The 56,362-nt window shown below is 64.2% G+C and carries 57 protein-coding genes and 1 pseudogene (2 of these 58 running past the window's edge); 16 read left to right on the top strand and 42 right to left on the bottom strand.

What is annotated here, in order from left to right; all coding sequences use genetic code 11:
- A protein-coding gene (locus FNL56_RS14700; protein WP_143573522.1) for a peptide chain release factor 3 crosses the window boundary here: on the bottom strand, nt 1-1,120 show its 5' portion. It extends 500 nt beyond the left edge of the window; only the first 1,120 of its 1,620 coding nucleotides appear in the window; its start codon is at nt 1,118-1,120; the stop codon falls past the left edge of the window.
- A gap of 155 nt (nt 1,121-1,275) precedes the next feature.
- Here FNL56_RS14700 and sugE point away from each other — a divergent pair, with 155 nt between their 5' ends.
- Entirely contained in the window at nt 1,276-1,590 is a 315-nt protein-coding gene (gene sugE / locus FNL56_RS14695; protein WP_143573520.1) for a quaternary ammonium compound efflux SMR transporter SugE, read from the top strand.
- Between the two features lie 104 nt (nt 1,591-1,694).
- Here the strand turns inward: sugE and FNL56_RS14690 are convergent, their stop codons facing one another.
- Entirely contained in the window at nt 1,695-2,708 is a 1,014-nt protein-coding gene (locus FNL56_RS14690) for an inorganic phosphate transporter (RefSeq protein ID WP_143573518.1), read from the bottom strand.
- Nucleotides 2,709-2,722: 14 nt separating this feature from the next.
- Nucleotides 2,723-3,367 (bottom strand): DUF47 domain-containing protein, encoded by a 645-nt coding sequence (locus FNL56_RS14685; RefSeq protein ID WP_143573516.1) that lies wholly within the window; start codon nt 3,365-3,367, stop codon nt 2,723-2,725.
- 341 nt (nt 3,368-3,708) lie between these two features.
- Between FNL56_RS14685 and FNL56_RS14680 the strand changes: the two genes are divergently transcribed.
- A complete protein-coding gene (locus tag FNL56_RS14680; RefSeq protein WP_246660958.1) occupies nt 3,709-5,619 on the top strand; it encodes a methyl-accepting chemotaxis protein in 1,911 nt (636 codons plus the stop codon).
- Nucleotides 5,620-5,688: 69 nt separating this feature from the next.
- On the opposite strand, the gene FNL56_RS14675 is transcribed toward FNL56_RS14680, so the two are convergent.
- The 6 genes from FNL56_RS14675 to FNL56_RS14650 form a co-directional block, all read right to left on the bottom strand.
- Nucleotides 5,689-6,657: a branched-chain amino acid ABC transporter permease gene (locus FNL56_RS14675; RefSeq protein ID WP_143577945.1), complete on the bottom strand. Its 969-nt coding sequence runs from the start codon at nt 6,655-6,657 to the stop codon at nt 5,689-5,691.
- A gap of 1 nt (nt 6,658) precedes the next feature.
- Nucleotides 6,659-7,534, bottom strand: a complete 876-nt coding sequence (locus FNL56_RS14670; RefSeq protein WP_143573510.1) for a branched-chain amino acid ABC transporter permease — start codon at nt 7,532-7,534, stop codon at nt 6,659-6,661.
- A gap of 66 nt (nt 7,535-7,600) precedes the next feature.
- Complete coding sequence (locus tag FNL56_RS14665; protein WP_143573509.1) at nt 7,601-8,821, bottom strand: ABC transporter substrate-binding protein; 1,221 nt, start codon at nt 8,819-8,821, stop codon at nt 7,601-7,603.
- An 81-nt stretch (nt 8,822-8,902) separates the two neighbouring features.
- Nucleotides 8,903-10,126, bottom strand: coding sequence for an ABC transporter substrate-binding protein (locus FNL56_RS14660; protein WP_143573507.1), 1,224 nt, complete (start codon nt 10,124-10,126; stop codon nt 8,903-8,905).
- A gap of 60 nt (nt 10,127-10,186) precedes the next feature.
- The gene (locus FNL56_RS14655) at nt 10,187-10,918 is read right to left on the bottom strand and encodes an ABC transporter ATP-binding protein (RefSeq protein WP_441351298.1); all 732 of its coding nucleotides are present in this window, start codon (nt 10,916-10,918) and stop codon (nt 10,187-10,189) included.
- 7 nt (nt 10,919-10,925) lie between these two features.
- Complete coding sequence (locus FNL56_RS14650) at nt 10,926-11,681, bottom strand: ABC transporter ATP-binding protein (protein WP_143573503.1); 756 nt, start codon at nt 11,679-11,681, stop codon at nt 10,926-10,928.
- Between the two features lie 351 nt (nt 11,682-12,032).
- Between FNL56_RS14650 and FNL56_RS14645 the strand changes: the two genes are divergently transcribed.
- Nucleotides 12,033-12,635 (top strand): hypothetical protein, encoded by a 603-nt coding sequence (locus tag FNL56_RS14645; protein WP_143582115.1) that lies wholly within the window; start codon nt 12,033-12,035, stop codon nt 12,633-12,635.
- A gap of 17 nt (nt 12,636-12,652) precedes the next feature.
- Here FNL56_RS14645 and FNL56_RS14640 read toward each other — a convergent pair whose 3' ends face one another.
- The 18 genes from FNL56_RS14640 to FNL56_RS14555 all read right to left on the bottom strand — a co-directional run bounded on the left by FNL56_RS14640 (nt 12,653) and on the right by FNL56_RS14555 (nt 29,857).
- Nucleotides 12,653-13,006, bottom strand: a complete 354-nt coding sequence (locus tag FNL56_RS14640; protein WP_143573500.1) for an ArsC family reductase — start codon at nt 13,004-13,006, stop codon at nt 12,653-12,655.
- A gap of 402 nt (nt 13,007-13,408) precedes the next feature.
- On the bottom strand, nt 13,409-15,529 hold the full coding sequence (locus FNL56_RS14635) for a sodium-translocating pyrophosphatase (RefSeq protein ID WP_143573498.1): 2,121 nt from the start codon (nt 15,527-15,529) through the stop codon (nt 13,409-13,411).
- A gap of 231 nt (nt 15,530-15,760) precedes the next feature.
- Nucleotides 15,761-16,741 (bottom strand): thiamine-phosphate kinase, encoded by a 981-nt coding sequence (thiL, locus tag FNL56_RS14630; protein ID WP_143573497.1) that lies wholly within the window; start codon nt 16,739-16,741, stop codon nt 15,761-15,763.
- A 149-nt stretch (nt 16,742-16,890) separates the two neighbouring features.
- A complete protein-coding gene (gene nusB, locus FNL56_RS14625; protein ID WP_143573495.1) occupies nt 16,891-17,403 on the bottom strand; it encodes a transcription antitermination factor NusB in 513 nt (170 codons plus the stop codon).
- A gap of 3 nt (nt 17,404-17,406) precedes the next feature.
- Nucleotides 17,407-17,898 (bottom strand): 6,7-dimethyl-8-ribityllumazine synthase, encoded by a 492-nt coding sequence (ribH, locus tag FNL56_RS14620; RefSeq protein WP_143573494.1) that lies wholly within the window; start codon nt 17,896-17,898, stop codon nt 17,407-17,409.
- 81 nt (nt 17,899-17,979) lie between these two features.
- Nucleotides 17,980-18,588, bottom strand: coding sequence for a riboflavin synthase (locus tag FNL56_RS14615; protein ID WP_143573492.1), 609 nt, complete (start codon nt 18,586-18,588; stop codon nt 17,980-17,982).
- Entirely contained in the window at nt 18,589-19,740 is a 1,152-nt protein-coding gene (gene ribD / locus FNL56_RS14610) for a bifunctional diaminohydroxyphosphoribosylaminopyrimidine deaminase/5-amino-6-(5-phosphoribosylamino)uracil reductase RibD (protein WP_143573491.1), read from the bottom strand.
- On the bottom strand, nt 19,737-20,231 hold the full coding sequence (gene nrdR / locus FNL56_RS14605) for a transcriptional regulator NrdR (protein WP_143573489.1): 495 nt from the start codon (nt 20,229-20,231) through the stop codon (nt 19,737-19,739). The genes ribD and nrdR overlap by 4 nt, the downstream gene beginning before the upstream one ends.
- A 24-nt stretch (nt 20,232-20,255) precedes the next feature.
- Complete coding sequence (glyA, locus tag FNL56_RS14600) at nt 20,256-21,557, bottom strand: serine hydroxymethyltransferase (protein ID WP_143573487.1); 1,302 nt, start codon at nt 21,555-21,557, stop codon at nt 20,256-20,258.
- 184 nt (nt 21,558-21,741) lie between these two features.
- Nucleotides 21,742-23,160, bottom strand: a complete 1,419-nt coding sequence (gene lpdA / locus FNL56_RS14595; protein ID WP_143573485.1) for a dihydrolipoyl dehydrogenase — start codon at nt 23,158-23,160, stop codon at nt 21,742-21,744.
- Nucleotides 23,150-23,587 (bottom strand): endonuclease domain-containing protein, encoded by a 438-nt coding sequence (locus tag FNL56_RS14590; protein ID WP_143573483.1) that lies wholly within the window; start codon nt 23,585-23,587, stop codon nt 23,150-23,152. The genes lpdA and FNL56_RS14590 overlap by 11 nt, the downstream gene beginning before the upstream one ends.
- A 94-nt stretch (nt 23,588-23,681) precedes the next feature.
- Nucleotides 23,682-25,076: a pyruvate dehydrogenase complex dihydrolipoamide acetyltransferase gene (locus FNL56_RS14585; protein ID WP_143573481.1), complete on the bottom strand. Its 1,395-nt coding sequence runs from the start codon at nt 25,074-25,076 to the stop codon at nt 23,682-23,684.
- Between the two features lie 2 nt (nt 25,077-25,078).
- Nucleotides 25,079-25,384: a DUF5076 domain-containing protein gene (locus tag FNL56_RS14580; protein WP_143573479.1), complete on the bottom strand. Its 306-nt coding sequence runs from the start codon at nt 25,382-25,384 to the stop codon at nt 25,079-25,081.
- A 4-nt stretch (nt 25,385-25,388) separates the two neighbouring features.
- Entirely contained in the window at nt 25,389-26,783 is a 1,395-nt protein-coding gene (locus tag FNL56_RS14575) for a pyruvate dehydrogenase complex E1 component subunit beta (RefSeq protein ID WP_143573478.1), read from the bottom strand.
- A 31-nt stretch (nt 26,784-26,814) separates the two neighbouring features.
- Complete coding sequence (gene pdhA, locus FNL56_RS14570; protein WP_143573476.1) at nt 26,815-27,846, bottom strand: pyruvate dehydrogenase (acetyl-transferring) E1 component subunit alpha; 1,032 nt, start codon at nt 27,844-27,846, stop codon at nt 26,815-26,817.
- A 186-nt stretch (nt 27,847-28,032) separates the two neighbouring features.
- On the bottom strand, nt 28,033-28,689 hold the full coding sequence (locus FNL56_RS14565) for a TetR/AcrR family transcriptional regulator (RefSeq protein WP_143573474.1): 657 nt from the start codon (nt 28,687-28,689) through the stop codon (nt 28,033-28,035).
- Between the two features lie 225 nt (nt 28,690-28,914).
- Complete coding sequence (locus FNL56_RS14560; protein ID WP_143573473.1) at nt 28,915-29,235, bottom strand: FtsB family cell division protein; 321 nt, start codon at nt 29,233-29,235, stop codon at nt 28,915-28,917.
- A gap of 67 nt (nt 29,236-29,302) precedes the next feature.
- The gene (locus tag FNL56_RS14555) at nt 29,303-29,857 is read right to left on the bottom strand and encodes an NADPH-dependent FMN reductase (protein WP_143573471.1); all 555 of its coding nucleotides are present in this window, start codon (nt 29,855-29,857) and stop codon (nt 29,303-29,305) included.
- Nucleotides 29,858-30,076: 219 nt separating this feature from the next.
- Between FNL56_RS14555 and FNL56_RS14550 the strand changes: the two genes are divergently transcribed.
- Nucleotides 30,077-30,688, top strand: coding sequence for a LysE family translocator (locus FNL56_RS14550; RefSeq protein ID WP_143573469.1), 612 nt, complete (start codon nt 30,077-30,079; stop codon nt 30,686-30,688).
- A 7-nt stretch (nt 30,689-30,695) separates the two neighbouring features.
- Here FNL56_RS14550 and FNL56_RS14545 read toward each other — a convergent pair whose 3' ends face one another.
- Genes FNL56_RS14545 through FNL56_RS14530 form a run of 4 tightly spaced genes read right to left on the bottom strand, consistent with a single transcriptional unit; the run spans nt 30,696 to nt 34,984 of the window.
- Nucleotides 30,696-31,952: an MFS transporter gene (locus FNL56_RS14545; RefSeq protein WP_143573467.1), complete on the bottom strand. Its 1,257-nt coding sequence runs from the start codon at nt 31,950-31,952 to the stop codon at nt 30,696-30,698.
- Complete coding sequence (locus tag FNL56_RS14540) at nt 31,949-33,091, bottom strand: zinc-binding dehydrogenase (protein WP_143582114.1); 1,143 nt, start codon at nt 33,089-33,091, stop codon at nt 31,949-31,951. Before FNL56_RS14540 ends, FNL56_RS14545 begins: the two co-directional genes overlap by 4 nt.
- Nucleotides 33,092-33,124: 33 nt before the next feature.
- Complete coding sequence (locus tag FNL56_RS14535; protein WP_143573463.1) at nt 33,125-33,712, bottom strand: protein-S-isoprenylcysteine O-methyltransferase; 588 nt, start codon at nt 33,710-33,712, stop codon at nt 33,125-33,127.
- 18 nt (nt 33,713-33,730) lie between these two features.
- Nucleotides 33,731-34,984, bottom strand: coding sequence for an alpha/beta fold hydrolase (locus FNL56_RS14530; RefSeq protein ID WP_143577943.1), 1,254 nt, complete (start codon nt 34,982-34,984; stop codon nt 33,731-33,733).
- 301 nt (nt 34,985-35,285) lie between these two features.
- Here FNL56_RS14530 and FNL56_RS14525 point away from each other — a divergent pair, with 301 nt between their 5' ends.
- Entirely contained in the window at nt 35,286-35,897 is a 612-nt protein-coding gene (locus tag FNL56_RS14525; protein WP_246660957.1) for a thioesterase domain-containing protein, read from the top strand.
- A 77-nt stretch (nt 35,898-35,974) separates the two neighbouring features.
- On the opposite strand, the gene FNL56_RS14520 is transcribed toward FNL56_RS14525, so the two are convergent.
- Nucleotides 35,975-38,806 carry a glycoside hydrolase family 113 gene (locus tag FNL56_RS14520; RefSeq protein WP_143573458.1) on the bottom strand — a complete coding sequence of 944 codons (2,832 nt, stop codon included), beginning with the start codon at nt 38,804-38,806 and terminating at the stop codon, nt 35,975-35,977.
- Nucleotides 38,807-39,008: 202 nt separating this feature from the next.
- Nucleotides 39,009-40,292 (bottom strand): phosphopyruvate hydratase, encoded by a 1,284-nt coding sequence (eno, locus tag FNL56_RS14515; protein ID WP_143573456.1) that lies wholly within the window; start codon nt 40,290-40,292, stop codon nt 39,009-39,011.
- A gap of 125 nt (nt 40,293-40,417) precedes the next feature.
- Between eno and queF the strand changes: the two genes are divergently transcribed.
- Entirely contained in the window at nt 40,418-40,915 is a 498-nt protein-coding gene (gene queF / locus FNL56_RS14510; RefSeq protein WP_143573454.1) for a preQ(1) synthase, read from the top strand.
- 117 nt (nt 40,916-41,032) lie between these two features.
- A complete protein-coding gene (gene pstB / locus FNL56_RS14505) occupies nt 41,033-41,920 on the top strand; it encodes a phosphate ABC transporter ATP-binding protein PstB (RefSeq protein ID WP_143582113.1) in 888 nt (295 codons plus the stop codon).
- Between the two features lie 284 nt (nt 41,921-42,204).
- On the opposite strand, the gene FNL56_RS28840 is transcribed toward pstB, so the two are convergent.
- The 3 genes and pseudogenes from FNL56_RS28840 to FNL56_RS14495 form a co-directional block, all read right to left on the bottom strand.
- Nucleotides 42,205-42,720 (bottom strand): caspase family protein, encoded by a 516-nt coding sequence (locus FNL56_RS28840; protein ID WP_368039355.1) that lies wholly within the window; start codon nt 42,718-42,720, stop codon nt 42,205-42,207.
- Nucleotides 42,683-43,054 (bottom strand): annotated as a pseudogene (locus tag FNL56_RS28835) (caspase family protein); the annotation flags it as partial. The pseudogene FNL56_RS28835 and the gene FNL56_RS28840, both read right to left, overlap by 38 nt.
- Nucleotides 43,055-43,069: 15 nt before the next feature.
- Complete coding sequence (locus tag FNL56_RS14495; RefSeq protein ID WP_143573450.1) at nt 43,070-43,480, bottom strand: hypothetical protein; 411 nt, start codon at nt 43,478-43,480, stop codon at nt 43,070-43,072.
- Between the two features lie 14 nt (nt 43,481-43,494).
- Here FNL56_RS14495 and FNL56_RS14490 point away from each other — a divergent pair, with 14 nt between their 5' ends.
- Both FNL56_RS14490 and FNL56_RS14485 read left to right on the top strand, forming a co-directional pair.
- Nucleotides 43,495-43,752: a hypothetical protein gene (locus FNL56_RS14490; protein ID WP_143573448.1), complete on the top strand. Its 258-nt coding sequence runs from the start codon at nt 43,495-43,497 to the stop codon at nt 43,750-43,752.
- A complete protein-coding gene (locus FNL56_RS14485) occupies nt 43,749-44,162 on the top strand; it encodes a hypothetical protein (protein WP_143573447.1) in 414 nt (137 codons plus the stop codon). The genes FNL56_RS14490 and FNL56_RS14485 overlap by 4 nt, the downstream gene beginning before the upstream one ends.
- A gap of 59 nt (nt 44,163-44,221) precedes the next feature.
- Here the strand turns inward: FNL56_RS14485 and FNL56_RS14480 are convergent, their stop codons facing one another.
- From FNL56_RS14480 to FNL56_RS14470, 3 genes are all read right to left on the bottom strand, one after another.
- Entirely contained in the window at nt 44,222-45,412 is a 1,191-nt protein-coding gene (locus tag FNL56_RS14480; RefSeq protein ID WP_143573445.1) for an MFS transporter, read from the bottom strand.
- A gap of 34 nt (nt 45,413-45,446) precedes the next feature.
- The gene (gene kdsA, locus FNL56_RS14475; RefSeq protein ID WP_143577941.1) at nt 45,447-46,298 is read right to left on the bottom strand and encodes a 3-deoxy-8-phosphooctulonate synthase; all 852 of its coding nucleotides are present in this window, start codon (nt 46,296-46,298) and stop codon (nt 45,447-45,449) included.
- Between the two features lie 74 nt (nt 46,299-46,372).
- Nucleotides 46,373-46,699 (bottom strand): NIPSNAP family protein, encoded by a 327-nt coding sequence (locus FNL56_RS14470; RefSeq protein WP_143573441.1) that lies wholly within the window; start codon nt 46,697-46,699, stop codon nt 46,373-46,375.
- A 121-nt stretch (nt 46,700-46,820) separates the two neighbouring features.
- Between FNL56_RS14470 and FNL56_RS14465 the strand changes: the two genes are divergently transcribed.
- Complete coding sequence (locus tag FNL56_RS14465; protein ID WP_143573440.1) at nt 46,821-47,075, top strand: BrnT family toxin; 255 nt, start codon at nt 46,821-46,823, stop codon at nt 47,073-47,075.
- Nucleotides 47,065-47,352, top strand: a complete 288-nt coding sequence (locus tag FNL56_RS14460; protein ID WP_143573438.1) for a BrnA antitoxin family protein — start codon at nt 47,065-47,067, stop codon at nt 47,350-47,352. Before FNL56_RS14465 ends, FNL56_RS14460 begins: the two co-directional genes overlap by 11 nt.
- Before the next feature lie 10 nt (nt 47,353-47,362).
- On the opposite strand, the gene FNL56_RS14455 is transcribed toward FNL56_RS14460, so the two are convergent.
- From FNL56_RS14455 to tpiA, 3 genes are all read right to left on the bottom strand, one after another.
- Nucleotides 47,363-48,994: a CTP synthase gene (locus FNL56_RS14455; RefSeq protein ID WP_143573436.1), complete on the bottom strand. Its 1,632-nt coding sequence runs from the start codon at nt 48,992-48,994 to the stop codon at nt 47,363-47,365.
- A 166-nt stretch (nt 48,995-49,160) separates the two neighbouring features.
- On the bottom strand, nt 49,161-49,541 hold the full coding sequence (gene secG / locus FNL56_RS14450; protein ID WP_143573434.1) for a preprotein translocase subunit SecG: 381 nt from the start codon (nt 49,539-49,541) through the stop codon (nt 49,161-49,163).
- 179 nt (nt 49,542-49,720) lie between these two features.
- On the bottom strand, nt 49,721-50,476 hold the full coding sequence (tpiA, locus tag FNL56_RS14445; protein ID WP_143582112.1) for a triose-phosphate isomerase: 756 nt from the start codon (nt 50,474-50,476) through the stop codon (nt 49,721-49,723).
- 240 nt (nt 50,477-50,716) lie between these two features.
- Here tpiA and FNL56_RS14440 point away from each other — a divergent pair, with 240 nt between their 5' ends.
- From FNL56_RS14440 to FNL56_RS14420, 5 genes are all read left to right on the top strand, one after another.
- Nucleotides 50,717-52,630, top strand: coding sequence for a peptidylprolyl isomerase (locus FNL56_RS14440; protein WP_143573430.1), 1,914 nt, complete (start codon nt 50,717-50,719; stop codon nt 52,628-52,630).
- A 140-nt stretch (nt 52,631-52,770) separates the two neighbouring features.
- Nucleotides 52,771-53,790, top strand: a complete 1,020-nt coding sequence (gene trpD / locus FNL56_RS14435) for an anthranilate phosphoribosyltransferase (RefSeq protein WP_143573428.1) — start codon at nt 52,771-52,773, stop codon at nt 53,788-53,790.
- Between the two features lie 3 nt (nt 53,791-53,793).
- Nucleotides 53,794-54,591, top strand: a complete 798-nt coding sequence (trpC, locus tag FNL56_RS14430; protein WP_143577940.1) for an indole-3-glycerol phosphate synthase TrpC — start codon at nt 53,794-53,796, stop codon at nt 54,589-54,591.
- A 205-nt stretch (nt 54,592-54,796) separates the two neighbouring features.
- Entirely contained in the window at nt 54,797-55,324 is a 528-nt protein-coding gene (gene moaC / locus FNL56_RS14425) for a cyclic pyranopterin monophosphate synthase MoaC (protein WP_143573424.1), read from the top strand.
- A 23-nt stretch (nt 55,325-55,347) separates the two neighbouring features.
- Nucleotides 55,348-56,362: the 5' portion of a molybdopterin molybdotransferase MoeA gene (locus FNL56_RS14420; protein ID WP_143573423.1), read on the top strand. It continues 194 nt past the right edge of the window; 1,015 of the gene's 1,209 nt are visible here — the first part of the coding sequence; it begins with the start codon at nt 55,348-55,350; its stop codon lies beyond the right edge, outside the window.

Below are 56,362 nucleotides of genomic sequence, written 5' to 3'. Positions count from 1 at the left end.
GAATGCCGACGACGTCGCCGGCATAGGCCTCGTCCGCCAAAGCGCGGTCCTGCGCGAAGAAGAACTGCGGGCTCGACAGCGACATGTTCTTGCCGGTGCGCACCAGCTTGGCCTTCATGCCCCGCGTCAGCTTGCCGGAGCAGAGACGCGCAAACGCAATGCGGTCGCGGTGGTTGGGATCCATGTTCGCCTGGATCTTGAACACGAAGGCGGACATGCGCAGCTCGTCGGCCTCGACCTTGCGCAAATTGGCCTCCTGCGCGCGCGGCGGCGGCGCGAACTGGCCGAGCCCCTGCAGCAGATCGCCAACGCCAAAATTGCGCAGCGCCGAACCGAAATACACCGGGGTCATGTGGCCCTCGCGAAACGCCTGCAGGTCGAACGGCTTGCTGGCTTCCTTGACCAGCGCCAGCTCTTCCAGCGTCTCGGAGACGTCGAGATTGGGATGGCGTGCGGCGAGATCGGCGACCTCGATCTGCTCGGCCGCACCGGTCTTGGCGCCGCCGCCTTCCAGCAGGCGGATGCCGCCGGTGTGGATGTCGTAGGTGCCGAGGAAGTCGCGGCCACGGCCGACCGGCCAGGTCATCGGCGTGGTGTCGAGCGCCAGCGTCTTCTCGATCTCGTCCAGCAGATCGAAGGTGTCGCGGCTTTCGCGGTCCATCTTGTTGATGAAGGTGATGATCGGGATGTCGCGAAGACGGCAGACCTCGATCAGCTTCAGCGTGCGCGCCTCGATGCCCTTGGCGGCGTCGATCACCATCACGGCGGAGTCGACGGCGGTCAGCGTGCGATAGGTGTCTTCGGAGAAGTCTTCATGGCCCGGCGTATCCAAGAGGTTGAAGACGAGGTCCTGGAACTCGAAGGTCATCACCGAGGTGACGACCGAGATGCCGCGGTCGCGCTCGATCTTCATCCAGTCGGAACGGGTCGAGCGGCGCTCGCCCTTGGCGCGGACCTGACCGGCGAGATTGATGGCGCCGCCGAACAGCAGCAGCTTTTCCGTCAGCGTGGTCTTGCCGGCGTCAGGATGCGAGATGATCGCAAAGGTGCGGCGGCGCGCCACCTCGGCGGCAAAGGTGGAGGGTGCGGGCTGGTCTGTGGGGATGGCAATGTCGGACATGACGTGCCTGTGGCAGGGAAACCCGGCGCAATCAAGGGAATTTGACGGGATTGCGGTGGTTGCAGCCCGATCTCGCGTGTCGCATATAGGGAGGTGGAGGACGACCTCCGACCCCAATCCATTCGCAGGACGGCCTGCTTGTTCCGGAGGCTGTCATGGCGTGGTTGCTGTTGTTCATCGCGGGTCTGCTCGAGGTCGGCTGGGCGGTCGGGCTGAAATATACCGAAGGTTTCACCAAGCTGGTTCCCTCGGTGCTGACCCTGACCAGCATGACCGCCTCGGTCGGCATGCTGGCGATGGCGCTGAAGACGCTGCCGATGGGCACGGCCTACGCGGTATGGACCGGGATCGGCGCCGTCGGCACCGCGATCCTGGGCATCATCCTGTTCGGCGACCCCTCGAGCTTCGCCCGGATCGCCTGCATCGGGTTGATCGTGGCCGGAATCGTCGGGCTGAAGCTGGTGAGCTGAGGCATGAGTAGCCTGGATGGAGCGAAGCGCAATCCAGGGCAACCGCTTATGCTGAAACGCTGATCCCGGATTTCGCTTCGCTTCATCCGGGCTACAAAACTGGGTCAGAACCTGACGTGCAGCAGCGTCACGGCCCAGTACGACAGCGCGGCGACGATCGCCGACGCCGGGATGGTGATGACCCAGGCGTAGACGATCGAGCTCGCCACGTTCCAGCGTACCGCCGAGACCCGGCGCGCCGCGCCGACGCCGACGATGGCGCCGGTGATGGTGTGGGTGGTCGAGACGGGAACGCCGAGGAACGTCGCCATGAACAGCGTGGCCGCGCCGCCGGTCTCGGCGCAAAAACCCTGCATCGGCGTCAGCTTGGTAATGCGCAGGCCCATGGTGCGGACGATGCGCCAGCCGCCCATCAGCGTGCCCAGCGCCATCGCCGCCTGGCACGACAGCACCACCCAGAACGGCACCGAAAATTCGCTGCCGAGATGGCCCTGCGAGTACAGCAGCACCGCGATGATGCCCATGGTCTTCTGCGCGTCGTTGCCGCCATGGCCGAGCGAATACAGCGAGGCCGAGACGAACTGCAGAATGCGGAAGGCGCGGTCGATCGCAAACGGCGTCGAGCGCACCGAGGCCCAGGACACGATCGCCGTCAGCAGCAGCGCCAGCAGGAAGCCGACCAGCGGCGACAGCACGATGGCCAACAGCGCCATCGACAGGCCCTTCCATTCGGCGGCGGCGAAGCCCGCCTTGGCGAGGCCGGCGCCGAGCAACCCGCCGATCAGCGCGTGCGAGGAACTCGACGGGATGCCGAGCGCCCAGGTGATCAGGTTCCAGACGATGGCGCCCATCAGAGCGCCGAAGATCACCGGCGCGTCGATCACATGCGGGTCGATGATCCCCGTGCCGATCGTGTTGGCGACGTGCAGGCCGAACACGGCAAAGGCGATGAAGTTGAAAAACGCCGCCCACAACACCGCATATTGCGGGCGCAGCACGCGGGTCGAGACGATGGTGGCGATCGAATTGGCCGCATCGTGCAAGCCATTGAGGAAGTCGAACAGCAGCGCGACAGCGATCAGGCCGATCAGCACCGGAAAAGCGAGCGTGGCGTCCACTGTGCGGCCCTGCCCTAGACTTGTTCGATGACGATGCTGTTGATCTCGTTGGCGACGTCGTCGAAACGGTCCGCCACCTTCTCCAGATGCTTGTAGATCTCCGCGCCGACGATGTAGTCCATCGTGTTGGCCTCGCGGTGCTTGAGGAACAGTTCCTTCAGCCCGATGTCGTGCAGGTCATCGACGCGGCCTTCCAGCTTGCCGACTTCCTCGGTGATGGCGGTCAAAAGCCCGACATTGTCGCCGATGTTCTGCATCAAGGGCAGCGCGCGGCTGACCAGCTTGGCGCATTCGACCAGCAGCGTGCCGATCTCGCGCATCGGCGGCTCGAATTGGCGCACCTCAAACAGGATCACCGCCTTGGCGGTCTGCTGCATCTGGTCGATGGAATCGTCCAGCGCGGTGATCAGGTTCTTGATGTCGACGCGGTCGAACGGGGTGATAAAGGTGCGACGCACCGCGGTCAGCACTTCCCGCGTGATGGCGTCGGCATCGTTCTCGAACTGGTTGACGCGCTGGCAGTACACCGGCGTCTCTTCGCCGCCGCGCAACACGCCCTGCAGCGCTTCGGCGCCCAGCACCACAGTCGCCGAATGGCGGGCGAACAGATCGAAGAAGCGCTCTTCACGCGGCAAAAAAGTTCGAAACCAGCGCAGCATGTTGACCCGGATGTCAGGAAGGCTCAGGGCACGCCGGCAGGCGGCACCCTGTCACATGGCTGTCATAAAGCATTTTGACGGGGTCGGGAAAATGCACGGGCGGTGTCCATCCACCGCTTTCTGTCGCCATGTGACAGGCACATCACAAAATTCGCCCATTCGAAAAAATACAGTTTTGCGTATCTCGTTACCATTATGCATTGATTCAGAAATGGCCGCCTAGAAGCGCACGACGTCGGTGTCAGGGGACCATTGCCATGTTCGGGCTACGCCATCACGAATCTTTTCGTCAGCGACTATCTGTTTCCCGACTTCGGATCGGTCTGCGACTGCAGATCGCGATGCTGGCGCTGGCGGGCGTCGCGCTGACCGGCGCGATCTGCCTTGCAGGCCTGCACTACGGCAGCGCCGCCCAGCAACAGGCCGACAGCAGCGTGTTGCTGCGCGCAGATGTGACCAGCCTGTCCGACAATTATTCGGAAGCCGGCCAGATCGGCGCGGCCTTCCTGCGCAAGCCCGGCGAAAAGCTGGTCGATCGACACGATCAGGTGCTGAAGCAGGCCCTCGCGCATTTGACGGCCACCGAGAAACTGCTGGAAGCGCTGAAGACCGACGCGCCGAAGCAGATCTCGGCGCTGCGATCGGGCATGAATCTCTATGCCACCCGCTTTCACAATATCGTCGCGGCGCAACGCATCATCGGCTTCACCGAGAAAGACGGCCTGCAAGGCAAGATGGCCGCAGCGGCGCGTCACGTCGAGCAACGCCTGGGCGAATTGCAGCAGCCACAACTCGCGATGCTGTTCTGGATGATGCGCGTCAACGAGAAGGATTTTGCGCTCCGCGGCGAGGACAAATATTTTGACCGGCTGCGCGAGCGCGTCAGCGATTTCGAAACAGCGCTGAAAGCACTGGCGTTGCCGGCCGGCCAGAGCGCCGAGATGGCCACGCTGATACGCAGCTACGAGAGCAGCTTCATGGCCTACAGCGTCAGCCAGGGTTCGCTCAACGAAGAGGCCGAAGATTTCGCCAGTGTCTTCGAACGCACGCGGCCGCCGTTGACGGAACTCAGCCAGTTTGCGACCGAGCGCTACGAGGCCGCCACGCGACATGCCGACGAGAGCCGCGACCTGCTGTCGTGGACGATCCGGATCGCCATTCCGGTCATCGGCCTGCTGGCCTTGATCTTCGGCCACCGAATTGCAAAATCGATCTCCCGCATGACACGCGCCATGCAGCAGCTCGCCGATGGCGAGTTCGACGTGGTGTTGCCGGGCCTCGGCCGCACCGACGAGATCGGCGCGATGGCCAGAGCCGTGGAAGCGTTCAAGATCAAGGCGGCCGACCGGGCCCGGCTCGAGGCCGATGCCAGGATCGAGCGCGACCACATCGCCAGCGCGCAACGCAAGGCGGAGATGCGCCGGATTGCCGATGCGTTTGAGAACGCGGTTGGCGAAATCATCAACACCGTGTCGACGGCCTCGACCGAGCTGGAGGCGACGGCGGTGACGCTGACGGCAACGGCCCAGTTGACCGAAACGCTCGCCCACAGCGTCACCACGGCGTCGACGGAAGCGTCCTCCCACGTCCGGTCGGTGGCCTCCGCGACCGACGAGATGTCGATGTCGGTCCGCGAGATGGGCCGCCAGTTGTCGGAATCCACCGAGATCGCCGGCGCAGCGGTACGCCAGGTCCAGGACACCGACCTAAAGATCATCGCGTTGTCACAGGCCGCGGTGAAGATCGGGACGGTAGTCGACCTCATCGCCAAGATTGCCCAGCAGACCAACCTGCTGGCGCTCAATGCCACCATCGAGGCCGCCCGCGCGGGCGATACCGGCCGGGGCTTTGCGGTGGTCGCCCAGGAGGTGAAGATGCTGGCGGCGCAGACCGCCACGGCGACCAGCGAAATCCGGACGCAGATCGGCGGCATGCAGACCGCGACCGAGGTTTCGGTGGCGGCGATCAAGCTGATCAGCACCACCATCGACCGGCTGTCGGACATCGCCAGCAACAGTTCGGTGGCGGTCGACAAACAGCAGGCCGTGACCAGCGAAATTGCACGCAACGTGGAACGCGCCACCGCGGGATCCGGTGAGGTCAATCATCAGATCGTTGAAATGAGCCGCGGCGCCAGCGAGACCGGTTCGGCATCCGCACAGGTGTTGACGTCGGCGCAACAATTGTCCGGCGAGAGCAACCGGCTCAAGACCGAGGTGGAGAAGTTTCTCGCGACCGTGAGGGCGGCGTGACACCCCGACCACGCCACCAGTCGTCCCCGCGAAAGCGGGGACGACATTCTCAAGGTTCAAGCGTCCGGATTACAGCGAGCGTTTGAAGTAATGCCCGATCTCGCCGATGATCCCGCGGCGGAAAGTCAGCACACAGACCACGAAGATCACGCCCTGGATCACCGTCACCCACTGGCCGAAGCCGGCGAGATATTGCTGCATGGCGATGATGACGAAGGCGCCGACCACCGGGCCGAACAAGGTGCCGAGGCCGCCGACCAGCGTGATCAGCACGATCTCGCCGGACATCGTCCAGTGTACGTCGGTGAGCGAGGCGTTCTGCGCCACGAACACTTTCAGCGAGCCGGCGAAGCCCGCCAGCGCGCCGGACAGGATGAAGGCCATCAGCTTGTACTGGTCAGTCTTGTAGCCCAGCGAAATCGCGCGCGGCTCGTTCTCGCGGATCGCCTTCAGCACCTCGCCGAACGGCGAGTTGATGGTGCGGTAGATCAAAAGGAAGCCGAGCAGGAAGCCGGCCAGGATCACGTAATACAGCGTGGTCGAATTGGCGAGGTTGAAGATGCCGAACAGCTTGCCCTGCGGGATGCCCTGGATGCCGTCCTCGCCATGGGTGAACGGCGTCTGCAGATAGACGAAGTACAACAGCTGCGACAACGCCAGCGTGATCATGGCGAAGTAAATGCCCTGGCGGCGGATCGCAATCAGCCCGGTGATGACCGCCAGCGCGCCGGCGCCGACGGTGCCGACGAGAATGCCGAGTTCCGGCGACAGCCCCCAGACTTTGAGCGCGTGCGCCGTGAAATAGCCGGCGGTGCCGAGGAACATCGCATGGCCGAACGACAACAACCCGCCGTAGCCGATCAGCAAATTGAAGGCGCAGGCCAGAAGCGCAAAGCACAAGGCCTGCATCACGAAGAACGGATAGACACCGGTCAGCGGCACCACCGCCAGCAACGCGGTCATCAGGACGAACGCGATCATCGCATCGTTGATGCGACGGCGCGGCTGCGGAATGGCGTTTTCAGTAATCGTCGTCATATCAAGCCGCCCGTCCCGTCAGTCCAGAAGGTTTCACCAAGAGCACCAACACCATCAGTACGAAGACCACGGTGTTGGAGGCTTCGGGGTAGAAATATTTGGTCAGGCCCTCAACGATCCCCAGCGCGAAGCCGGTGATGATCGAGCCCATGATCGACCCCATGCCGCCGATCACCACCACCGCGAACACCACGATGATCAGGTCGGCGCCCATCAGGGGACGGACCTGGTTGATCGGCGCCGACAGCACGCCGGCGAGCGCCGCCAGACCGACGCCGAGCCCGTAGGTCAGCGTGATCATTCGGGGAACGTTGATGCCGAAGGCGCGCACCAGGGTCGGGTTCTCGGTCGCGGCGCGCAGATTGGCGCCGAGCCTGGTGCGCTCGATCAGGTACCAGGTGGCGATGCAGACCACGAGAGAGAACACCACTACCCAGCCGCGATAGATCGGCAGGAACATGAATCCGAGATTCATGCCGCCCTTCAGCGCATCGGGGATCGCATAAGGCAGGCCCGAGGAGCCGAAATAGTTCTGGAACACGCCCTGGATGATCAGCGCCAGACCGAAGGTCAACAGCAACCCGTAGAGGTGGTCGAGACTGGCGATCCATTGCAGCATGGTGCGCTCAAGGATCATGCCGAAGATGCCGACAGCCAACGGCGCCAGGATCAGAGCCGGCCAGTAGCCGATGCCGGCGAAATTCAGCAGGAAATACGCCGCGAAGGCGCCCATCATGTAGACCGCGCCATGGGCGAAGTTGATGATGTTGAGCATGCCGAAGATCACGGCGAGGCCGAGACTGAGCAGCGCGTAGAACGAGCCGTTGATAAGCCCGACCAGCAATTGTGCGGACAGCGCCTGGAGATTGATCGACATGTGGTTCTCAGCTCTTGACGTCAGAATGGTGGCGACCGGCAGCGCAACACTGCCGGTCGTTGCGTATTACTTCTTCAGCAGCGCGCAGGTGCTCTTGGCGAGCGGCGTGAAGGCTTCTTCCGCCGGGATCGTGGCGACGGTCTTGTAGTAGTCCCATGGCCCCTTGGATTCGGCGGGCTTCTTCACCTCGAACAGATAGGCCGGGTGGATCTTGCGGCCGTTCGGCTGGATCGAGCCCTTGCCGAACAGCGCGTCATCGGTCGGCATATCCTTCATCTTGGCGACCACCTTGACGCCGTCATGCGGATTGCCGCCGAGCGCTTCCAGCGCCTTGAAGTAATGGATCAGGCTGGAATAGACGCCGGCCTGCGACATGGTCGGGACCTGCTTGTTGCGGATGCGGTCCTGGAAGCGCTTGGAGAAGGCGCGGGTCTGGTCGTTCATGTCCCAGTAGAACGTCTCGGTGAAGCTCAGGCCCTGCGCCACCGGCAGGCCGATGGCGTGCACGTCGGTGATGAACATCAGGAGCGCCGCGAGCTTCTGGCCGCCCTGGATGATGCCGAATTCCGACGCCTGCTTGATCGCATTGGAGGTGTCGCCGCCGGCATTGGCGAGGCCGATCACCTTGGCCTTGGAGGCCTGGGCTTGCAGCAGGAAGGAGGAGAAGTCCGAGGTGTTCAGCGGGTGCTTGACGCCGCCGGCGATCTTGCCGCCATTGGACGTCACGGCCGCGGTGGTGTCACGCTCGAGGGCGGCGCCGAAGGCGTAGTCGGCGGTCAGGAAGAACCAGCTATTGCCGCCGGCCTTGGTCAGCGCCGTGCCGGTGCCGTTGGCGAGCATGAAGGTGTCGTAGGTCCAGTGGATCGTGTTCGGCGAGCACTGCGCGTTGGTCAGGTCGGAGGTGCCGGCGCCCGAATTGAGGAAGACGGCGTTCTTTTCCTTGATGATGTTGTTGACCGCCAGCGCCACGCCCGAATTCGGCACATCGACGATGACATCGACCTTGTCGATGTCGAACCACTGCCGCGCGATGTTGGAGCCGATGTCCGGCTTGTTCTGGTGATCGCCCGAGATCACGTCGATCTTCCAGCCCTTGGTGAGAAGGCCGGAATCTTCCACCGCCATCTGCGCGGCCAGCGTCGAGCCGGGACCGCCGACATCCGAATACAGCCCCGACTGGTCGCTGAGGGAACCGATCTTGACGACCTTGTCCTGAGCGAGGCCCTGGGTAACCGCGCCCAGCAGCAACGCGCTGCCGAGCATCAGCGTCGAAACGGACTTCTTCATTTACTGTTTTCCTTGCCGTCTTTTTTGTAAGATTCACGAATGTCGGGCGGCCGCAGCGCAAGGCTGCGGCCGCAAAAATTGTCAGGTCTTCTTCAGGAGCGGGCAGCTGCTCTTCTCGAGCGGCGTGAACGCCTGGTCTGCCGGAATCGTCGCTACGACCTTCATGTAGTCCCACGGCCCCTTCGACTCTTCGGGTTTCTTCACTTCGAGGAGATAGGCCGGGTGAATCTTGCGGCCGTTCGGCTGGATCGAACCCTTACCGAAAAGAATGTCATCGGTCGGGGTTGCCTTCATCGCCTCGACGATCTTGATGCCGTCACGGGAGTTGCCGCCCATCTTGTCGAGCACCTTGAAGTAATGCAGCAGCGAGCCATAGACGCCAGCCTGCACCATTGTCGGCATAGCCTTGTTCTTCATCTTCTCCTGGAAACGTTTGGAGAAGCCCCGCGTATTTTCGTTCAAATCCCAATAGAAAGACGTCGTGTAATTCAAGCCGGCCGCCGTCTTGAGGCCGAGCGAATGCACGTCGGTGATGAACATAAGCAGGCCGGCGAGCTTCTGGCCGCCCGACGAGATGCCGAATTCCGAGGCCTGCTTGATCGCGTTGATGGTGTCGCCGCCGGCGTTGGCAAGGCCGATCACCTTGGCTTTCGACGATTGCGCCTGCAACAGGAACGAGGAAAAGTCGGCCGAGTTGAGCGGCGGACGAACGCTTCCGACGACCTTGCCGCCAAGCGCGTTGACGGCGTTCGTCGTGTCGCGTTCGAGTGCCGTGCCGAAGGCATAGTCGGCGGTCAGAAAGAACCAGGTGTCGCCGCCATTCTTCGTCAGCGCCGAGCCCGTCCCGTTTGCCAGCATGTAAGTATCATAAGCCCAATGGACGGTGTTCGGCGAGCACTGCGCGTTGCTGAGATCGGACGTGCCGCTCCCGGAATTCAGATAGACGCCATTCTTTTCCTTGACGACGTTGTTGACGGCAAGACCGACCGACGATGTCGGCACGTCCACGATGACGTCGACCTTGTCGCGGTCGAACCACTGCCGCGCGATGTTGACGCCAATGTCCGGCTTGTTCTGATGATCGCCGGAGACGACCTCTATCTTCCAGCCTTTCGCAGTCATGCCGGAATCGTCCGCGGCCATCTGCGCAGCGATCACCGAACCCGGTCCGGTGATGTCAGCATAGAGGCCGGACTGATCGTTCAGAACGCCGATCTTGATGTTCTTGTCCTGCGCCAGCGCGGCGGTTGCCGCACCGAGTCCAACAATGGTGCCGAGCATCAAAGCCGATATTGTTTTTTTCATTATAGCCTCCCTACCCTGTTTTTTGATGGTTGTGGTGCTGGACTGCTTCCTTCGACCCGGTCAGACGCCGAGATAGGTGTGAAGCTTATCCATATTCGCCGACAGCTCTGAATTGGCGAAGCCGTCGATGATCTTGCCGTGCTCGACGACGTAGAAGCGATCCGCGACCGTCGAGGCCCAGCGGAAATTCTGTTCGACCAGCAGGATCGTGAAGCCTTCCGATTTCAGCCGCTGGATGGTGTGACCGATCTGCTGGATGATGACCGGCGCGAGACCTTCGGTCGGCTCGTCAAGCATCAGGAAGCGCGCGCCGGTCCGCAAAATGCGGCCGATCGCCAGCATCTGCTGCTCGCCGCCGGACAGTTTTGTCCCTTGGCTATCCAGCCGTTCCTTGAGGTTCGGAAACAGTTCGAAGATCTGGTCGAGCGAGAGCCCGCCCGGCCGGATGGTCGGCGGCAGCATCAGGTTTTCGCGCACGTCGAGACTGGCGAAGATGCCACGCTCTTCCGGGCAAAATGCCACGCCGAACCTGGCGATCTTGTCAGACTGCGCCTTGATGATCTCCTGACCTTCGAAGTTCACACTGCCGGTGCGCTTGCCGATGATGCCCATGATCGACTTCAGCGTGGTGGTCTTGCCCGCGCCGTTGCGGCCGAGCAGCGTCACCACCTCGCCGGCCTTCACGTTGAAGTTGATGCCATGCAGAATATGCGACTCGCCGTACCACGCCTGCAGGTTTTCCACCGTGAGCACGGTCGCGGCATTCGCCGCGGGCTTCACCGGATCGGCCATTGTCAGATCAACCATGCCCGGCTCCCAGATAGGCTTCCTTGACGCGCTCGTCCTTGGTGAGGTCGGCATAGCTGCCTTCGGCCAGCACCTTGCCGCGCGTCAGAACGGTGATGATGTCGGACAGGTTCGAGACCACGCTCAAATTATGTTCGACCATCAGAATGGTATATTTCGCCGAGATTCGCTTGATCAGGGCGGCGATCTTGTCGATGTCCTCATGGCCCATGCCGGCCATCGGCTCATCGAGCAACATCATTTCGGGATCGAGCGCCAGCGTAGTCGCGATCTCCAGCGCGCGCTTGCGGCCGTAGGGCATTTCCACCGCCGGCGTCTGGATGAACTCGCTGAGGCCGACGTCCTCGAGCAACTCCTCCGCGCGACGGTTGTATTGGTCGAGTACGTTTTTGGAACGCCAGAAGTCGAACGACGCGCCATGCTGACGCTGCAGTGCAACACGAACGTTCTCGAGCGCCGTCAAATGCGGAAACACCGCCGAGATCTGGAACGACCGCACCAGCCCCTGGCGCGCCACGTCGGCCGGCGCCAGCGCGGTGATATCGCGGCCGTTGTACAGAATCTGGCCCGCCGACGGCTTCAGGAACTTGGTGAGAAGATTGAAGCACGTCGTCTTGCCGGCCCCGTTGGGACCGATCAATGCGTGAATGGTGCCCCGTTTGACCTTGAGATTGACGTCGCGGACAGCAAAAAAGCCCGCGAATTCCTTCGTCAATCCGTGGGTTTCAAGAATGAACTCATCGGCCAAGCAGAATTTCCTCCAAGGGCCTTCCCGCGCGTGTCGTCACGGTGGCCATTTTATTTCGAGCGGTCGGGTCCAGGTCCGCTTTGTTCCCAGCCCGCTACCTCTGGCGGAATATGCCGTCAAGCCTGCGATGAACGCAAGGTGCAATGCACCCCATTCCCCGGTCCGTTCGCCGCAGCGAACTTGGTCCTTAGTCGAATGGCGCCGTCGTCCCGCCTCGTATCAGCAAGCGGCGGATCGCGCCGACGCGAAAGCCTCTATTAATTGTATCCAGACAACTTTCGGTAGCGTAATACATTATTGGAGCTTGCCGCCCAAACTATCTGAACTAATCAACAAAAGCGGATTGCAACCGTGGATTTCCAGAGCGCCGACCCATCCGTGGTCAAGTCGATCCGGCAGCGTGATCTGCTGAATTGCTGGCTGCGGCTCTATGCGCGGCAGCATCTTTTACCCGATATCGCCGATTTTCAGCCGACCCGGCTCGACGAGGAACTGCCCGATCTGGTGTACTATCGGGTTGATGACATCCGGCATCCGGTGCGGTTCGTGATCGAGAGCAACGGCACCCGGATGTCCAATGCCTATGGCAGCACCGGCCGCGGCCGATATCTCGACGAATATCTCGGTCCGATCCTCGGACCGATCGTGCTGCCGGTCTATGCAGAATGCGTCCGTTGCGCCCTGCCGATCTACACGATCTCGATGGTCGACGATGTTCACGGCCGCGCCGTCGCCTATGAACGCGTGCTGATGCCGTTCTCCAATGGCGCCGGCGTCAGCCACATCATCGCGTCGCTGAAAACAATCAGCGAGGATGGCGGCTTCGAGATCAGGGATCTGATGCGCGGCCATCTCAGCCTGCCGGTCCCCAGCGTCTGCGTGGTCACCGACAGCAAGCTGTTTCACCGGACGCCGAACTACATCGCTGCCGGCGACGTGGTGGAGATCGTCTGAGCGGATCGGCCTTCGCCCTACTTCAGTTCCTTTTCATAGATCTCGGGCTTGAAGCCGACCAGCAGCCGTCCGCCGAGATCGAGCACCGGGCGCTTGATCATCGACGGCTGCGCCAGCATCAACGCGATCGCGCGGGCCTCGGTGAGGTCCTGCCTGTCGGCTTCGTCGAGCTTGCGGAAGGTGGTGCCGGCGCGGTTCAGCAGCGTTTCCCAACCGACCAGCCCGGCCCAGCCGGCCAGCGTGGCGCGATCGATGCCCGCGGACTTGTAGTCGTGAAATCCATACGCCACGCTGTGGTCGTCGAGCCAGGCGCGCGCCCTCTTCATCGTGTCGCAATTCTTGATGCCGTAGATCGTCATCGTTTTGGCCATGCCCTACCCGCCTTGTTCCTGTCGGATCATCCATCGGACGCACCGGTCGGCAGCGCAAGACCGATATCCCGCTGATCCACATTACAGCGCTCTGCCCATCCTATGGGCTGGCCAAGGTCTATGAGCCGATCTCGGCGCACGACAATCTGCAGCAGCGCATCGCGGCGAATTTCGCGGGCTGAGTTTGCAAGCTGCCTCAAGCTCCATACGCTTGAGACGCTCGGTCACCTCTCCCATAGGGAGAGGCCGAATGTCGGCACGAAGTGACGACATTCGGGTGAGGGGTTAGGAACTTTAGTAGACTGAGAGCCCAGCCCCCTCACCCGCCCCGGCATCGCTTCGCTCTGCCGGGCCGACCTCTCCCCAACGGGGAGAGGTGAAGAGACGGCGCCGTTACGTCGCTCAGTGCGCCAGGATCGCCAGCAGCAGCAGCGCCACGATGTTGGTGATCTTGATCATCGGATTTACCGCGGGGCCCGCCGTGTCCTTGTAGGGATCGCCGACGGTGTCGCCGGTCACCGCGGCCTTGTGGGCCTCGGAGCCCTTGCCGCCGAAATGGCCGTCCTCGATGTATTTCTTGGCATTGTCCCAGGCGCCGCCGCCCGAGGTCATCGAGATCGCCACGAACAGGCCGGTGACGATCACGCCGAGCAGCATCGCGCCGACCGCCGAGAACGCCGCCGACTTGCCGGCCGCGCCGCCGCCGGCAATCGCGTAGATCAGGAAGTAGACCACGACCGGCGACAGCACCGGCAGCAGCGACGGGATGATCATCTCCTTGATCGCGGCCTTGGTCAGCAGATCGACGGCCTTCTTGTAGTCGGGCTTGTCGGTGCCCTGCATGATGCCCGGCTTCTCACGAAACTGCCGGCGCACTTCCTCGACAATCGCCGATGCCGCGCGGCCGACCGCCGTCATGCCCATCGCGCCGAACAGGTAGGGCAACAACCCGCCGAACAGCAGACCGACCACGACGTAAGGGTTATTCAGCGAGAAGTCCGGCAGCACGCCCTGGAAGTACGGATACTTCGCGGCATTGGCGATGAAGAATTTGAGATCCTCATTATACGCCGCGAACAGCACCAGTGCACCCAGACCGGCGGAGCCGATGGCGTAGCCCTTGGTGACCGCCTTGGTGGTGTTGCCGACCGCGTCGAGCGCGTCGGTCGCCTTGCGCACTTCCTTGGGCAATCCGGCCATTTCCGCAATGCCGCCGGCATTGTCGGTGACGGGGCCGAAAGCGTCGAGCGCCACGATCATGCCGGCCAGCGCCAGCATCGTCGTAGTGGCGATCGCGATGCCGAACAGGCCAGCCAGGCTGTACGTCACCAGGATGCCGGCGATGATCACCAGCGCGGGACCCGCGGTGGATTCCATCGAAATGGCGAGGCCCTGGATCACATTGGTGCCGTGGCCGGTGACGGATGAGGCCGCGATCGACTTCACCGGGCGATATTGGGTGCCGGTGTAGTATTCGGTGATCACGATGATCAAAGCCGTCACCACGAGGCCGGCGACGCCGCATTCGAACAGCGCCAGACCGGTGTACTTGACGCCGGCGAGCGGGCCGAAGCCGACCAGCCAGTAGATCACGCCGGCAACGCCGAACAGCGACAACACGCCGGTAGCGATCAGGCCTTTGTAGAGCGCACCCATGATCGACTGACTTGGCCCGAGCTTGACGAAGAAGGTGCCGGCAATCGAGGTCAGGATACAGATGCCGCCGATCGCCAGCGGCAGCGTCATCATGTTGACCAGCAACGGCGAGTTGGCAAAGAAGATCGCTGCCAGCACCATGGTGGCGACCGCGGTCACCGCATAGGTCTCGAACAGGTCGGCCGCCATGCCGGCGCAGTCGCCGACATTGTCGCCGACATTGTCCGCGATGGTGGCGGGATTGCGCGGGTCGTCTTCGGGAATGCCGGCCTCGACCTTGCCGACGAGATCGCCGCCGACGTCGGCGCCCTTGGTGAAGATGCCGCCGCCCAGCCGCGCAAAGATCGAGATCAGCGAGGCGCCGAAGCCGAGCGCCACCAGCGCGTCGACGACGACGCGGCTGTTGGCGGCGTGGCCGAGCACATGGGTGAGATAGGCGAAGTAGATGGTGACGCCGAGCAGCGCCAGACCCGCCACCAGCATGCCGGTAATCGCGCCGGCCTTGAAGGCCAGCTCAAGCCCGCCGGCCAGCGACACGGTCGCGGCCTGCGCGGTGCGGACATTGGCGCGCACCGAGACGTTCATGCCGATGAAGCCGGCGGCGCCCGACAGCACCGACCCGATCACGAAGCCGATCGCGACCAGCGCGCCGAGGAAGTAGTACAGCAGTGCGAAGATAACAACGCCGACGATGGCGATGGTCATGTATTGCCGCTTCAGATAGGCCTGCGCGCCTTCGCGCACCGCCGCTGCAATTTCCTGCATCCGCGCGTTTCCGGCATCCGCCTTCATCACCGATGCCGTCGCCCAGATCGCGTACACGATCGATAGTGCCCCGCAGAGCACAATCACCCACAATGCTGTCATGGAATGCCTCAGTCCTTCCTGCCCCGCGCCCGGTTGAGAGCGCATAAAAGGAGGCCTGCCCGCACGTGAGGACGGCCTCTCGTGCGCCAAGCATGGCAAAATCGCCCCCGCCACGCAACGCTGCCAATGGCTAACACTGCCGCTTTTTTCCCGGTGATTGCAGGCTAGCTGACGCGGGGCCCAAATCGATTGATTCAGGACAAGGCCGCCGTCAGGTGTCGCGATGGCTTGTCAAAAATGACTGTAGGACAGTCGCGACAGGATGAGTTCGGCGCCCTGCGCATCGACGAAGCGCGCCCCTGCTCCCGCCGACACGGTCCCGATGGTGGTAACGGCAATGCCAGCGCGCTGTGCCGCTTCCACGAACGACGACAGTCCGCCCGGCGGAATGGTGCAGAGGATTTCGTAGTCGTCGCCACCGGACATCAGTGTCTCCAGATCAACGATGCCCTGACGGTGCAGTCGCGCCGCCGGCTGCGACAGCGGAATCGCCGACGCTTCGACGGTCGCCGCCACGCCGGATGTCGCCAGCAGTTTGGCAAGGTCGCCGGCAAGACCGTCGGACACGTCCATCGATGCGCTGGCATGGTCGCGCACGGCCTTGGCCAGCGCAGAGCGCGGCTGCGGCACGCGATAGCGCGACACCAGCGCGTCGCGCGCCGGGGTGTCACCGGCCAGCGCCTGCGTCACCGCTCCACCGCGTAGCGCGGCGAGGCCGAGCGCGGCGTCACCGATCGTGCCGGAAACGACCACATGATCGCCGGCAGCAGCACCCGCGCGGCGCACCATTTTCCCGGCCGGCACGCGGCCGAAGGCAGTGATCGAGATCATCAGCGGCCCCGGCGTCGAGACCGTGTCGCCGCCGAGCAGCGCACAGCCGAACGCCGCGGCGTCCTCAGCCAGGCCGCGGGCGAATTCCGAAAGCCAGGCATGGTCGGTGTCGCGCAGCGCCAGCGTCAGCACGAAGCCGGCCGGCATCGCGCCCTTGGCGGCCAGGTCGGACAGATTTACCCGCAATGCTTTTCGCGCGATCGTGTCGGCAGGGTCATCGGAGAGAAAGTGCACGCCCTCGACGATGGCGTCGGTGTTGACGACGATGTCGAAGCCATCCGCCTGCAGCACCGCGGCATCGTCGGTCAGCCCGAACGCGCCGGGATCGGTGGCGAGCGGCTTGAAGTAGCGGGAGATGAGGGAGTCTTCGCCGGAGGCCATGGTGTTATGCACCGTCTGACATGGTTCACTCCGTCATTGCGAGGTCAGGGAAAGCTGGCAGCTTTCCCTTTGACGAAGCGACGCGGCAATCCAGAGGGCCATAAGCGAAGACTGAATTGCTTCGTCGCAAGGGCTCCTCGCAATGACGGCTAGCCCTTCGTAAACTCGTCGGCGCGAAACTGCCGGGCGATCTGGTCGAGCACGGCGTTGACCATGCCGGTCTCGTCGCCCTCGACGAAGGCGTGCGCGACGTCGACATATTCGGAGATGATGACGCGCGCCGGAATGTCCTTGCGGTGCTCCAGCTCGTAGCACCCTGCCCGCATCACCGCGCGCAAAATCGCCTCGATGCGGGCCAGCGGCCAGCCCTTCGACAGCGCGTCGTCGATCAGGGGATCGAGCTTGTTCTGGTCGCGCAGCACGCCCGCTACGACGTCGCGGAAGAACGCTTCCTCGGCCGGCAGATACTGGTCGCCCTCGACCTCGTTGCCGAGCCAGTGGCTCTCGAACTCGGCGAAAATGTCGTTGATCCCCGCGCCGCCGATATCCATCTGGTACAGCGCCTGCACGGCAGCAAGACGAGCCGCGCCGCGCTTGTTGGCCTTCTTCTCGGCCGGCTTGGCGGCGGGTTTCTTGGATGCGGCCTTCTTGATCTCTGCCATCGCTCAGCTCGTCGCCAGACGGCGTTTGATGCGCAGCATCGCCAGCGCGGCCCGCGCGGCGTCGCCGCCCTTGTTCAGCTCGTCGGCGCGGGCGCGCGCCCAGGCCTGCTCGTCATTATTGACGGTGATGATGCCATTGCCGAGCGGCAAGCGCCTGTTGACCGCCAGATCCATCAAGCCGCGCGACGATTCCATCGAGACGATCTCGAAATGGATGGTCTCGCCGCGCACCACGCAGCCTAGCGCGATCGCCGCGTCATAGGGCTCGTCGTTCTTCTCGGCGGCATCCAGCGCGATGGCGATCGCGGCCGGGATCTCCAGCGCACCGGGAACGGTGAGGACGGTGTGGTGCACGCTGGCGGCTTCAAGCTCGCGCACCGCCCCGGCCAGCAGCGCATCCTGGATATCGTCGTAGAAGCGTGCCTCGACAATCAGCACGCGCGCGCCGGAAATGTCGGTCTGGTCGTGCAAGGGGGCGCGTCGCGCGTCTGCCATCGTATTCCGTCTCGAATTGTTTGATTGCGCAGGGTTTTAGGCGCAGCGGCGGCATAAGCCAAGAGCCGAGGCGTCGGCGCGCTATTTCATTTCCGTCAGCCGCGCCGCATAGCGCGCCATCTGGTCGACTTCGAGATTGACCTCGTCGCCCGCCTGCCAGTCGCCAACCGTCGTCACGGTCAGCGTATGCGGGATGATCAGCACCGAAAATGTCACGTCGTCGACGGTATTCACGGTCAGCGATGCGCCATCCAGCGTTACCGAGCCCTTGGTGGCGATGAAGCGTGCCAGCTCGCGGCTGGTGCGCAGCGTGAAGCGCGCCATGTCCGGCAGCTCTTCGCGCGCGACGATGGTGGCGATGCCGTCGACATGGCCGGAGACGATGTGGCCGCCGAGTTCGTCGCCGATCTTCAGCGCACGCTCAAGATTGAGCCGGGTACCCGCCTTCCAGTGCTTCGCGGTGGTCAGGCCGAGCGTCTCGGCGCCGGCATCGACCTCGAACCAGGTGCGGTTGCCGGCCGTGCCGGAGCCGGTCACGGTCAGGCAGACGCCGTTGTGCGAGATCGAGGCGCCGTCCACGATGCTGCTCTGGTCGTAGTGGCTGAGCACGCGCAGCCGGTGCAACTGGCCCTGCGCTTTCGGCGTCAGGGTCTCGATTTCGCCGATGTCGGTGACAATGCCGGTAAACATTTATGCACGCTCATAGATCGTGAGGGTATCATTCTGCAGGGCTTCGCTAGCACGAGCCTTGAAGCGCGGCGACCCGGTGATCGCCGATAGCGGCATTGCGTCCAGCGCCGGCACGCCGCCCTCGCCGATCTCGCGGGCGCCGCGAAACAGCAAGACCTCGTCGACCAGATCGGCTGCCACGAACGATGCCGCGATCCTGGCGCCGCCCTCGACCAGCAGCCGTGTGATCCCCCGGCCCGCCAGCGCGTGCAGCACCGCCGGCAGATCCAGCCCCGCCGGGGAGGTAATGACCGGCGCCCGGATCACCTGGGCGCCGGCGGCTTGCAGCAGCATCGCCGCGGGCGCCTCCGAAAGGCTTGAGGTCACCACCCATAGCGGATGCGCGCGCGCCGAATGCACGAGTTTGGTCTTGCCCGGCAGCCGCAGCGCGCGGTCGAGTACCACCCGAACCGGCGAGCGCGCGGCCATGCCGGGCAGCCGGCAGGTCAGCTCCGGATCGTCGGCAAGCACGGTGCCGATACCGACCAGCACCGCGTCGCATTGCGCGCGCAGCAGATGCACGCGCGCGCGCACGGCCTCGCCGGTCACCGCGAAAGGCTTATGCCCGGCCGCCCCGATCATGCCGTCCGGCGATACTGCGAGTTTCAGGATCACGTGCGGGCGGTGGTCGCGGATGCGGCGGAAATGTCCGGCATGGTCGCGCGCGGCATCCTCCGCGCAGAGTCCGGTATCGACCCGGATGCCGGCGGCGCGCAGTCGGGCATGTCCCTGCCCGGCCACTTCCGGATTGGGATCCTCGATCGCTGACACCACCCGGGCAATGCCCGCCGCGATAATGGCATCCGCGCAGGGCGGCGACTTGCCGAAATGCGAGCACGGCTCCAGCGTCACATACAGCGTCGCGCCGCGGGCGGCGTCGCCGGCCTGCGCCAGCGCCACCGGCTCGCCATGCGGCCGGCCGCCGGGCTTGGTCCAGCCGCGGCCGAGGATCACGCCGTCCTTGACAATCACCGCGCCGACGGCAGGGTTGGGCCAGGTGCGCCCCTGCCCGCGACGGCCGAGCGTCAGCGCGAGCTGCATGAAGCGGCGGTCGGCGGCCTTCGCCTCATTGGATTTTTCGGCATACTGGTCTTCCAGGATGCGAAAGATCATTTGCGCAACGGGATCGGCTTGGGTTCGTTCTTGAGGTCTTCCTCGCCAGACAATTCGCCGAGCACTGCCTCGAAATCCTTGGCCTCGCGAAAATTGCGGTACACCGAGGCGAAGCGGACATAAGCGACATCATCGACGCCGCGCAGGTGCTCCATCACGATCTCGCCGATCGTCTCGGAGGAGATCTCGGCCTCGCCGCCGCTTTCCAGTTCGCGCACGATCGCCGACACCATCTTCTCGACCCGCTCCGGATCGACCGGCCGCTTGCGCAGACTGATCTGCAGCGATCGCACCAGCTTGTCACGATCGAACGGCACGCGGCGGCCGGCGCGCTTTATCACCGTCAACTCGCGCAGCTGCACCCGCTCGAAGGTGGTGAAGCGGAAATTGCAGGTGATGCAGACCCGCCGCCTGCGGATGACGGCGGAATCTTCCGTGGGACGCGAGTCCTTGACCTGCGTATCCAGGCTATTGCAGTTCGGACAACGCATTCCAAAGACCCTTAGTGGACGGACTTACTGATAGATCGGGAAACGGTCGGTAAGTGCCTTGACGCGTTCCTTGACGGCGGCCTCGACCAGCGGCGCGGTGCCGTCGCCGGACTGCGCCACCGCGCTCAGCACTTCGGCGATCATCTCGCCGGTCTGCTTGAACTCGGCGATGCCGAAGCCGCGCGTGGTGGCCGCCGGCGTGCCGAGACGGATGCCCGACGTGACCCACGGCTTCTCGGGGTCATAGGGCACGCCGTTCTTGTTACAGGTGATGCCGGCGCGAACCAGCGCCTTCTCCGACACGTTGCCTTTCAGGCCCTTGGGTCGCAGGTCGACCAGCATCAGATGGTTGTCGGTGCCGCCGGAGACGATGTCGTAGCCCTGCGCGCGCAGCGTTTCGGCCAGCGCGCGGGCATTCTCGACGACGTTCTTGGCGTAGACCTTGAAGTCCGGCTGCAGCGCCTCCTTGAAGGCCACGGCCTTGGCGGCGATGACATGCATCAAGGGCCCGCCCTGCAGGCCCGGGAAGATCGCCGAATTGAACTTCTTGGCCAGCGCCTCGTCATTGGTGAGAATCAACCCGCCGCGCGGGCCGCGCAGCGACTTGTGCGTTGTGGTGGTGGTGACGTGGGCGTAAGGCACCGGCGAGGCATGCACGCCGCCGGCGACGAGGCCGGCGAAATGAGCCATGTCGACCAGCAGGTAGGCGCCGACGCTGTCGGCGATCTCGCGGAAGCGCTTGAAGTCCCAGCTACGCGAATAGGCCGAGCCGCCGGCAATGATCAGCTTCGGCTTGACCTCCTCGGCCTGCCTGGCGATGGCATCCATGTCGAGCAGCTGGTCGTCCTGCCGCACGGTGTAGTGCGCCGGCTTGAACCACTTGCCGGACATGTTGACCGGCGAGCCGTGCGTCAGATGGCCGCCGGCGGCGAGGTCGAGGCCCATGAAGGTGTCGCCGGGCTGCAACAGCGCCAGGAACACCGCCTGGTTCATCTGGCTGCCGGAGTTTGGCTGCACATTGGCAAAGCCGGCGCCGAACAGCTTCTTGGCGCGCTCGATCGCCAGGTTCTCGGCGATATCGACGAACTCGCAGCCGCCATAATAGCGCGCGCCCGGATAACCCTCGGCATATTTGTTGGTCATCACCGAGCCCTGCGCTTCCATCACGGCGCGGCTGACGATGTTCTCCGAGGCGATCAGCTCGATCTCGTGGCGCTGGCGGCCAAGCTCGCCCTTGATCGCCGCGGCGATCTCCGGATCGGTGTCGGCGATGGTGGCGGTGAAGAACGAGTCGGGCGCGGAAGCGCTGTGGGCCGAAGACGTCATGGGCGAATATCTCCACCGCCGCAGCCTGTTGCAGGGTACGGGCGGTCACGGGTGGCGATCAGAAGCGGCGCACGCGGAATACCATATCTGGCCGGTTTGGCCAAGGTTTTGAGCCGAACGGGCAAGATTTAGGCAGGTGGTACGCCTGTAGCCCGGATAAGGCGACGACATCCGGGCTACGGACTTACATATTCAGGGCGATGCCGTAGGCATCCAGCACGGCTTCCTTCATCGTCTCCGAGATCGTCGGATGCGGGAAGATGGTGTGGAACAGCTCTTCCTCGGTGGTTTCGAGGTTCATCGCGACGACAAAGCCCTGGATCAGCTCGGTGACTTCGGTGCCGACCAGATGCGCGCCGAGGAGCTGGCCGGTCTTCTTGTCGAAAATCACCTTGGCCATGCCCTGGTCCTCGCCCATCGCGATCGCCTTGCCGTTGGCCGTGAACGGGAAGCGGCCGACGCGGATCTCGCGGCCGCTCTCCTTGGCTTTCGCCTCGGTGAGGCCGACGGAGGCGATCTGCGGGTGGCAGTAGGTGCAGCCGGGAATGAGCAGCTTGTCCATCGGGTGCGGGTGCAGGCCCTTGATGGCCTCGACGCAGATCACGCCCTCATGCTCGGCCTTGTGCGCCAGCATCGGGGGACCGGCGACGTCGCCGATGGCGTAGATGCCGGGCACGTTGGTCTTGCCGTAACCGTCGATCACGATGCAGCCACGCTCGGTTTTCACGCCGAGCTTCTCGAGGCCGAAGCCCTCGATGTTGCCGACCACGCCGACCGCGGAAATCACCCGGTCGAATTCCTGCGTCACCGGCTTCTTGCCATCGTCGATGGTGGCGACGACACTGTCGGCCTTCTTGTCGAGCTTGGTCACCTTGGTGTTGACGAGCATCTTGATGCCCTGCTTCTCGAACTGCTTGCGCGCAAAGGCGGCGATCTCGGCGTCCTCCACCGGCAGCACCTGCGGCAGCACTTCGACGACCGTCACGTCGGCGCCCATGGTGCGATAGAACGACGCGAACTCGATGCCGATCGCGCCGGAGCCGACCACCAGCAGCGACTTCGGCATGCGGTCGGGGTTCATCGCCTCGAAATAGGTCCAGACCAGCTTCTTGTCGGGCTCGAGACCCGGCAGCACCCGCGGTCGCGCGCCGGTGGCGACGATGATGTGCTTGGCGGTGTAGCTGCCCTCGCCCAGCGAGCCCTTCGGCGCCTCGGCCTCGGCCTTCTTCACGGTGAACTTGCCCGGCGCGTCCAGCGTGGCATCGCCCCAGATGATGGCGATCTTGTTCTTCTTCATCAGATATTCGACGCCGCCATTGAGCCGCTTCACGACGCCGCGCGAGCGCGCGATCACCGCCTTGATGTCGAACGAGATGTTGTCGCAGGACAGGCCATAGTCCTTGGCATGCTGCATGTAGTGATAGATCTCCGCCGAGCGCAGCAGCGCCTTGGTCGGAATGCAGCCCCAGTTGTTGCAGATGCCGCCGAGATGCTTCTTCTCGACGATCGCCGTCTTGAAGCCGAGCTGCGCGGCGCGGATCGCCGTCACATATCCGCCGGGACCGGATCCGATCACGACGACGTCAAAAGAATTATCGGCCATGTTCTTCTCTGCTCTTTCTTCCCTCTCCCCTTGTGGGAGAGGGGGGATGCGCGCCGCCAGGCGCGCAGACGGGTGAGGGGGAGGTCGAGGCGACGTCGATGATCATTTCGAGTACCGCCTGCGGCCGCGCCAGAACGTCGTTATTCCAGAAACGTAAAACGCGAAAACCGCGCTCCGACGAATCGTAGTCGCGCCGCTTGTCGTCTTCGCTTTCCGCATGCTGGCTACCATCGGCTTCGACAACCAAACGATGTTCGAACGATACGAAATCAACGATCCAGGGGCCAATCGGTACCTGACGGCGAAATTTCAAACTTGCAAGGCGGCGAGAACGTAGCAGTCGCCACAGTTGTTTCTCCGCCTCGGTCGCATTGGCGCGGAGGGTCTTGGCGAAGGTGCGTTTCTGCTTCGGTACGGCTTGGCGCATACCCCTCACCCGTCTCGACCGCTACGCGGTCGATCCACCCTCTCCCACCCGGCGAAGCTTCGCTTCGCCTTGGGGAGAGGGAAGGAAGACAGAACTACACCACCATCATCACCGGATTTTCGATCAGTCTCTTGAACGCCGTGATCAGTTCGGCGCCGAGCGCGCCGTCGATGGCGCGGTGGTCGCAGGACAGCGTGACGCTCATCATCGTCGCGGCCACGATCTGGCCGCCGCGCACCACCGCGCGCTCCTCGCCGGTGCCGACCGCCAGGATTGAGGACTGCGGCGGATTGATCACGGCGGTGAAGTCCTTGATGCCGAACATGCCGAGATTGGACACCGAGGTCGCGCCGCCCTGATATTCGTTCGGCTTCAGCTTCTTGGACCTGGCGCGTGCGGCCAACTCCTTCATCTCGTTGGAGATCGCCGAAATCGACTTGATCTCGGCCTGGCGGATGATCGGCGTGATCAGGCCGAACGGCAAAGCGACAGCGACGCCGATGTCGGAATGCTTGTGACGGAGCATCGCGGATTCCGTCCACGACACGTTGGCTTCCGGCACCTTCTGCAGCGCGACCGCCATGGCCTTGATGACGAAATCGTTGACCGACAATTTGTAGAGCGGCTTGCCGTCCTTGTCCTTGCCGGCGGCGGCGTTGATTTCCTCGCGCGCGGAGGAGAGCTTGCCGAGATCGCAATCGACGGTGAGATAAAACGTCGGCATCGAATTGACGGCCGCGGTCAGACGCTGGGCGATGGTCCGGCGCATCGAATCGTGCGGCACGCTCTCGTAGTCGCCCTGCTGGTACAGGCCGAGAATTTGCTGATCGGACATCGCCGGCGCGATAGCGCCGCCGGGCGCGACGGTCGGCAAGGCCGGCGACGCGCCAGCCGCCGGAGCCTTCAGGCCGCCGCCAGTCTTGGCCTTCTCGACGTCGGCCTTGATGACGCGGCCGTGCGGGCCGGAGCCATTGATGCGGCCGATCTCGATGCCGGCGTCCTTGGCCAGACGCTTGGCCAGGGGCGATGCAAACACGCGATCGCCAGTCAGGCCGTTGGTGACGACATTGCCGGCTGAAGCCGGTGCTGCAGCCTTGGCCGGCGCGGGCGCTGCAGCCTTCTCGGCGGGTGCCGGCGCTGCGGCGGACTTTGGCGCTTCCTTGGCGGCTTCCTTTGGCGCTTCGGCGGCAGCTGCAGGCTTCGGCTTCTCGGTCGAGCCGCCTGCCCCAGCCGCCTTCACGTCCTCGCCGTCGGTGGCCAGCACCGCGATGATCGCATTCACCGCCACGTCCTGGGTGCCTTCCGGCACCAGGATTTTCGCGATCGTGCCCTCGTCGACGGCTTCGACTTCCATCGTCGCCTTGTCGGTCTCGATCTCGGCGATCACGTCGCCGGACTTGACCGCGTCGCCCTCTTTCTTGAGCCACTTGGAGAGGTTGCCCTTCTCCATCGTGGGCGACAGCGCGGGCATCAGAATGTTGATTGGCATTGTCAGTGACCTTGTTGCGACCGCGTCGTGGTGTTGCCCACGTCGGTCGGCCGCGCGATTTCAGCGTCAAACATATCGACGATGCGCGCCAGCGCCTCGTCCTCGGAATAGTCGCTCTCGCGCGCATAAGCGCGCGCGGCGTGGCGGGCGATGTCGACCAGCAGCATGCCCCACATGTCGGGCTCCTCGAAGGCGCGGGTGAACGCGATCGACAGGCCACCGTCGACCACGAAGGCGCGAAGCACCTCGACGGCCTCTTCGCGGCCGACGACATCGGGGGGAAGCGGCTGTTCCTTGGGCCCGGCCATCAGATCACCGATAGCAGACGGCTTTGGCGGCCGTGACGACATCGGCGACCGACGGCAGCGCGAGCTTTTCGAGATTGGCGGCGTAGGGCATCGGCACGTCCTTGCCGGAGACACGGCCGACCGGCGCGTCGAGATAGTCGAACGCCTGCTCCATGATGCGGGCGGCGACTTCGGCGCCGACGCCGGACTGCTGCCAGCCCTCCTCCACCGTCACCGCGCGGCCGGTCTTCTTGACCGACTCGATGATGGTTTCAGTGTCGAGCGGACGCAGCGTGCGCAGGTCGATCACCTCCGCCTCGATGCCTTCCTTGGCGAGTTCTTCGGCGGCCTTCAGCGCGTAGTTCATGCCGTTCGACCACGAGATCAAGGTGACGTCCTTGCCCTTGCGGGCGATCTTCGCCTTGCCGATCGGCACAATGTAGTCGTCAAGCTTCGGCACTTCGCCGGTGTGGCCGTAGAGCATCTCGTTTTCGAGGAACACCACGGGGTTCTTGTCGCGGATCGCGGATTTCAACAGGCCCTTGAAGTCGGCCGCGGTGTGCGGCGCGACCACCTTGAGGCCGGGGATCTGCGAGTACCAGGCCGAGTAGTCCTGGCTGTGCTGCGCGCCGACGCGGGCGGCGGCGCCGTTGGGGCCGCGGAACACGATCTGCGCGGTCATCTGGCCGCCCGACATGTACAGCGTCTTGGCGGCAGAGTTGATGATCTGGTCGATCGCCTGCATGGCGAAGTTGAAGGTCATGAACTCCACGATCGGCTTCAGCCCGGACATCGCCGCACCGACGCCGACGCCGGCAAAGCCGTGTTCGGTGATCGGGGTGTCGATGACGCGGCGGGCGCCGAATTCCTGCAGCAGGCCCTGGGTGACCTTGTAGGCGCCCTGATACTCGGCGACTTCCTCGCCCATGATGAAGACGTCTTCGTCACGGCGCATCTCTTCGGCCATCGCGTCGCGCAGCGCTTCGCGGATGGTCATGGTCACCATCTCGGTGCCTTCCGGAATTTCCGGATCCTGCTCGATGACCGAGACCGGCGCGGTAGGAGCCGTAGCAGGTTCTTCCTTCGGTGCAGGCGCGGACTTGGCGTCGGCCGCCGGCGGCGCGGACTCTGCGGCCTGCTCCTGCTTGGCAGGTGCCGGCTCGGCGGAAGCATCCTCGCCGTCAGCCAGAATGGTGGCGATCGGCGTGTTGACCGCGACGTCTTGGGTGCCTTCGGCGACCAGGATCTTGCCGAGCGTGCCCTCGTCGGTCGCCTCGACTTCCATCGTCGCTTTATCGGTCTCGATTTCGGCGATCACGTCGCCGGACTTGATGACATCGCCTTCCTTCTTCAACCACTTGGAGAGGTTGCCCTTCTCCATGGTCGGGGACAGCGCGGGCATCAGCACTTGAATGGCCATAGTAACTCCAGATCGACTGTAAGCTGCGCGCTTAGCGATAAATATCGGTGTAAAGTTCGGACGCATCCGGCTCGGGATCGTGCTGCGCGAACTCCGCCGCTTCATTGACGATGTCGCGGACTTCCGCGTCGATCGCCTTGAGATCCGCCTCGGAGACCTTCTCCGCCAGCAGGCGGTTGCGGACCTGCTCGATCGGGTCCTGGTCGTGGCGGACTTTGTCGACTTCCTCGCGGGTGCGGTACTTGGCGGGATCCGACATCGAATGGCCGCGGTAACGATAGGTCTGCATCTCCAGAATGTAGGGACCCTTGCCTTCGCGACACCAGGCAACCGCCTTGTCGCCGGCGGCCTTGACGGCGCGAACATCCATGCCGTCGACCTGCTCGCCGGGAATGTTGAACGAGATGCCGCGCTTCGAGAAGTCGGTCTGCGCCGAAGAGCGCATCACCGAGGTACCCATCGCGTAGCGGTTGTTCTCGATGATGTAGATCACCGGCAGCTTCCACAGCTCCGCCATGTTGAAGCTCTCATAGACCTGGCCCTGGTTCGAAGCGCCGTCGCCGAAGTAGGCAAGGCTTACGAAATCATTGCCGCGGTAGCGGTTGGCGAAAGCGAGGCCCGTGCCGAGCGACACCTGCGCGCCGACGATGCCGTGTCCGCCGAAGAAATTCTTCTCCCGGCTGAACATGTGCATCGAGCCGCCCTTACCCTTGGAATAGCCGCCGCGGCGTCCCGTGAGTTCGGCCATGACGCCCTTGGCGTCCATGCCGCAGGCCAGCATGTGGCCGTGGTCGCGGTAGCCGGTGATCACCTGATCGCCCTGCTTCAGCGCCATCTGCATGCCGACGACGATGGCCTCCTGGCCGATATACAGATGACAGAAGCCGCCGATGGCGCCCATGCCGTAAAGCTGCCCGGCCTTCTCCTCGAAACGCCGGATCAGCAGCATGTCGCGCAGCGCCTGCATCTCCTGCTCGCGTCTGAAATCGGGCGGTGACGACTGGGTGGCGCCATTGCCCGTTGCCTGCCCTGCGGGAGCGACGCTTTTCTTCGGTGCGGCCATAAGGATTCCGGATGCGAGAGTGAATGGCCCTCTCTACTCCATCATTCTGCGGTGTGAAAGGACCGGGCATCGCGGGTGATGGTAGCTGACGTCATAAAACCCTTATATCGCAGTGCAATACGCGCAACTTTCGAAAGCGAATGGCAGCCGTTTTGTAATATGCGGGATGGATCCGGATAGGTGTTCTTAGATGCGGCGAGTGGCAGCGACGCCGCCCATCTCATTGGCGCTCGGTTGTTGCCCCATTGGGCTGTTTTCGATGAGCAGAATCGGCAGCGCCCTGGCCGCCGCCCGTGCCACTGCTACGACGCGATCCTCGCTCATGCCTTCGCGTGCGCTGGCAGATAGTCCGGACATCGTGCTGGCGACGAAGTCCGTCACCGCATCGGCCGCGTCCGGGTTCGATAGCGCCACGAAGACGCGGATGTGACTACGCTTATGTTGCGCGCTGCGACGGGCGAGATTGGCGCTCTCGTCGTCATCGCCACCGCGCGCGGCTTCCAGCACGAGACAGCCGCGTTGTTGAGGATCGCGCGCATAGGTTTGCGCCGCGCGCTCCAGCAGATCGGCAAGCGCTTCTGCGGCCGACCGCCCGGGACGCAGTATGTCTTCGAGCGCGAGCACGGACTGCGAGTAGCGTTCGAGGATGCGCGCGAAGTAGCCGGCCTTGCTGCCGAAGGTCCGGTAGAAACTCGTGGGCTTGATGCCGAGCGCCTCGGTCAGCGCGGCGAGCCCGACCGCATTATAGCCCCGCGCGTGGAACAGGCGCTGGCCCGTTTCGAGCGCGGTCTCGATTTCGAAGCCCCTCGGCCGCCCGCGGAGCGACAATACTTTAGTGATCACTTACATATTCTCGCTCAATTTTTCGTTATCCACATTTATAGTGCTCACTAACAAATCGCAATGACGCATGTTTGAGATGATTTCCACGATACCACCGGTAGTGAGCGAACCGCACCTAATCAGGGGTTAATGACGTGATTAACGTATTGCCGGCATATCGGTGGAAATAGGGGCCAGGCGCGCAGCCGATCCCCGAATTCACCCGCAAGACAACGCTGCCGACCCTTAGTTGCGCTGGCGGATGACTTTGACGAGATCGCGCGGATGGGCGTAGTCGAGCTGGAATCGGACGCGCTCGTCGAGCATGTCGGGATCGAGGCCGCTGGAGCGCAGCGACGACACGCGCAACTCGCCCTCGGCACGTTCCTTCTTCAGCCGCACCAACTCCGAGGTCAGCGCGATGATTTCCTGGTCGAGTTCGCCGCGGGCGGTCAGGCCGTATTTCCCGGTATAGGCGTTGACGCCGAAATAGCCGATCATCATCGCCGCCAGCGCATAGAGCGCGAGCCCGGTGAGCAGGGATTTCAGGCGGGTGTGCTTGACCATGCCCGAACATGCGACGGCCCGGTTAAGGCGAGGCTAACAACCGGGCCGCGGCGTTGGTGGTATTGGCTTATTTCTTCTGCTTTTCGACCCAGGCGGCGAAGGCGTCGATATAGGCCTGCATCACCGGGCGGATCGTTTCCTTGATGATCTCGCCTTTCTCGTCAAACGCATCGCCGACCATGTTCAGATAGATTTCCGGCTGCTGCAGGATCGGACCGGTGATCCCCGGCAGGATGCGCTTCAGGTCCATCGCAGCGTTGACGCCGCCCTGCGGACCGGGCGAGGAGACGACGATGCCGGTCGGCTTGCCAAGGAACGAACTCTTGCCATAGGGGCGCGAGCCGACGTCGATGGCGTTCTTCAGCACGCCCGAGGTGGCGCGGTTGTATTCCGGGGAGACGAAGATCACCGCGTCGGAGGCCTGGATGGTCTCGCGGAACTTGACCCAGTCGGCCGGGGGGCTGGCTTCCAGATCCTGGTTGAAGAAGGACAGGCCTTCCAGCGTCACGATGTTGAGCTTGAGCGAGGCCGGGGCCAGCTTGGACAACGCCTGGGCGATGCGGAGCGAGAATGACTGCTTGCGCAGGCTGCCGACGACGACGGCAACGGTGTGGGTAGCCATGGAAATTCCTTTGATGGACTGCGTCGGGAAAGCGACCGGGAACCTCTCGCTCATCCCTGAACAAGATGCAAGTGCATGAATTTGGCAAGCGCGCCGTTCGCTGCCGGAAAGCCCACCTATCTGCGGGCTGCATTAAACACTTCTACGTTATAGGCACCGGCATCAGCTTAGCAGCTATGTTAGCGCGCCCGGACGCGGCCAGAGTTGGGGGATGACTTCATGACCATCGAATTCCTGATTACCTCGCTGATCGTAGTGGCCTCGCCCGGCACCGGCGCGCTGTACACCCTGGCAGCCGGCTTTTCGCGCGGCGCACGCGCCAGCATCGTCGCCGCCTTCGGCTGCACCCTGGGCATCGTCCCACACATGGCGGCGGCGATCCTCGGCGTAGCGGCGCTGCTTCATGCCAGCGCGCTGGCGTTCCAGATTTTCAAATATGTCGGCGTCGCCTATCTGCTATACATGGCGTGGAACACGCTGCAGGAACATGGCCCGCTCAAGGTCGAGAAAGACGTCGATGCCCGCTCGGCGCGGCAGGTCACCGTGACAGCGATACTGATCAACATCCTCAACCCGAAACTGTCGATCTTCTTCCTCGCCTTCCTGCCGCAATTCATCCGTACCGACGAGGCCCACGCGTTGTCTCAAATGCTGCTGCTGAGCGCTGCATTCATGGCGATGACATTTGTGGTGTTTGCGATTTACGGCCTGTTCGCTGCCGCGATCCGCGACCACATCATCTCGCGCCCGCGCGTTTTGACCTGGATGCGCCGTAGCTTCGCGGCGGCCTTCGCGGCGCTCGGCGCCAAGCTGGCATTCGCGGAGCGTTAGTAGCGCCCTACTCCAGCCGCTCCAGATCGCGCAGGGTCGGAAACAGCTTCATCCAGAGCAGCGCGACCGCGACCGTGCCGATGCCACCCAGCAGCGCCGCCGGCATGGTGCCGAACAGAGCCGCGGTGAGGCCGCTCTCGAACTGACCGAGCTGGTTGGAGGCGTTGATGAACAGATAGTTCACCGCGCCGACCCGGCCGCGCATCTCGTCGGGCGTCTGCAATTGCACCAGCGACACCCGGATCACGACGCTGACCGTATCGGCCGCGCCCATGATGGCGAGAGCGATCAGCGACAGCCAGACCCATTCGGAGACTGCGAACACCGAGGTCGCCAGACCGAACACGATCACCGCCTGAAACATCCGCATGCCCACGCGGCGCTTGATCGAGGTGCGCGCCAGCACCACCGTCATCAGCAGCGCGCCGACCGCCGGCGCTGCGCGCAGAATACCGAGGCCCCACGGGCCGGTCTGCAGGATGTCGCGGGCATAGATCGGCAGCAATGCCACGGCGCCGCCGAGCAGCACCGCGAACAGGTCGAGCGAGATGGTGCCGAAGATCGCCGGGTTGCGGCGGACGAAGCCGACGCCGGCGAACATCGCGCGCAGGCTCGGCGGATCGCCGGCGACGACCTGGCGCTCGAGCTTGATCGCGCTGTTGAGCAGGCCGCCGAGTACCCAGAAGCCGGCCATCAGAGCATAGGGCAGACCGGGCGACACGGCGAAGGCAACGCCGCCCAGCGCCGGGCCGCCGATCGTCGCCAGCTGGTAGATGCCGGTGGTCAGTGCGGTCGCCTTCTGCATGGTGCCGTCGGGTGCGACGGCCGGCAGCAGCGCCGCGCCGGCCGGGCTTTCAAAGGCTGTAGCCGCGCCGAACACGGCCACCGCAGCAAAGATTTCCGGCACGGTGATCCAGCCGGCAAAACTGCCCCAGGCCAGATAGGCCGCGGCCAGCCCCTGCGCGATCTGGCAGAGCTGCACGACGCGGCGACGATCGTAACGGTCCGCGGCGTGGCCGCCGGCAAACACCAGCAGCAGCATCGGCAGGAACTGGACGAGGCCAACCATGCCGAGCTGGAACGCGCTGCCGGTCAGGTCGTAGATCTGCCAGCCGACAGCGACCGCTGCGATCTGCGAGGAGAACCGCGAAAAACTGCGCGACGCCACGTAGAACGCGAACGGCGGATGGCGCAGTAGCAGGCTGGCGCCATCCGGCACGATCGCAGCGATGGGGGCCGAGGTTGGTGGAACGGCGGAGGTCATCCCGCCTTGTTCGGATTGATCAGATACTTGGTGCCGGTGGCGCGCTTGGCATAAGCATGAAGGTTGTCGATATCGAGCACTTCCTGCAGCGAGATCACCTTGCTGTAATGGCTGGCGAAGGTGGTCTTCAGTTCGGCGACGACGCGGGCGCGCAACCTTGCAGCGTCGGCCTGGCCGATCTTCTGCAGGAACGGAAACAGCAGCCAGCCGCCCATGCCCCAGGCCATGCCGAAGGTCGGCGAGAATTCGATCGGCTTGGATTCCAGCCGGCCGTAGACATAGACCTGCTTGTGGGTGGTCGAGCCGTAGCGGCTGTATTCCTTCATCGCCTTGACGGCCATGACTTCCATCGCGGTCAGGATCTGGCCCTGCAGTCTGCCGCCGCCGGTAGCGTCGAACGCGATCGTCGCGCCGGTGGCGATCAATGCTGCGACCAGATCGTCCATGAAGCTCGCCGACTGAGAATTGCAGACGTATTTGGCGCCGAGGTCGCGCAGCAGTTTTTCCTGCTCCTCGCTGCGCACGATGTTGACGAGGTCGATACCGTCCTTGAGGCAGATCTTGTTGAGCATCTGGCCGAGGTTGGAGGCCGCTGCGGTATGCACCAGCGCCTTGTGCCCTTCGCGCTCCATGGTCTCGACCATGCCGAGCGAGGTCAGCGGGTTGACGAAGCAGGATGCGCCCTCGGCGGCGGTGGTGCCGTCCGGCAGCGGCAAGCAGGCGGCGACCTTCATGGTGCGATACTGCGCGTACATCTCGCCGCCGATCATTGCGACCGTCTTGCCGAGCAAAGCCTGCGCCTCCGGCGACGAGCCGGCCTTGATGACGGTACCGGCGCCCTCGTTGCCGACAGCCATCGATTCATCGAGCCGCCCGCCCATCGCCTTCATCGCCACCTGCGGCACGGTGGCCTTCACCACCACGGCATCGCCGGTCCCGGTGGCCTTGGCGGTGGCGGGATCGGCGGCGCCGATAAGCAGACCGAGATCGGAGGGGTTGATCGGCGAGGCCTCGACGCGGACGACGACTTCATCGGCGGCCGGCTCCGGGATCGTGACCGGCTTGAGCGACAGCTCGAGTTCGCCGGCCGAGGTGATGAGGGAGCGCAGTTGCAGTCCGGTGGTGACGTCGACGCTCATGGTTTTTTCCTCTGAATTTCTTGTTTGCCGGCGTTAGTAAATGCCGGGGATAATGCGCTTGGTCTCGCGCATATAGGTACGATAATCCTCGCCGAAAGCCTCGATCAGCATCCGCTCCTCGAAGTCGATCCGGGTGAAGAACAGAATGCCGATCGCCACCAGTCCGCTCATGGCCGCCATCGTGTTCGGCAGCAGCAGCGCCTGCGCCAGCGCCCACAGCCAGAACGAGGTGTACATCGGGTGCCGGATCCGGCTGTAGACGCCGTTGCGCACGATCTGGTGGCCCTCGCGGATTTCGAGGCTGGCCGACCACTGCCGTCCAAGATCCTCGTGCGAACGCCGGAATAGCCAGAGCGACAACAGAAACACCGCCGCCCCGACGGTCACCGCGGCGTAGCTGAGATCATAGTTGAGCGCGGACGGCCAGCCGGTGGAAAGCCAGATGACGGGCACCACGACCAAGCCGAAGGTCGCCACCGCCAGCAGGATGCGCTCGCGACTCCAGCCGTGGCTGCGCACCGTCGCCGTACGCCTTGCCTTGCGGGCGTACGGAAAGCGGATCACGAACCAGGCGATCACGCCAAGGGTCCACACGCAAATTCCGAGCTGTGAAGCAGTCATATCTTTCCGTTCCGGCCATCACCCGGCATGGACGGCTGCCCCGGGCGTCAGCGGTTGTATCACAGGCGCCAGCGGCACGTCCGGCAACAGCAACGCGCCATCCCGCGCGAAGCGGCCGACGCCGCCGTCGGGCGCGGTGATTTCATCGAACGGCAGCGGGCCTGATATCACCATGCAGTAGTCGTATTTCGAGCGCTGGTCGTTGCCCATCACCATCTGGTAATGCATGCGCATGAAGTTGAAGCGGTGCCGCTTGAACGAGGCCGGATCCATCATGTTGTGCATCTGCACGCGACGGATGTTCGGCCGGCCATCGCCGCGCTCATGGCCGACGCGCTTCAAGGTGACGGGATCGAAGCGGTAGAAACTGATCGCGTCGTCGCGGGCGTGGTATTCCGCCCAGCGGATCTCGGTCGCTTTGGCCACCGCCTGCGTCGCGGCGCGGACGCGGCGGCCCGCCGGATGCAGCGCAAACTTCGGGATCGTCGCGCCTACGGTGAGCACGTTGATGGTCGGGCCATGCCGCGCCAGATCCGGATCGATTTGCAGCGCGCGGGACACCGTCTCCATTACCAGCGCGGCGCCGAGGCAGTGGCCGACGATGACGATCTCGTCGGCATCGTTGGCGCGGGCGCGCGCGACCAGCGCTTTGGCAAATTCATCGACGCGGGCCTCCATCTTGGGGCGCTGGCCGTAGACGTACTGCCGCGAAAAAATCCAGTCGTCGAATACATGGTTGATCGGCTTCTTCCAGCCGAGCCAGCGCAGCAATACGGCGAACACCGCAAGCGCGATCAACGCGCCGGCGACCCACGCCCCTGCCCCGTGCAGCCCTGCCAGCCGGGTCACGCCGAAACCGAGACCGGCGCCGACCAGCGCAAAGCCGGTTACCCACAGATAGGGAAACAGAAAGAAGCCGGCATACTTCCAGCTCGATTTGATAAAGCGGAACAGCGTGCCGGTGACGATCCAGTCGATCAGCGTCATCATCGACGCGGCCAGCCGCGAGACCGGGTGGCGCGAATGGTCGGCGAGGATCAGGTCGTCCCAGCGCAGCATCTCGTAGCGGGTATCGGTCGACCAGTTCGGGCCGGAGCTGTGCGCCGACCAGGAAGCACTCACCTCGTTCGACACAATCGGCCCAGAGGCCTGCGCGGACACGTTCCAGGTCTTCGCGAAGCTCGACAGCGAGCGCCGCAACCGCGCCAGCTGCGTGTCGGGCACAATCGGGTCGTAGCCGCCGATGTGGAAGACATGTCGCCGAGCGATCATTGTGCGTGAAATCCCTGTTGCAGCCAGCGTCGGACGGATTCGCCTTGCATAGCAAATTCGCTGGCCTCCACAAACCCGCAAACCGTGGAACCGCGATGTCGCTCACGGGCCACATGCATCATGTTTTGCATCGTTCCGGGCATAACAAAGCGGGCATCGCGGTGCCGGATCATTGACGACAAAGCCGGTTGTCTGAATATGTCCTCGCCATTTCCCCTGTGAGATTAAAGCGATGTCAGCAAGCGGTACCCGACGCCCTTTCCAAAGTTCCATTTACGGTTTTTTGGTGATTCTTCTCACCATGGTTGCATCGCTCTCCATCTGCACGGACGCCGCCGCCGCTGGCGGCAAGCGCCCCGGCCACGTCTACCTGCTGCGCGGCATCCTCAACGTGTTCTCGCTGGGCATGGACCAGCTCGCCTACAAGCTCGAGGCCGTCGGCGTCGCGGCCACCGTCTCTAACCACACGTCGTGGCGCGGGTTGGCCGATGACATGGCCGCGAAGTATCGGGCCGGTAATCGCGAACCGATCATCCTGATGGGACACTCGGCCGGCGCCGACGCCACGATCTCGATCGCACGAAGGCTGCAAGACGCTGGCGTGCCGGTGGCGCTGATCGTCAATTTCGATCCGGTCAGCCCAGACCCGGTGCCGCCGAACGTCAAGCAGGTCGTGAACTATTATGTACCGGCCGGCTGGGGCGCAGCGGTCGCCGCCGACAAGAAATTCAAGGGCCAGCTCGCCAACGTCAACGAAAACGCCACCACCAACCACTTCTCCATCGACAAGGACGACGGTCTACAGCGCCAGACGATCGCCCGCGTGCTGGCCGTGACAGGCGGCGGTGGTGCTCGCCGCGGGCCGGTGAAGAAGAAGCCGGCCCAGCAGATCTCGGCCGCACCCGCGCAGTAGAACATTGCGAAACGAGCGAGCCGCGGCGAGAAATCGTCGCGGCTTTTTTTGCGCGTATCACGCAGACGCTGTCCAGCTCAAACGATCAGCACGTCGTGGGACGTCAGCGGCGCGACCACCCCGGTCAACGTGATCGACGCGTCGTGGCCGAGGTCGATCAGCGTGTCTTGCCCGACCACCTGCACCGAGAGATGGGCGAGATCGACGGCCACCGATGAATCGATCTGGATGACGTCATGGGCGGCGCCCTCGCCGGTCCGGAAATTGTTGATGACATCGTGCCCGGATGGCTGCCTGAAGACGAAAGTGTCGCCGCCGGCGCTGTTCATCACATCGTTGGCCGGCGTTGACGTCAGCGTCACGCCGGAGGTGTAGGCGGTCATGGTGTGGCTGCCGTCGTGGTTGTCGAAGGTCGTGGCCAGCCGCTGCCCGGTCGCGCTGAAATCGTCGTGTCGTGCCGCATAGGCCTGCCCGGTGACACCGAAAATATCCACATGCCGGGTGCCGTCGGCGTGCCGCGCCGTCTCAGTGGCGAGCGTGCCGTCGGCCAGATAGTTCGACTGCAGGAACGATCCGTCCTTCTGCGTCACGGTCTGCTGGTCGAGGTGTCCGCTGCTGTCGTACTGCGCGAGCGTCCGGACGCCGTCGATCATCGTCTGCCGCAACGCCAGCGAACCATCGTCGCGAAATCCTTCGGTCAGCACGCTGATGCCGGCGGCATCGCGAACGACATGCTCCGTTGTATAGGCCTTGCCGACTACATCGTAATTGGTGATGTCGCGCGTGCCATCGACATGACGCTGGATCTCGCTGCTGATTTCGCCGTCCGCGGTAAACGCCGACTGCACCCAGGACCCATTCTTCTGCGTCACGGTCTGCTGGATCAGATGGTCCGAGCTGTCATACCGATCGAGATGGACGACCCCGGCCGCATCCACGGTCTGTCTCATGACACTCGACCCGTCGGCGCGAAAGCCCTCGACCAGGCTGGAATGCCCCGTGGTGTCGATAGTGGCGTGCAGCGACGCGTAGTCCTTGCCGACGATCGCACTGTCATAGACGTCGCGCGTGCCGTCGGCATGGCGGACCGTCTGACCGGTCACATGGCCGGCGCTATCGACCGCGTCGAAATGGAAACGATCACCAGCCAGCGCCGTGGTCAATGGCGGAATGATGCTGTCGGAGCCGACCGTGGCATTGGCAAATTTCAGCACTTCGACATTGCTGATGCGGTCGCTGCCGTCGCGACCGGCAATCCTGTCGGTCACCACGATCGTGGCGCCTTCGAAGCTGACGTCGTAATAGCTGGCATTGCCGGAGAACACGGCCGTATCGATGCCGCCGCCGCCGTCGATCACATCGTTGCCGCCACCGCCGGTGATGACGTCATTGTCGGAGGCCGCGCCGACGAACCAGTCCTGATGCCCGCTGGTGTCGAAACTGATGGTGCGGACATAGAGATCGAACGAGCCGGGCGAACTGGCGTTGGTTGCCTGGGACGGCGACAGCGCCACCCCGTTGATGGCAAAGTCCTTGACGTGCAAAGCGCGCCCGGAGGCCGAGTTGATCAACTCGATGGCAACGCTGCCGACCTGATCGGGGTTGTCGAAGGTCACCGCATAGGTCTGGTAACCCTGGGGATCGGTGGCCGGCGTGAATTCCATCACGCCGGAGACCGCGACGCCGTTGACCAGAATTCGCGCCTGCGCGCCGATCCCTGCGACCACCGAACCGTAGGCGGTGATGGTCACCGTCGTCGTCGTCAGTTTCTCGGTGACATCGGGCCCGCCGACGATGGTGTCGTTGCCGTCGCCGCCGCGGATCAGATCGCCGCCTGCGCCGCCATGGATCGTGTCATTACCCCGGCCGGAATCGATCACGTCGACAATCGACGAGCCGGCAACGACGAGGTCGGGCACGACACCCTTGCCGTTGAAATACTGCGACACGACGTCCTGCGCCGGCTTGCCCTGCACGGAATAGCCGGTCGGGGAATGGTTGCCGTTGAGGTCCCATTGCCAGAACTCGACGCCCTGCAGCCAGTCGCCGCCATGCGCTGTCCAGACCTGGAAGAAGGCGTTGTAGGCATCGGCCTGCTCGGCGAGATCTGCGGGCGCCTTGGACGAACCGCCGCCGGGATTGATCGCCGTGCCGTCGATGCTGCGATAGCCGACCTCGGTCATCAGGATCGGCTTGCCATATTCCAGCGACAGCGAATGCAGGAAATCGACCGGCGATTTGTAATCGAAGGCGGCAGCGTAATACGGATTGAACGGCACCTCGGTCCAGGCATGGACGAGATCGGCCACCGTCGGCGTCGTGCTGGCGGTCAGCGGCGGATAGGTGTTGACGCTGATGGTGTCGAGCTGGCTCCAGAAACTGACCTTGGAGGCCTCGTCGGTGGCCGCCGAATAGGTGAGTTCACCGTGGTAGACCGAGCGAACGGCCGAGATGAGATCGGTCCATTGCGGCAGATACCGCGCGCCCGAGAGTTTGCTCATCTCGTTGCCGATCGCAAAGGTCGCCACGCCGCCCTGCTCCGCGATGTCAGCCAGATGCACGATCTCCGCCTTGTACGACGCGAAGAACGCATCGACGTGGGCGGGCGCAAGGCTGCTCGAGATGGTGCTGTCGAGCCCGGTGATGCCGGCCTTGAGCACGACGTCGAGTCCCGCCGCATGCGCGGCCTGGAATCCGGCGAGAAGGCTGGCATCGCTTTCGGTCTTGTCGGGATGGGCGATGACCGTGCTGCCGGTCTTGCTGTCGGTCCAGATCCGGACCGTCAGCGCGACCGAGTTGGATCCCAGCGCTGCCACGTTCTGGAATGCCTGCGCGGCGGACGCGCTGCCGAACTGGCCGTTCCATTCCGATAGCGCACCAAAACCTTGAACCCGAAAAATCCCCGCCATCGATGCCCTCCATCCCGGTGTGACGGATAGGGTCAGGCCGTGACGTGTTTGTTAAGAGACCAAGGTTCGTTCAAAACAAGTGCGCAGGAAAACGCCTGCAGTTCCGGTGGCGGAACTGCAGGCGTTAGAGTGACGTCTCGATGACGAAACGACGATCGTCGCCGGATAAACGCGTGGCGATTACACGTTCACAGGACGCACGTTACGCGAGCGCCTTCAGCGCGGCGCGGCCGGCATATTTCGCCTGCGTGCCCAGTTCCTGCTCGATGCGCAGCAACTGGTTGTACTTGGCGACGCGATCCGAGCGCGACAGCGAGCCGGTCTTGATCTGCCCGCAATTGCTGGCGACCGCGAGGTCGGCGATCGTGGAGTCCTCGGTCTCGCCGGAGCGATGCGACATCACGGCGGTGTAGCCGGCCTTGTAGGCCATCTCGATGGCCGACAGGGTTTCGGTCAGCGTGCCGATCTGGTTGACCTTGATCAGGATAGAATTGGCGCGACCGTTCTTGATGCCGTCGGCCAGTCGCGTGACGTTGGTGACGAACAGATCGTCGCCGACCAGTTGGCACTTGCTGCCGATCAGGTCGGTCAGTTCCTTCCAGCCGTCCATGTCGTCCTCGGACATGCCGTCCTCGATCGAGACGATCGGATAGCGCGACGCCAGATCGGCGAGGTACTTCGCCTGCTCCGAACCGCTGCGGGTCTTGTTTTCGCCGCCATAGACATAGGCGCCATCCTTGAAGAATTCGGTGGCGGCGCAATCCAGCGCCAGCATGACATCCTTGCCCGCGCTGTAGCCGGCCTTGTTGATGGCGGCCATCACGAAGTCCAGCGCCTCGTCGGCCGACTTCAGATTGGGCGCGAAGCCGCCCTCGTCGCCAACATTGGTGTTGTGGCCGGCCTTCTTCAGCTCGCTCTTCAGCGTGTGGAAGATCTCGGCGCCGCAGCGCAGGCCTTCCGAGAAGGTGGCCGCGCCCACCGGCATGATCATGAATTCCTGGAAGTCGATCGGATTGTCGGCATGCATGCCGCCATTGATGATGTTCATCATCGGCACCGGCAGCGTGCGCGCCGAGGTGCCGCCGACGTAGCGATACAGCGGCATGTCGAACGATTCCGCCGCCGCCCGGGCGACCGCCAGCGAGACGCCGAGGATCGCGTTGGCGCCCAGCCGCGACTTGTTCTCGGTGCCGTCGAGGCCGATCATGATCTCGTCGATCTGGATCTGCTGCTCGGCGTCCATGCCGCCGATCGCGTCGAAAATCTCGCCATTGACGGCCTCGACCGCCTTCTGCACGCCCTTGCCGGCGTAACGCGCCTTGTCGCCGTCGCGCAGTTCCACCGCCTCGTGGGCGCCGGTGGAGGCGCCGGAGGGCACCGCGGCACGGCCCAACGACCCGTCTTCCAGAATGACATCCACTTCGACCGTGGGATTGCCGCGGCTATCGAGAATTTCGCGGCCGATGATGTCGACGATGGCGGTCATGGGAGCCTCTTTGGCATGCGGGGTGGATGGTGCGCCGCTTCTACAGCAAGCGACCGGGTGGGAAAAGGCCGCGCAGGGTGACGGCGGCCTGCCAATTGGCTAGAACCACGACAACGGAGACCCTGATGTCCAAAGCCCCCAAAAAGACGCCCGAATCCAAGCCCGCCAAGCTCGACCCGTCCGGCCTGCAACTCGGCCATGAGGTGACCTGGCCGACCACCCCCGAGCAGGCCAGGCTCGACCGGGTACCGAATCCGCAGGCCGACACCAATTACGTGGTCCGCTTCACGGCGCCGGAATTCACCTCGCTGTGCCCGGTCACCGGCCAGCCGGACTTCGCCCATCTGATGATCGACTACGTGCCGGGCGACTGGCTGCTGGAGTCGAAATCGCTGAAACTCTACGTCGCCTCGTTCCGCAACCATGGCGCCTTCCACGAGGACTGCACGGTCTCGATCGGCAAGCGGATCGCCGCCGAGGTCAAGCCGAAATGGCTGCGAATCGGCGGCTACTGGTACCCGCGCGGCGGCATCCCGATCGACGTGTTCTGGCAGACCGGCAAACTGCCCAAGGGCATGTGGATCCCCGACCAGGGCGTCGCACCGTATCGCGGCCGGGGGTGACGTAGCGCACCGCCCAGCCAATCACCTGGCTGTATTCCAGGGGTTTTGACCCTGATCAATCAATCCCGTCGGCGCTGGTCTAGTCTACCCACCAGTGCAACGGTGGATGGCTGATCAATGACGGAAGTCCTGACGACCAAGCCGAACACGGTGGAGGCGATCTGGCGTGCCGAAGCCGCACGCAAAGCGGCCGCTGCGCGCGACCATCTGGCTCAGATCATCAGATCAAAGGTCGATCATGAGCCGGTTCGGGAAAAGATCACCGTCCGCAATCTCAATTTCTACTATCAGGATGGCATCCGCGCCCTAAGGGACGTCTCGCTGCCGATCTATACCAACCGCGTCACGGCTTTGATCGGCCCCTCGGGCTGCGGCAAGTCGACCCTGCTGCGCGTCTTCAACCGCATGTACAGCCTTTATCCCGGACAGCGCGTCGAGGGCGAGGTGCTGCTCGATGGCAAGAACATTCTGGCACCCGATGAGGATGCCGCCGTGCTGAGAACGCGGGTCGGCATGGTGTTCCAGAGACCAACACCGTTTCCAATGTCAATCTACGACAACATTGGATTCGGGATCGGCCTCAACCGGAATATTTCCAAAGCGGACATGGACCTGGAAGTCGAACAGGCGCTGCGCCGCGTCGCGCTGTGGGATGAGGTCAAGGACCAGTTGCGCAAAAGCGGCCTCGATCTTTCCGGAGGACAACAGCAGCGCCTCAGCAGCGCCCGCGCCATCGCCCTGCAGCCCGAGGTGCTGTTGCTCGACGAACCGTGTTCGGCGATCGATCCGATCTCGTCGGCCAAGATCGAGCAGACCATCGACGAACTCAAGCGCGATCATACGATCGTGATCGTCACTCATAATTTGCAGCAGGCCGCGCGCGTGTCCGACTATGCGGGCTTCATGTATCTCGGCGAACTCAGCGAATTCGGATCGGTCAGCGAAATCTTCCTGACCCCGAAAGATCCGCGCACGCAGCGCTTTGTCACCGGGCGATTTGGCTGACCTTGTCGATCTGGCTTCTGCATCCGCCGGCATGCTCGGCCTGAGCAAGACCGCGCAGGCAGAAGCCCAGCGCATCGATGATCGTCGATGCAGTCAGCAGCGGCCGCGCAGCTTGCCAAAGCAAAGATTGTCAATGACACGGACGATCAGGACTATCCTCTGCCCCATGGAGCAGCAAATCTCATGCAGTGACATCGCTCGGGCACCGGCCTTGCTGTGCCGGAGAACAACTAACCACCGCCGTGCGCCTGCCCGAACGAGATCCGACGCCGGCAACCATCAGCCTAGATCTTAAAGGGCCGCTGACGATCGAATTCCAGCATTTCCTTGCCGATGACCGTATGGTTGGGGGATTGGCTCGGCGGCAGCTCCTTCTGGACCGCCCGATGGAAGGCGCCGTAGTCGCCGTCGAATTTGCCGCGGTTCCAGACCCGCAGGAGCTTTTCGGTGAACGCGCTGTTGAAGGTGCCGTCGAGCGAATACTGGTTGTCCTGACAGCCCGAGATCAGGCGAACGGTCGCGAGTATATCGCTGGCTTCGCTGGAGGAGGCAGCGCCCGTCCGCTGCAGATCGTCGTAAAACGCGATTGTTCTTATAGGTGCGGCTTGCGATGGGCGGCGGCATGAACTTGTATTTGGGCGGTGAAGCGCTGGGCGCGGTAGGATCGCCCACCCATCCCGATGCCAGCGCCGCCATATAGAACGTGCTCTTGAGCATGGTCCCGCTATGGCAACTATCCGAAAGTACGAAACCGCGTACACCTGCGGACAACCCCCGATAGAGCTGGTAGATCTCGTCATCGATGAGTTGGCCGTCATACAGGCACCAGGTTTCGTCCTGCCCGTCGGGCTCGTCGCCGTTGATATCGGGCAGACGGCCGCCGTGGCCTGAATAGGTCAGCAGGAAGATATCGCCGCTCTGCAATTGCTGCGCGTCCTTGCTCAAGAACGATATCACGGTGTCGCGCTTGGCTTCTGTCGTAAGTGCGATCCGGGCCTGGTAGCCGCAGGCCTCTGCGATTTCCTTCATCGATTCGGCGTCCGCCTCGCAGGCGTTCAGCGCGCCGTCCCATCCGGCATAATGCGTGGGGTCGATGGCGTTCAATCCAAGATGCAGCGAAATACCACGCGCCATGGCGCTCTCTCCTGTCTAGCCGTCTGCTGTTGTAGCTCGTTCGGTGATCACCCAGCGGCAGGCCACGCAAATTTCGGCACCATGTTCGGCGTGCCACTGGCAACGCGTGCGAATGGCGCAGTCGGGGATATTGCCCGGATCGGCTTGCAGGTCGTGCTGCAGGGCAAGCGCGCTGGCGCGCTCCGCCACCCCGCAGCCGCCCTGCCATTTCGTGCAGGCGCTGCGAAGGCACGGTGCCGAAAAGCGAAACCTCGCTTCCGGCATGCGCCCCTGATGGGCAAGCTCGGAAAACCGCTCCGTCACGGCCAGCGGCGCCGCCAGGAAATCGACAGTACCGGTCGATTGCACCACACCCAGCAGCAGGCTGCCCGGCGCGCAGCGCGCGCTCGGACAGAGCTTGTGTCCGGCCTTGCTATTGGCAGCCATCGTACGCACCAGCCGTGAGCCCGCCCGACCTGTCGCTGTGCGACGCCTGCGGTGAATTCTTTGCCAGCCACCTTCCGGCTTGTTCGCACTGCCAGGCGGGAGCCGCGCCAGAACGCGACATCGCGGCCAGGCGCGAGATGCTGTCCCGCGTCGAAGCGCAGATCGTCGATCTGCAGCGACACGGCAGCGCGCTGGAAAACACGATCGCGCGCATGCTGCGCGATAACACAGCCGGCCAGCCGGACCGGCCTGACCAGAGGAGTCTCCCATGACCGAAGAGATCACCGACGTCGCCGCCGCGTTGAAAGTTATTCCTGTTTCCTGGCTGCACCAGCCGCGGCTTGCGCTGACCATCAAGGGCGATGGTCCCGCACCGAAGGTGGCGCCGCTGGTCTTAGTCGCCATCGGCGTCGCGACCGGAGCCGGCATCCAGCTTGCCGGTCAGGCGCTGCGCAAGGCCCCGCCCGAGGAGCAAAAGCGCCTGGTGGATTCCGTCGAATGTAATCTGTCGATCGACGAATTGGAGCGCAACGCCCGCGGTGTCGTAGAGAGTATGAAAGGCTCCAAGGGCGGCCCCAACGAGCTGCTGGAACTGCCCGAGCCGGGAGCCAAAGTGATCCCCGTTCCTGTGGTCATATTCCTCGCAGGCGTCGCCGCCGGTGCCGCGGCGGCGCGGCCGTAACGACCGAACGGCCGCTGAAGACGCCGGAGCCCGGCATGCCTATCAGGCCGGGCTTCGGCTCAGGTGAGATCGTTCGGCGCCGGTGCATCCGCCGGCCTGATCGGCTTCAGCCTTTTCGCGCAGAAAAAGCCGAGCGCGCCGATGATGACGGCGATGGTCAGCAGCGTCGGCAGTTTGCCGAGATGTGCGATGCTGAAGCCATAGGCGATCGGCCCCACGCTCTGGCCCATGAAGAAGCAGAACGCATGCAGCGACATCGCGCTGGCGCGGGCTTCCTGTGACAATTCGCTGGAGAATATCTGCAGCGAGCCGTGCAGCATGTAGAAGCCCCAGCCCATGGCCAACAGGCTCAGCGCCTGGACCTGCCACGGCGGGCCAAAGGCCATCACGGCGAGTTGCGCGCCCATCAGCAGCCCGCCGGAAACCATCATGCCGTTGACGCCGAGCCGCGGCAGCATCCGCGACACGCTGCCGGTATAGAACAGCCCGCCGAAGGCAAAGCACGCCAGCACCAGGCCGGCGATCGACAGGCTGGTGACGCCCCGCTCGAACAGGAACGAGGCGATATAGGGAAACAGGCCGAAGATGCAGCTGCCTTCGATGAAGACTGCGCTGTAGCAGATCAGGGTATTCGGGTTTCGGAAGATAGTGCGGTAGCCGCTGCGCAGCACCTTGAGATCCACCCTGCCCGGCGGCTTCGCCAATTTTGCGTTCTTGAAACCGATCGACACGGCTACCGAGGACAAAATCGCCAATCCGCCCAGGATCGCCAGAACGCCGCGCCAGCCGAACATGTCGCCGATCACGCCGGAGGCGGTGGCGCCGAGCAGATTGCCGGCCATCGAGCCCGCCAGCACGCGGCTGATCGCGACCTGCCGCTTCAAGGGGCCGACGAGGTCGGCGGTCAGGCTGAGCGTCACCGGAAACACCCCGCCGGCGCCGATACCCGCGAGCACGCGGGTGGCGAGCAGCAGCGGATAGGACGTGGTCAGCGCACCCAGCACATTGGCAAGACCGAGCAGCACCAGACAGAACACCATCAGCCGAGCCTTGCCGAACATGTCGGCGGCGGCGCCGAGCACCGGCTGGGTGATGGCAAAGGTGAAGGCCAGCGCCGACGACAGGCCGGCCGCGATCGCGATGGTCACGGACAGTTCGTCGGCGACATGCGGTAGCACCGGATCGAGCGCCCGCATCGACAGCGCCGCGGCGAATGACGCCAGCGCGATAATGTTGAGGACCGGCGGCATCAGCGCGCCGGAATCGCCGCAAGAGTGCGCAGCATCACACCGGGCCGGCCTTGGCGAGCTTGTCAAACGCCATAAGGTTGCTGAGCAGCACCTCGAATTCGCGCAGCGGCACCATGTTGGGTCCGTCAGACGGCGCATGGTCGGGATCGGGATGGGTCTCGATGAACACACCTGCCACGCCGACGGCTACGGCCGCGCGCGCCAGCACCGGCACGAATTCGCGCTCGCCGCCGGAGCTGGCCCCCTTGCCGCCGGGCTGCTGCACCGAATGGGTGGCGTCGAAGATCACCGGTGCGCCGGTGGTGCGCGCCAGGATCGGCAATGCGCGCATGTCGGACACCAGCGTGTTGTAGCCGAACGAGGCGCCGCGCTCGGTGACGAGCACGCGATCATTGCCGCCGCTGACGATCTTGGACACCACATTGGTCATGTCCCACGGCGCCAGGAACTGGCCTTTCTTGACGTTGACCACTTTTCCCGTGGCCGCAGCCGCCAGCAGCAGGTCGGTCTGCCGGCACAGGAAGGCCGGGATCTGCAGCACATCGACCGCCTCCGCCGCGCGGGCGCATTGCGCGATCTCGTGCACATCGGTTAGCACGGGCATCGCGAAGGTCTCGCGGATCTCCGCAAAGATCGGCAGCGCCTGTTCGAGCCCGAGGCCGCGGGCGCTGGACGCGCTGGTGCGGTTGGCCTTGTCGAACGATGTCTTGTAGACGATGCCGATGCCCAGCCGCGTCGCGATGTCCTTCAACACGCTTGCCACCTCGAGCGCATGCGCCCGGCTTTCCAGCTGGCAGGGGCCGGCGATGATCGACAATGGCAGCGCGTTGCCGAACTGCACGGCGCCGGCTGACACGATCGCGGCGGCGGAAGGGTTGGCGTTCACAGACTATTCCTTTGTCGATCGCGATGCGGGCCGGATGGGCGGCGCAAGCGCTCACCCACCCGTCATGGGCTCTGTTACTTCAGCGCAGAGAAAGCGGTCGGCGCCAGCAACTGGCTGACGATGTTGCCGACGATCTGGCCGCTTTCCTCGGTCTTGGCGCGCGCCGAAATCCAGTCCGGATCGGCCTGGAACGCATTCCACTTGGTTTCGCGATCGGCCATCGAGTCCCATGCCAGGATGTAGGTCAGTTCCTGGTTGGATTCGCCGATCAGCGTGGTGAAGAAGCCGGCCTGCTTGATGCCGTGCTTGTCCCACAGTTTGAGCGTGGTGTCGGTGAAGCGTTGGAGCAGTGCCGGCAGCCGGCCGGGCAGACAACGGTACACGCGCATTTCGTAGATCATCGGTTTCCTCCGGTTTTGTGCAAGCGTTATAGCGGGCGAGTTACCGGCTGTCTTGCCGCGATCGGCTCATGGGCGCTCTGCGTCGCTTGACCGGACAAGGGGCAGATCGTATATACGATAAATGGTTGACTTCGATCCGAAAAAGGAAGCGATCAATCTTTCGAAGCACCATGTGTCGCTGGCACGCTGGGTCGATCTCGAAATTCGCGCCATCGTTGCCGATGATCGATTCGACTACGGCGAACCACGATTTAGAGCTTACGGACATATCGACGGCGACGCGCATTGCCTGGTTTTCACGATCCGCGACGGCGGCTATCGGCCCATCAGCCTACGCCGCGCGCACGCAAAGGAGATGAGACGTCATGCCCCGTAAAATGAAGGAGCCGGTATTCGACGACGACAATCCGGAGTGGACCAAGGAGGACTTTGCCAACGCCACCCACTTTGATCCCCCAATCAAGGTGACCGACCTGACCCCGGAAATACTTGCAGGCATCGTGCGGCGCGGACCTCAAAAGGCGCCGACCAAGGTCGCCGTCTCGATCCGGCTCAGCCCGGACGTGGTCGCGCACTTCAAGGCCAAGGGGCCTGGCTGGCAATCGCGGATCGACGACGCCTTGCGAAAGGTCGCCAAGCTGAAGGCTGGCTGAACGCCCTGTCCTACACCAGCCGGCTTTGCGCCGCCGCCGCCTTGATAAAGGACGCGAACAGCGGGTGCGGCTCGAACGGGCGGGATTTCAGCTCGGGGTGATACTGCACACCGATGAACCAGGGATGGTTTTCATATTCGACGATCTCCGGCAGTACGCCGTCCGGCGACATGCCCGAGAATTTCAAGCCGTGCTTTTCTAGCCGGTCCTTGTAGGCGGTGTTGACCTCGTAGCGGTGGCGGTGCCGCTCCGAGATTTCCAGCGCGTTGCCGTAAACTTCCGAGACCTTGCTGCCGGCGCGCAGCGCCGCGGGATAGGCGCCGAGCCGCATGGTGCCGCCGAGGTCGCCGGCGTTGTGGCGCTTCTCCAGCTCGTTGCCGCGCAACCATTCGGTCATCAACCCGACCACCGGCTCCGACGTCTCGCCGAATTCGGTGGAGTTGGCGTCCGCAATGCCGGCGAGGTTTCGCGCGGCCTCGATGACCGCCATCTGCATGCCGAAACAAATACCAAAATACGGCACGTTGCGCTCGCGCGCAAAGCGTGCCGCGCGGATCTTGCCCTCGGCGCCACGCTGGCCGAAGCCGCCGGGCACCATGATGCCGTTGACGTGTTCGAGGAACGGCGCGGGATCCTCGTTCTCGAACACCTCGCTCTCGATCCAGTCGAGATTGACCTTCACCTTGTTGGCGATACCGCCATGCGACAGCGCCTCGGTCAGCGACTTGTAGGCGTCCTTCATGCCGGTGTACTTGCCGACGATGGCGATGGTCACCGTGCCTTCGGGATTGCGCACGCGCTCGTTGATGTCATGCCAGCTCTGCAGCGCCAGCGGCGCCTTCGGCGTCAGACCGAACGAGGCCAGAACTTCGTCGTCCAGCCCGGCATCGTGATAGGCCTCGGGCACGGCGTAAATGTTGTCGACGTCGCGCGCCTCGATCACGGCACTTTCGCGGACGTTGCAGAACAGGCCGAGCTTGCGGCGCTCTTCCTTGGGGATCTCGCGGTCGCAGCGGCACAGCAGGATGTCGGGCTGGATGCCGATCGAGCGCAATTCCTTGACCGAATGCTGGGTCGGCTTGGTCTTCAGCTCGCCGGCGCTCGGGATGAATGGCAGCAGCGTGAGATGCACATAGATGCACTGGCCGCGCGGCAAATCGTTCTTGATCTGGCGGATCGCCTCGAAGAACGGCAGGCCCTCGATGTCGCCGACGGTGCCGCCGATCTCGACCAGCACGAAGTCGTAGTCTTCGTTATTGGCGAGGACGAAATCCTTGATGGCGTTGGTGACGTGCGGAATCACCTGGATGGTGGCGCCGAGATAGTCGCCGCGGCGTTCCTTGGTCAGTATGTCCTGATAGATCCGGCCGGTGGTAATGTTGTCCTGCTTGGTCGCAGGGCGCCCGGTGAAACGCTCGTAGTGGCCGAGGTCGAGATCGGTCTCGGCGCCGTCGTCGGTGACGAACACTTCGCCGTGCTGGTACGGCGACATCGTACCGGGATCGAGGTTGAGATAGGGGTCGAGCTTGCGAAGACGGACCTTGTAGCCACGCGCCTGCAGCAGGGCGCCGAGCGCCGCTGAAGCCAGACCTTTGCCGAGCGAGGAGACCACGCCGCCGGTGATGAAAATGTACCGCGCCATGGGGCTTAACCTTTAAGGCTCTGTCGCCGATTCGCAAAAGCCAATCGCAACCTTTCACCAGATCGGGAAAAAGGTTGTGGGTGACGTAAAAATACAAATGAGTACAGCCCCTTAATGGGGGCTGTAAGCGCAGGGCGGAAGTCGCCGTCCTGCATGGCGGACCTGCTTATTGCGAACGCGGCGCCTGCGGGCCGGCCGGCGCCTGCGGCTCGTCGGCCTTCTTCAGCGAATCAAGCAGCCCGCCCGAGGTCGGCGGCACCAGGGCGCCACCGGGCTGCGACACCGGCGCCGTGGTGCCGTTGATGATCGAGGTCGGCTTGCGCTCGTAGCCGGCCAGCCACGACAGAAACAGGCTGGTGACGAAGAACCCTACCGCCAGGAAGCCGGTGGTTCGGGTCAGCAGATTGGCGGTACCGCGGCTCGACATGAAGCCGCCACCGCCGCCGCCACCGACGCCCAGGCCACCGCCCTCGGATTTCTGCAACAGTACCGCGGCAATCAAGGTCGCGACGATCATGAGGTGAATGACGATAATGACGCTTTGCATCGGATCCTTCCGTCACAAGCGCGCTGCGCCGAGGAGCCGGCTGCGGCAGAACTTGCGGGAGTTGAAGTCGAGGGCTGTCTACACGATTGCACGGGGGATTGTCACCCCCGGAAAGCCGGCGCCTGGCCGCAGCCTGGGAGATCGCCCGCCCCGCGGCCGAACGTCCGGTTTGCCTGGGATCAAGGACATCCCGCCGCGATGCCCAGGAAATCGGCCGCCTTCAGGCTGGCGCCGCCGACCAGCGCGCCGTTGACGTTCGCCACGGCCATCAACTCGGCCGCGTTGGACGGCTTGACCGAGCCGCCATACAGGAGCCGCATCCGGGCGCCCTCCGCCGCAAAGCGCGCTTCTAGGCGACCGCGGATGAAGGCGTGGACCTCCTCGACATCCTTCGCCGTCGGCGTCAGCCCGGTGCCGATCGCCCAGACCGGCTCATAGGCCGCGACGGTATTGGCGGCGGTGGCGCCATCCGGCAGCGAACCGGCGAGCTGCGCGCCGCATACGTCGAGCGCTTCGCCGGCGTCGCGTTGCGCGCGGGTCTCCCCGATGCAGACGATCGCCACCAGTCCGGCGCGCCAGGCCGCCTGCGCCTTCTGCTGCACGATGGCATCGGTCTCGCCGTGATCGGCGCGGCGCTCGGAATGACCGACGATGATCGCGGTGGCGCCGAGGTCGGCGAACATTTCCGCGGAGAGGTCGCCGGTATGGGCGCCGGACGCCTTGACATGGCAGTCCTGCGCGCCGATCTGGATGCCGGTTCCCTCGACCATCACCGCCATGGTCATCGTCAGCGTCGCCGGCGGGCAGATCATCAGATCGAGTCTGTGCGTCAATTCGCCCTGCTCCGAGATCATCAGGCCGAGCTCGCTGACCTGATCGGTCAGGCCGTTCATTTTCCAGTTGCCGGCGATCAGCGGCCGAATGGCGTCAGTCATGAGGAAATCCCGCGAGAAAGGAGGTGACCTCTGGGCTAACAGAGCGTGCGGGATAGCTCAAGTTGGGGTGGCCAGGCGGCGGCGGGGCCGACCGCCCGGACCGCTTCAATCCGCGCCGTTCCCTGGCGGTTGCGACGCAGCTTCGGCCACTTTATGGTGCGCCTCCCATCCGGCGACGCCCTTTTGCGGATTCTGCGTCTGGCGCCCGCCGGTTTCCCTCCTGACAAATAAGATGATCCCATGCTTCGCGGAATGCGCAACGCCTCGAAAAACTGGCTCGGCAAGACCATCATGACTGCCGTGATGGTGGTGCTGATCGGCAGCTTTGCGATCTGGGGCATTCAGGACATCTTCAAAGGCTACGGCAAGTCCACGCTGGCCAGGATCGGCAACACCGAGATCACGACCGAGCAGTTTCGCCAGCTTTATACCGACCGGCTGCAGCAGATCGGCCGCCAGTTCGGTCGTCCGTTGACGTCCGACCAGGCGCGCGCCTTCGGCATCGACCGCCAGGTGCTGCAGCAGGCCGTCGCCGAAGCCGCCCTCGACGAAGACGCCCGTCGCCGCGGCCTCGGCGTGTCCGACGCCGAAGTGAGGCGCCAGATCGTCGACGATCCGAACTTCAAGGGATCGACCGGCTCCTTCGACGCGCCACGCTTCCAGCAGTTGATCCGCTCGCTCGGCTATACCGAACAGCGCTACATCAGCGAGCAGCGCAAGGTGTCGCTGCGCCGCCAGATCGCCGGCACCATCACCAATGGCCTGGAGCCGTCGAAGACCCAGATCGAAGCGATGAGCCGCTTCCAGAACGAGGCCCGCACCATCGACTACGTCAAGCTCGACACCGCCCAGGTCGGCACCGTCGAGGCTCCCACCCCGGAGGCACTGGCGGCCTATTTCGAGGACCACAAGACGCAGTTTCGCGCGCCCGAATACCGCAAGGTGGCGTTCGTCGTGCTGACGCCGGACGAAATGGCGAAGTGGTCGGTCGTCTCCGACGACGATGCGAAGAAAGTGTTCGAGCTGCGCAAGGACAAGCTCTCCACGCCGGAGCAGCGCCAGATCTCGCAGATCGTGTTCCCGACTGCGGAAGAAGCCGCCGCCGGCCGCGCCAGGCTCAGCGACATTTTCTCGTTCGACGACCTCGCGAAAGAGCGCAAGCTCAGCGCGTCCGACATCGACCTCGGCATGATCACCAAGGCGGGCATCATCGATCCCAACGTCGCCGATGCCGCCTTCTCGCTGGCGCCCGATGGTATCAGCCAGCCGATTGCCGGGCAGTTCGGCGTGACACTGGTCAAGGTCGGCAAAATTCAGGCCGGCAGCCAGCCGAGCTATGACAGCGTCGCCGCGACGCTGAAGCGCGACCTCGCGCTGGAGCGCGCGCGTGCCGCAGTGTCGGCAATGCACAACAAGATGGAAGACGAGCGCGGCGGCGGCGCCAATGTGGTCGATGCGGCCAAGAAGCTCGGCCTGACCGCCGTCACCATCGACGCCGTCGACCGCTCCGGCCGCGCGCCGGACGGCCAGCCCGTCGCGGGCGTGCCGGCCGGCTCCGACATCATCACCAAGGCGTTCGCCAGCGATGTCGGCGTCGACAACGAGACGATCCAGCTCGGCGGCGGCTATGCCTGGTTCGACGTGCTCGGCGTGACGCCCGCCCGCGAGCGCCCGCTCGACGAGGTCAAGGACCAGGTCACCGCGCGCTGGCGCGACGACCAGATCACCAGCCGGTTGCGCACCAAGGCCGACGAGATGCAGAAGAAACTCGCCGCCGGCGCCAAGCTGGCCGATGAGGCCGCCGCGACCGGCCTGAAGGTTGTGACCTCCGCGCCGTTCAAGCGCGACGCAAACCTGCCCGAACTGTCGCCCGGCGTGATCCAGTCGGTATTCCGCAGCGCGAAGAATGATGCCGGACAGGCGCAGGGCACGAGCTCCAGCGAATGGATCGTGTTCCGCGTGACCGATGTCAGCGCCCCCGCCGTCGACATGGCCTCCGCGGAGGTGAAGACGCTGAAGGAGACGCTGCAGCGCGGCCAGACCGACGAACAGGTCGCGCAATACGTCACCCGGCTCGAAACCCAGATCGGCACCAGGATCAACGAGGAAGCCGTTGCCGTCGCCACCGGCGCGGCGGCCGCCGACACCAACTAGGCCCAACGCCGTCATTGCGAGCGAGCAGCAACATTGGCCTTGCCAATGTTGCTCCGACGAAGCAATCCAGAAGGCCACACGAGGACTGGATTGCTTCGTCGCAAGGGCTCCTCGCCATGACGAGATACTGAAAGCATCTGATGGACAATCTCAGGGCACTCATTGCCAAGGTCGCCACCGGCGCCACGTTGTCTCGCGAAGAGTCGTCGGCGGCCTTCGACAGCATGATGTCGGGCGAAGCGACGCCGTCGCAGATGGGCGGACTGCTGATGGCGCTGCGGGTGCGCGGCGAGACCGTCGACGAGATCACCGGCGCGGTCGCGGCGATGCGCGGCAAGATGCTGCGCGTAGATGCTCCTGCGGGCGCCGTTGACGTGGTGGGCACCGGCGGCGACGGCTCCGGCTCCGTTAACGTCTCGACGTGCGCCTCCTTCATCGTCGCCGGCTGCGGCGTGCCGGTCGCCAAGCACGGCAACCGGGCGCTGTCGTCGCGCTCCGGTGCCGCCGACGTGCTGGCCGCGCTCGGCATCAAGATCGACATCACGCCTGACCACGTCGGCCGCTGCATCACCGAGACCGGCATCGGCTTCATGTTCGCGCCGTCGCATCATCCGGCGATGAAGAACGTCGGCCCGACCCGCGTCGAACTGGCGACCCGCACCATCTTCAACCTGCTCGGCCCGCTCTCCAATCCTGCCGGCGTGACCCGGCAGATGGTCGGCGTGTTCTCGCGGCAATGGGTGCTGCCGCTGGCGCAGGTGCTGAAGAATCTGGGCTCCAAGCACGCCTGGGTGGTTCATGGCTCCGATGGCCTCGATGAAATCACGCTGAGCGGCCCGACCTTCGTGGCGGAGTTGAAGAACGGCGAGATCCGCTCGTTCGAGATTACGCCGGAAGACGCCGGCCTGCCCCGCGCCGGCCCCGACGCGCTGCGCGGCGGCGACGCCGAGGCGAATGCGATCTCGCTCAAGGCCGTGCTCGACGGCAAGCCCGGCGCGTTCCGCGACGTCGCTCTGTTCAACGCTGCCGCGGCCTTGATCGTCGCCGGCAAGGCAGCCGACCTGAAGCAAGGCATAGCGATGGGGCAGACGTCGCTGGACAGCGGCGCCGCCCTGGAAAAGCTGAAGCGGCTGGTCACGGTTTCGAACGCGAAGGACTGAGCGATGTCCGATATCCTCACCAAGATCGAGGCCTACAAGCGCGAGGAAATCGCCGCCGCGAAGCGCGCGCACCCGTTGTCCGAGCTGGAAGCGCTGGCCAAGACCGCGTCGCCGCCGCGCGGCTTCATGACCGCGATCTACCGAAAGCTCGACAAGGGCGACTTCGCGCTGATCGCCGAAGTGAAGAAAGCCTCCCCCTCGAAGGGCCTGATCCGCGAAGACTTCGACCCGCCCACGCTGGCGAAGGCCTATGAGGCCGGCGGCGCGGCGTGCCTGTCGGTTCTTACCGACACGCCGTCGTTCCAGGGCCACCTCGATTTCATGGTCGCGGCGCGCAACGCCGTGAAGCTGCCGGTGCTGCGCAAGGATTTCATGTTCGAAACCTATCAGGTGGTCGAAGCCCGCGCGCACGGCGCGGACTGCATCCTGATCATCATGGCGGCGCTCGATGACGCCGCCGCCCGCGACATCGAGGATGCCGCGATCGAGCATGGCATGGATGTGCTTTTAGAGGTCCACGACCAGCCGGAGCTGGAGCGCGCGCTAAACCTGCGCTCCCCGATGATCGGCATCAACAACCGCAATCTGCGGACCTTCGAGACGACGCTAGCGACCAGCGAGACGCTGGCGCCGATGATCCCGAAAGACCGCCTGATGGTCGGCGAGAGCGGCATTTTTGAAGCCGCCGACCTCGCCCGCCTCGAGCGCGTGGGCATCTCCACCTTCCTGGTCGGCGAAAGCCTGATGCGGCAGGCAGATGTTACGGCCGCGACCAAGGCGCTGCTGAAACGCGCGGCGTGAGTCGCATCCTTGCTTTCTTCCCTTCTCCCCTTGTGGGAGAAGGTGGCGCCGACGAAGTCGGCGTCGGATGAGGGGGAGCTGCGGAGTGCAACACACGCCCCCTCACCCGCCCGCGCTATCGCGCGGCCACCCTCTCCCACAAGGGGAGAGGGGAAGAAAGAGCAGCGGCGCGCAAGTCCGTTTTGCAAAGACAGGATCCAAAGTCATGGCCGGCAAGAAATCGAGGCGCACCGCGAGCGACGCCCCCGCCCTCACCCACATCGATTCCGCCGGCGAGGCGCGCATGGTCGATGTCTCCGACAAGCCGGCAACGGAGCGTCTCGCCGTCGCCGAAGGCCTGGTGATCATGAGCAAGGCGACGCTGGAACTGATCGTCTCCGGCAACGCCAAGAAGGGCGACGTGCTCGGCACCGCTCGGATCGCCGGCATCATGGCGGCCAAGCGCACCTCCGACCTGATCCCGCTGTGCCATCCCCTGATGCTGTCGAAGGTCACGCTCGATATCACGCCGGACAAGAAGTTGCCGGGCTGCCGGGTCCGCGCGTCCGTGAAGGTCTCGGGCAACACCGGCGTCGAGATGGAAGCTCTGACCGCGGTTTCGATCGCGTGCCTCACGATCTACGACATGATCAAGGCCGTCGAGCGCGGCGTCCGCATCGAAGGCCTTCATCTCGTCGAAAAGAAGGGTGGCAAGTCGGGCCATTATCTGGTCACCGACAACGACGCCGATTGATCACGACGCCTGGAGATTGACTGATGGCCCTGATGCCGGTTGCCGACGCGATGGCTGCCATTCTCGCGGGCGCCGACGCCCTGCCCGAGGAAATGGTGCCGCTGGAGGCGGCGTACCACCGCGTGCTGGCGCGCGACATCGCCTCCAATCGGACGCAGCCGCCGCAGCCGATGTCGGCGATGGACGGCTATGCGGTGCGCGCCGCCGATGCCGTGATGGGCGCGCGGCTCACGGTGATCGGTGAGGTCGCCGCCGGCCGGCCGTTCGAGCGCGCGCTGGCCGCCGGCGAGGCGCTGCGCATCTTCACCGGCGGCGTCGTGCCGGACGGTGCCGACGCCATCGTGATCCAGGAAGACACTTCGCGCGACGGCGCCGTCGTCCTCATCAACGAAGCCGCCACCGTGGCGAAGCACATCCGCGCGGCCGGCATCGATTTCGCTGAAGGCGACGTTCTGCTGCGCGCCGGGCAGCGCCTCACCGATCGCGATCTGTCGCTCGCCGCCGGCATGAACCACCCCGAACTGCCGGTGCGCCGCCGCCCGGTGATCGCCGTACTCGCCACCGGCGACGAACTGGTGCTGCCCGGCGCCATCCCCGGCCCCGGCCAGATCGTCCTGTCCAACGGCTTTGCGCTTCGCGCCCTGGCGCGCGCCGAAGGCGCCGAGGTGATCGATCTCGGCATCGCCGCCGACACGCTGGAATCGACCGCCTCGGCGATCCAGCGTGCGATCGACGCAGGCGCCGATATCCTCGTCACTACCGGTGGCGCCTCGGTCGGCGACCACGATCTGGTCAAGCCCTCGCTGGAGGCCGCCGGCGTCGAGATGGCGTTCTGGAAGATCGCGATGCGGCCGGGCAAGCCGATGATGAACGGACGGCGCGGCGCGATGCGGGTGATCGGCCTGCCCGGCAATCCGGTGTCGTCCTATGTCTGCGCCTTCCTGTTCATGGTGCCGTTGATTCGCGCGCTGTCCGGCCGCGCGCAGGTCGCCCATGCCATCGAATCGGGTCGGGTCGGTCGCGATCTTGCCGCCAATG

It is taken from the genome of Tardiphaga sp. vice304 (assembly GCF_007018905.1).
Classification (GTDB): Bacteria; Pseudomonadota; Alphaproteobacteria; order Rhizobiales; family Xanthobacteraceae; genus Tardiphaga.
The sequence above is the reverse complement of the archived record's forward strand: the minus strand, read 5'-3'. Positions and strand labels throughout refer to the sequence as shown.

Coding starts and splice junctions, on each gene's coding strand:
- sugE (WP_143573520.1), top strand. CDS start 1,276: ATGGCGTGGTTGCTGTTGTTCATCGCGGGTCTGCTCGAGGTCGGCTGG.
- FNL56_RS14685 (WP_143573516.1), bottom strand. CDS start 3,367: ATGCTGCGCTGGTTTCGAACTTTTTTGCCGCGTGAAGAGCGCTTCTTC.
- FNL56_RS14680 (WP_246660958.1), top strand. CDS start 3,709: ATGCTGGCGCTGGCGGGCGTCGCGCTGACCGGCGCGATCTGCCTTGCA.
- FNL56_RS14675 (WP_143577945.1), bottom strand. CDS start 6,657: ATGACGACGATTACTGAAAACGCCATTCCGCAGCCGCGCCGTCGCATC.
- FNL56_RS14670 (WP_143573510.1), bottom strand. CDS start 7,534: ATGTCGATCAATCTCCAGGCGCTGTCCGCACAATTGCTGGTCGGGCTT.
- FNL56_RS14665 (WP_143573509.1), bottom strand. CDS start 8,821: ATGAAGAAGTCCGTTTCGACGCTGATGCTCGGCAGCGCGTTGCTGCTG.
- FNL56_RS14660 (WP_143573507.1), bottom strand. CDS start 10,126: ATGAAAAAAACAATATCGGCTTTGATGCTCGGCACCATTGTTGGACTC.
- FNL56_RS14655 (WP_441351298.1), bottom strand. CDS start 10,918: ATGGCCGATCCGGTGAAGCCCGCGGCGAATGCCGCGACCGTGCTCACG.
- FNL56_RS14640 (WP_143573500.1), bottom strand. CDS start 13,006: ATGGCCAAAACGATGACGATCTACGGCATCAAGAATTGCGACACGATG.
- FNL56_RS14635 (WP_143573498.1), bottom strand. CDS start 15,529: ATGACAGCATTGTGGGTGATTGTGCTCTGCGGGGCACTATCGATCGTG.
- thiL (WP_143573497.1), bottom strand. CDS start 16,741: ATGGCCTCCGGCGAAGACTCCCTCATCTCCCGCTACTTCAAGCCGCTC.
- nusB (WP_143573495.1), bottom strand. CDS start 17,403: ATGGCAGAGATCAAGAAGGCCGCATCCAAGAAACCCGCCGCCAAGCCG.
- ribH (WP_143573494.1), bottom strand. CDS start 17,898: ATGGCAGACGCGCGACGCGCCCCCTTGCACGACCAGACCGACATTTCC.
- FNL56_RS14615 (WP_143573492.1), bottom strand. CDS start 18,588: ATGTTTACCGGCATTGTCACCGACATCGGCGAAATCGAGACCCTGACG.
- ribD (WP_143573491.1), bottom strand. CDS start 19,740: ATGATCTTTCGCATCCTGGAAGACCAGTATGCCGAAAAATCCAATGAG.
- nrdR (WP_143573489.1), bottom strand. CDS start 20,231: ATGCGTTGTCCGAACTGCAATAGCCTGGATACGCAGGTCAAGGACTCG.
- glyA (WP_143573487.1), bottom strand. CDS start 21,557: ATGACGTCTTCGGCCCACAGCGCTTCCGCGCCCGACTCGTTCTTCACC.
- lpdA (WP_143573485.1), bottom strand. CDS start 23,160: ATGGCCGATAATTCTTTTGACGTCGTCGTGATCGGATCCGGTCCCGGC.
- FNL56_RS14590 (WP_143573483.1), bottom strand. CDS start 23,587: ATGCGCCAAGCCGTACCGAAGCAGAAACGCACCTTCGCCAAGACCCTC.
- FNL56_RS14585 (WP_143573481.1), bottom strand. CDS start 25,076: ATGCCAATCAACATTCTGATGCCCGCGCTGTCGCCCACGATGGAGAAG.
- FNL56_RS14580 (WP_143573479.1), bottom strand. CDS start 25,384: ATGGCCGGGCCCAAGGAACAGCCGCTTCCCCCCGATGTCGTCGGCCGC.
- FNL56_RS14575 (WP_143573478.1), bottom strand. CDS start 26,783: ATGGCCATTCAAGTGCTGATGCCCGCGCTGTCCCCGACCATGGAGAAG.
- pdhA (WP_143573476.1), bottom strand. CDS start 27,846: ATGGCCGCACCGAAGAAAAGCGTCGCTCCCGCAGGGCAGGCAACGGGC.
- FNL56_RS14560 (WP_143573473.1), bottom strand. CDS start 29,235: ATGGTCAAGCACACCCGCCTGAAATCCCTGCTCACCGGGCTCGCGCTC.
- FNL56_RS14555 (WP_143573471.1), bottom strand. CDS start 29,857: ATGGCTACCCACACCGTTGCCGTCGTCGTCGGCAGCCTGCGCAAGCAG.
- FNL56_RS14550 (WP_143573469.1), top strand. CDS start 30,077: ATGACCATCGAATTCCTGATTACCTCGCTGATCGTAGTGGCCTCGCCC.
- FNL56_RS14545 (WP_143573467.1), bottom strand. CDS start 31,952: ATGACCTCCGCCGTTCCACCAACCTCGGCCCCCATCGCTGCGATCGTG.
- FNL56_RS14540 (WP_143582114.1), bottom strand. CDS start 33,091: ATGAGCGTCGACGTCACCACCGGACTGCAACTGCGCTCCCTCATCACC.
- FNL56_RS14535 (WP_143573463.1), bottom strand. CDS start 33,712: ATGACTGCTTCACAGCTCGGAATTTGCGTGTGGACCCTTGGCGTGATC.
- FNL56_RS14530 (WP_143577943.1), bottom strand. CDS start 34,984: ATGATCGCTCGGCGACATGTCTTCCACATCGGCGGCTACGACCCGATT.
- FNL56_RS14525 (WP_246660957.1), top strand. CDS start 35,286: ATGGTTGCATCGCTCTCCATCTGCACGGACGCCGCCGCCGCTGGCGGC.
- FNL56_RS14520 (WP_143573458.1), bottom strand. CDS start 38,806: ATGGCGGGGATTTTTCGGGTTCAAGGTTTTGGTGCGCTATCGGAATGG.
- eno (WP_143573456.1), bottom strand. CDS start 40,292: ATGACCGCCATCGTCGACATCATCGGCCGCGAAATTCTCGATAGCCGC.
- queF (WP_143573454.1), top strand. CDS start 40,418: ATGTCCAAAGCCCCCAAAAAGACGCCCGAATCCAAGCCCGCCAAGCTC.
- pstB (WP_143582113.1), top strand. CDS start 41,033: ATGACGGAAGTCCTGACGACCAAGCCGAACACGGTGGAGGCGATCTGG.
- FNL56_RS28840 (WP_368039355.1), bottom strand. CDS start 42,720: ATGACGAGATCTACCAGCTCTATCGGGGGTTGTCCGCAGGTGTACGCG.
- FNL56_RS14495 (WP_143573450.1), bottom strand. CDS start 43,480: ATGGCTGCCAATAGCAAGGCCGGACACAAGCTCTGTCCGAGCGCGCGC.
- FNL56_RS14485 (WP_143573447.1), top strand. CDS start 43,749: ATGACCGAAGAGATCACCGACGTCGCCGCCGCGTTGAAAGTTATTCCT.
- FNL56_RS14480 (WP_143573445.1), bottom strand. CDS start 45,412: ATGCCGCCGGTCCTCAACATTATCGCGCTGGCGTCATTCGCCGCGGCG.
- FNL56_RS14470 (WP_143573441.1), bottom strand. CDS start 46,699: ATGATCTACGAAATGCGCGTGTACCGTTGTCTGCCCGGCCGGCTGCCG.
- FNL56_RS14465 (WP_143573440.1), top strand. CDS start 46,821: ATGGTTGACTTCGATCCGAAAAAGGAAGCGATCAATCTTTCGAAGCAC.
- FNL56_RS14460 (WP_143573438.1), top strand. CDS start 47,065: ATGCCCCGTAAAATGAAGGAGCCGGTATTCGACGACGACAATCCGGAG.
- FNL56_RS14455 (WP_143573436.1), bottom strand. CDS start 48,994: ATGGCGCGGTACATTTTCATCACCGGCGGCGTGGTCTCCTCGCTCGGC.
- secG (WP_143573434.1), bottom strand. CDS start 49,541: ATGCAAAGCGTCATTATCGTCATTCACCTCATGATCGTCGCGACCTTG.
- tpiA (WP_143582112.1), bottom strand. CDS start 50,476: ATGACTGACGCCATTCGGCCGCTGATCGCCGGCAACTGGAAAATGAAC.
- FNL56_RS14440 (WP_143573430.1), top strand. CDS start 50,717: ATGCTTCGCGGAATGCGCAACGCCTCGAAAAACTGGCTCGGCAAGACC.
- trpD (WP_143573428.1), top strand. CDS start 52,771: ATGGACAATCTCAGGGCACTCATTGCCAAGGTCGCCACCGGCGCCACG.
- trpC (WP_143577940.1), top strand. CDS start 53,794: ATGTCCGATATCCTCACCAAGATCGAGGCCTACAAGCGCGAGGAAATC.
- moaC (WP_143573424.1), top strand. CDS start 54,797: ATGGCCGGCAAGAAATCGAGGCGCACCGCGAGCGACGCCCCCGCCCTC.